General features: G+C 75.3%; 54 protein-coding genes and 2 pseudogenes (2 of these 56 only partly in view). 19 read left to right on the forward strand and 37 right to left on the reverse strand.

Translation table 11 applies throughout. The annotated features are described in order from the left end of the window. Nucleotides 1–1105, reverse strand: the 5' portion of a protein-coding gene (locus tag AB2L27_RS03215) for a DNA gyrase/topoisomerase IV subunit B (protein ID WP_370440030.1). It extends 1004 nt beyond the left edge of the window; the window shows 1105 of its 2109 coding nt (coding positions 1–1105); it begins with the start codon at nucleotides 1103–1105; its stop codon lies off the left edge, out of view. Between the two features lie 212 nt (nucleotides 1106–1317). Here AB2L27_RS03215 and AB2L27_RS03220 point away from each other — a divergent pair, with 212 nt between their 5' ends. Both AB2L27_RS03220 and AB2L27_RS03225 read left to right on the forward strand, forming a co-directional pair. Then, the gene (locus AB2L27_RS03220) at nucleotides 1318–1542 is read left to right on the forward strand and encodes a DUF7455 domain-containing protein (RefSeq protein WP_370440187.1); all 225 of its coding nucleotides are present in this window, start codon (nucleotides 1318–1320) and stop codon (nucleotides 1540–1542) included. 36 nt (nucleotides 1543–1578) lie between these two features. Continuing rightward, nucleotides 1579–2073 carry a DUF456 domain-containing protein gene (locus AB2L27_RS03225; RefSeq protein WP_370440031.1) on the forward strand — a complete coding sequence of 165 codons (495 nt, stop codon included), beginning with the start codon at nucleotides 1579–1581 and terminating at the stop codon, nucleotides 2071–2073. Nucleotides 2074–2151: 78 nt separating this feature from the next. On the opposite strand, the gene AB2L27_RS03230 is transcribed toward AB2L27_RS03225, so the two are convergent. The 6 genes from AB2L27_RS03230 to AB2L27_RS03255 form a co-directional block, all read right to left on the reverse strand. Beyond that, nucleotides 2152–3714, reverse strand: coding sequence for an RNA polymerase sigma factor (locus AB2L27_RS03230; RefSeq protein ID WP_370440032.1), 1563 nt, complete (start codon nucleotides 3712–3714; stop codon nucleotides 2152–2154). Between the two features lie 174 nt (nucleotides 3715–3888). Beyond that, nucleotides 3889–4290, reverse strand: a complete 402-nt coding sequence (locus AB2L27_RS03235; protein WP_370440033.1) for a universal stress protein — start codon at nucleotides 4288–4290, stop codon at nucleotides 3889–3891. A gap of 38 nt (nucleotides 4291–4328) precedes the next feature. Then, nucleotides 4329–5510 carry a DUF4192 family protein gene (locus AB2L27_RS03240; RefSeq protein WP_370440034.1) on the reverse strand — a complete coding sequence of 394 codons (1182 nt, stop codon included), beginning with the start codon at nucleotides 5508–5510 and terminating at the stop codon, nucleotides 4329–4331. 62 nt (nucleotides 5511–5572) lie between these two features. Then, entirely contained in the window at nucleotides 5573–5971 is a 399-nt protein-coding gene (locus AB2L27_RS03245; protein ID WP_370440035.1) for a YkvA family protein, read from the reverse strand. After that, nucleotides 5968–6669: an EcsC family protein gene (locus AB2L27_RS03250; protein ID WP_370440036.1), complete on the reverse strand. Its 702-nt coding sequence runs from the start codon at nucleotides 6667–6669 to the stop codon at nucleotides 5968–5970. The genes AB2L27_RS03245 and AB2L27_RS03250 overlap by 4 nt, the downstream gene beginning before the upstream one ends. Before the next feature lie 48 nt (nucleotides 6670–6717). Beyond that, entirely contained in the window at nucleotides 6718–6942 is a 225-nt protein-coding gene (locus AB2L27_RS03255) for a hypothetical protein (protein WP_370440037.1), read from the reverse strand. Between the two features lie 66 nt (nucleotides 6943–7008). Between AB2L27_RS03255 and AB2L27_RS03260 the strand changes: the two genes are divergently transcribed. Then, the gene (locus tag AB2L27_RS03260) at nucleotides 7009–7881 is read left to right on the forward strand and encodes a spermidine synthase (protein WP_370440038.1); all 873 of its coding nucleotides are present in this window, start codon (nucleotides 7009–7011) and stop codon (nucleotides 7879–7881) included. 118 nt (nucleotides 7882–7999) lie between these two features. On the opposite strand, the pseudogene gndA reads toward AB2L27_RS03260, so the two are convergent. The 5 genes and pseudogenes from gndA to AB2L27_RS03285 all read right to left on the reverse strand — a co-directional run. Further along, nucleotides 8000–9502 (reverse strand): annotated as a pseudogene (gndA, locus tag AB2L27_RS03265) (NADP-dependent phosphogluconate dehydrogenase); the annotation flags it as partial. Then, on the reverse strand, nucleotides 9502–10833 hold the full coding sequence (locus AB2L27_RS03270; protein ID WP_370440039.1) for an MFS transporter: 1332 nt from the start codon (nucleotides 10831–10833) through the stop codon (nucleotides 9502–9504). The gene AB2L27_RS03270 and the pseudogene gndA, both read right to left, overlap by 1 nt. Continuing rightward, nucleotides 10830–11504: a GntR family transcriptional regulator gene (locus AB2L27_RS03275; protein WP_370440040.1), complete on the reverse strand. Its 675-nt coding sequence runs from the start codon at nucleotides 11502–11504 to the stop codon at nucleotides 10830–10832. The genes AB2L27_RS03270 and AB2L27_RS03275 overlap by 4 nt, the downstream gene beginning before the upstream one ends. A 46-nt stretch (nucleotides 11505–11550) precedes the next feature. Beyond that, the gene (locus tag AB2L27_RS03280; RefSeq protein ID WP_370440041.1) at nucleotides 11551–12198 is read right to left on the reverse strand and encodes a UdgX family uracil-DNA binding protein; all 648 of its coding nucleotides are present in this window, start codon (nucleotides 12196–12198) and stop codon (nucleotides 11551–11553) included. A gap of 97 nt (nucleotides 12199–12295) precedes the next feature. Beyond that, a complete protein-coding gene (locus AB2L27_RS03285; protein ID WP_370440188.1) occupies nucleotides 12296–13300 on the reverse strand; it encodes a PfkB family carbohydrate kinase in 1005 nt (334 codons plus the stop codon). Between the two features lie 126 nt (nucleotides 13301–13426). Here AB2L27_RS03285 and AB2L27_RS03290 point away from each other — a divergent pair, with 126 nt between their 5' ends. Then, nucleotides 13427–14461, forward strand: a complete 1035-nt coding sequence (locus AB2L27_RS03290; protein ID WP_370440042.1) for an aldo/keto reductase — start codon at nucleotides 13427–13429, stop codon at nucleotides 14459–14461. A gap of 76 nt (nucleotides 14462–14537) precedes the next feature. Here AB2L27_RS03290 and AB2L27_RS03295 read toward each other — a convergent pair whose 3' ends face one another. Further along, the gene (locus tag AB2L27_RS03295; RefSeq protein ID WP_370440043.1) at nucleotides 14538–15530 is read right to left on the reverse strand and encodes a YihY/virulence factor BrkB family protein; all 993 of its coding nucleotides are present in this window, start codon (nucleotides 15528–15530) and stop codon (nucleotides 14538–14540) included. 63 nt (nucleotides 15531–15593) lie between these two features. Then, nucleotides 15594–19367, reverse strand: coding sequence for an ABC transporter ATP-binding protein (locus AB2L27_RS03300; protein ID WP_370440044.1), 3774 nt, complete (start codon nucleotides 19365–19367; stop codon nucleotides 15594–15596). A gap of 6 nt (nucleotides 19368–19373) precedes the next feature. On the opposite strand from AB2L27_RS03300, the gene AB2L27_RS03305 reads away from it, so the two are divergent. Both AB2L27_RS03305 and AB2L27_RS03310 read left to right on the forward strand, forming a co-directional pair. Further along, a complete protein-coding gene (locus AB2L27_RS03305) occupies nucleotides 19374–20423 on the forward strand; it encodes an MsnO8 family LLM class oxidoreductase (RefSeq protein ID WP_370440045.1) in 1050 nt (349 codons plus the stop codon). 81 nt (nucleotides 20424–20504) lie between these two features. Continuing rightward, complete coding sequence (locus AB2L27_RS03310; RefSeq protein ID WP_370440046.1) at nucleotides 20505–20714, forward strand: hypothetical protein; 210 nt, start codon at nucleotides 20505–20507, stop codon at nucleotides 20712–20714. Here AB2L27_RS03310 and AB2L27_RS03315 read toward each other — a convergent pair. After that, complete coding sequence (locus AB2L27_RS03315) at nucleotides 20705–21226, reverse strand: metallophosphoesterase family protein (protein ID WP_370440047.1); 522 nt, start codon at nucleotides 21224–21226, stop codon at nucleotides 20705–20707. The two genes, AB2L27_RS03310 and AB2L27_RS03315, sit on opposite strands and share 10 nt — an antisense overlap. A gap of 2 nt (nucleotides 21227–21228) precedes the next feature. Further along, entirely contained in the window at nucleotides 21229–22458 is a 1230-nt protein-coding gene (gene serA / locus AB2L27_RS03320; protein WP_370440048.1) for a phosphoglycerate dehydrogenase, read from the reverse strand. A gap of 370 nt (nucleotides 22459–22828) precedes the next feature. Here serA and AB2L27_RS03325 point away from each other — a divergent pair, with 370 nt between their 5' ends. Then, nucleotides 22829–24565: a hypothetical protein gene (locus AB2L27_RS03325; protein WP_370440049.1), complete on the forward strand. Its 1737-nt coding sequence runs from the start codon at nucleotides 22829–22831 to the stop codon at nucleotides 24563–24565. A gap of 24 nt (nucleotides 24566–24589) precedes the next feature. Here the strand turns inward: AB2L27_RS03325 and AB2L27_RS03330 are convergent, their stop codons facing one another. Continuing rightward, a complete protein-coding gene (locus AB2L27_RS03330) occupies nucleotides 24590–25279 on the reverse strand; it encodes an SDR family oxidoreductase (RefSeq protein WP_370440050.1) in 690 nt (229 codons plus the stop codon). Nucleotides 25280–25367: 88 nt separating this feature from the next. Further along, a complete protein-coding gene (locus AB2L27_RS03335; protein WP_370440051.1) occupies nucleotides 25368–25718 on the reverse strand; it encodes a TraR/DksA family transcriptional regulator in 351 nt (116 codons plus the stop codon). A gap of 71 nt (nucleotides 25719–25789) precedes the next feature. Here AB2L27_RS03335 and AB2L27_RS03340 point away from each other — a divergent pair, with 71 nt between their 5' ends. Then, on the forward strand, nucleotides 25790–26245 hold the full coding sequence (locus AB2L27_RS03340) for a pilus assembly protein CpaE (RefSeq protein WP_370440052.1): 456 nt from the start codon (nucleotides 25790–25792) through the stop codon (nucleotides 26243–26245). Nucleotides 26246–26270: 25 nt separating this feature from the next. Here the strand turns inward: AB2L27_RS03340 and AB2L27_RS03345 are convergent, their stop codons facing one another. The 3 genes from AB2L27_RS03345 to AB2L27_RS03355 all read right to left on the reverse strand — a co-directional run bounded on the left by AB2L27_RS03345 (nucleotide 26271) and on the right by AB2L27_RS03355 (nucleotide 28258). Beyond that, entirely contained in the window at nucleotides 26271–27176 is a 906-nt protein-coding gene (locus AB2L27_RS03345; protein WP_370440053.1) for a proteasome assembly chaperone family protein, read from the reverse strand. 43 nt (nucleotides 27177–27219) lie between these two features. Further along, nucleotides 27220–27723 (reverse strand): transcriptional regulator NrdR, encoded by a 504-nt coding sequence (gene nrdR / locus AB2L27_RS03350; RefSeq protein ID WP_370440189.1) that lies wholly within the window; start codon nucleotides 27721–27723, stop codon nucleotides 27220–27222. 103 nt (nucleotides 27724–27826) lie between these two features. Next, a complete protein-coding gene (locus AB2L27_RS03355) occupies nucleotides 27827–28258 on the reverse strand; it encodes a LysM peptidoglycan-binding domain-containing protein (RefSeq protein WP_370440054.1) in 432 nt (143 codons plus the stop codon). 289 nt (nucleotides 28259–28547) lie between these two features. On the opposite strand from AB2L27_RS03355, the gene lexA reads away from it, so the two are divergent. Further along, nucleotides 28548–29291 carry a transcriptional repressor LexA gene (lexA, locus tag AB2L27_RS03360; protein ID WP_370440055.1) on the forward strand — a complete coding sequence of 248 codons (744 nt, stop codon included), beginning with the start codon at nucleotides 28548–28550 and terminating at the stop codon, nucleotides 29289–29291. A gap of 37 nt (nucleotides 29292–29328) precedes the next feature. Here lexA and AB2L27_RS03365 read toward each other — a convergent pair whose 3' ends face one another. The 3 genes from AB2L27_RS03365 to hflX form a co-directional block, all read right to left on the reverse strand. Continuing rightward, complete coding sequence (locus AB2L27_RS03365; protein ID WP_370440056.1) at nucleotides 29329–29994, reverse strand: aspartate/glutamate racemase family protein; 666 nt, start codon at nucleotides 29992–29994, stop codon at nucleotides 29329–29331. Nucleotides 29995–30046: 52 nt separating this feature from the next. Continuing rightward, nucleotides 30047–32047, reverse strand: a complete 2001-nt coding sequence (locus AB2L27_RS03370) for an ATP-dependent DNA helicase (RefSeq protein WP_370440190.1) — start codon at nucleotides 32045–32047, stop codon at nucleotides 30047–30049. Between the two features lie 239 nt (nucleotides 32048–32286). After that, the gene (gene hflX / locus AB2L27_RS03375) at nucleotides 32287–33882 is read right to left on the reverse strand and encodes a GTPase HflX (RefSeq protein WP_370440057.1); all 1596 of its coding nucleotides are present in this window, start codon (nucleotides 33880–33882) and stop codon (nucleotides 32287–32289) included. Nucleotides 33883–34035: 153 nt separating this feature from the next. Here hflX and AB2L27_RS03380 point away from each other — a divergent pair, with 153 nt between their 5' ends. Continuing rightward, on the forward strand, nucleotides 34036–34671 hold the full coding sequence (locus AB2L27_RS03380; RefSeq protein ID WP_370440058.1) for a class I SAM-dependent methyltransferase: 636 nt from the start codon (nucleotides 34036–34038) through the stop codon (nucleotides 34669–34671). On the opposite strand, the gene dapF is transcribed toward AB2L27_RS03380, so the two are convergent. Then, entirely contained in the window at nucleotides 34655–35587 is a 933-nt protein-coding gene (dapF, locus tag AB2L27_RS03385; protein ID WP_370440059.1) for a diaminopimelate epimerase, read from the reverse strand. The genes AB2L27_RS03380 and dapF overlap by 17 nt on opposite strands. After that, nucleotides 35584–36570, reverse strand: a complete 987-nt coding sequence (gene miaA, locus AB2L27_RS03390; RefSeq protein ID WP_370440060.1) for a tRNA (adenosine(37)-N6)-dimethylallyltransferase MiaA — start codon at nucleotides 36568–36570, stop codon at nucleotides 35584–35586. Before miaA ends, dapF begins: the two co-directional genes overlap by 4 nt. Before the next feature lie 78 nt (nucleotides 36571–36648). Here miaA and AB2L27_RS03395 point away from each other — a divergent pair, with 78 nt between their 5' ends. Beyond that, entirely contained in the window at nucleotides 36649–36969 is a 321-nt protein-coding gene (locus AB2L27_RS03395; RefSeq protein WP_370440191.1) for an antitoxin, read from the forward strand. 168 nt (nucleotides 36970–37137) lie between these two features. Here AB2L27_RS03395 and miaB read toward each other — a convergent pair whose 3' ends face one another. Continuing rightward, nucleotides 37138–38646 carry a tRNA (N6-isopentenyl adenosine(37)-C2)-methylthiotransferase MiaB gene (miaB, locus tag AB2L27_RS03400; RefSeq protein WP_370440061.1) on the reverse strand — a complete coding sequence of 503 codons (1509 nt, stop codon included), beginning with the start codon at nucleotides 38644–38646 and terminating at the stop codon, nucleotides 37138–37140. A gap of 119 nt (nucleotides 38647–38765) precedes the next feature. On the opposite strand from miaB, the gene AB2L27_RS03405 reads away from it, so the two are divergent. From AB2L27_RS03405 to AB2L27_RS03420, 4 genes are all read left to right on the forward strand, one after another. After that, nucleotides 38766–39566 (forward strand): amino acid ABC transporter ATP-binding protein, encoded by an 801-nt coding sequence (locus AB2L27_RS03405; protein ID WP_370440062.1) that lies wholly within the window; start codon nucleotides 38766–38768, stop codon nucleotides 39564–39566. Between the two features lie 48 nt (nucleotides 39567–39614). Then, nucleotides 39615–40514, forward strand: coding sequence for a glutamate ABC transporter substrate-binding protein (locus AB2L27_RS03410; protein WP_370440063.1), 900 nt, complete (start codon nucleotides 39615–39617; stop codon nucleotides 40512–40514). Between the two features lie 83 nt (nucleotides 40515–40597). After that, nucleotides 40598–41248 (forward strand): amino acid ABC transporter permease, encoded by a 651-nt coding sequence (locus AB2L27_RS03415; RefSeq protein ID WP_370440064.1) that lies wholly within the window; start codon nucleotides 40598–40600, stop codon nucleotides 41246–41248. Further along, nucleotides 41245–42135, forward strand: coding sequence for an amino acid ABC transporter permease (locus AB2L27_RS03420; protein ID WP_370440065.1), 891 nt, complete (start codon nucleotides 41245–41247; stop codon nucleotides 42133–42135). Before AB2L27_RS03415 ends, AB2L27_RS03420 begins: the two co-directional genes overlap by 4 nt. A 23-nt stretch (nucleotides 42136–42158) precedes the next feature. Here the strand turns inward: AB2L27_RS03420 and AB2L27_RS03425 are convergent, their stop codons facing one another. The 3 genes from AB2L27_RS03425 to recA are packed head-to-tail and all read right to left on the reverse strand — an operon-like array spanning nucleotide 42159 to nucleotide 44020. Next, nucleotides 42159–42452, reverse strand: coding sequence for a putative quinol monooxygenase (locus AB2L27_RS03425; RefSeq protein ID WP_370440066.1), 294 nt, complete (start codon nucleotides 42450–42452; stop codon nucleotides 42159–42161). 9 nt (nucleotides 42453–42461) lie between these two features. Continuing rightward, nucleotides 42462–42977 (reverse strand): regulatory protein RecX, encoded by a 516-nt coding sequence (locus AB2L27_RS03430; RefSeq protein ID WP_416211189.1) that lies wholly within the window; start codon nucleotides 42975–42977, stop codon nucleotides 42462–42464. Next, nucleotides 42974–44020: a recombinase RecA gene (gene recA, locus AB2L27_RS03435; RefSeq protein WP_370440068.1), complete on the reverse strand. Its 1047-nt coding sequence runs from the start codon at nucleotides 44018–44020 to the stop codon at nucleotides 42974–42976. Before recA ends, AB2L27_RS03430 begins: the two co-directional genes overlap by 4 nt. Nucleotides 44021–44212: 192 nt before the next feature. On the opposite strand from recA, the gene AB2L27_RS03440 reads away from it, so the two are divergent. Both AB2L27_RS03440 and AB2L27_RS03445 read left to right on the forward strand, forming a co-directional pair. Further along, entirely contained in the window at nucleotides 44213–45199 is a 987-nt protein-coding gene (locus AB2L27_RS03440) for an SMP-30/gluconolactonase/LRE family protein (RefSeq protein WP_370440069.1), read from the forward strand. After that, nucleotides 45190–45357 carry a hypothetical protein gene (locus AB2L27_RS03445; RefSeq protein ID WP_370440070.1) on the forward strand — a complete coding sequence of 56 codons (168 nt, stop codon included), beginning with the start codon at nucleotides 45190–45192 and terminating at the stop codon, nucleotides 45355–45357. The genes AB2L27_RS03440 and AB2L27_RS03445 overlap by 10 nt, the downstream gene beginning before the upstream one ends. A 10-nt stretch (nucleotides 45358–45367) precedes the next feature. On the opposite strand, the gene AB2L27_RS03450 is transcribed toward AB2L27_RS03445, so the two are convergent. Further along, nucleotides 45368–45592: a DUF3046 domain-containing protein gene (locus tag AB2L27_RS03450; protein WP_370440071.1), complete on the reverse strand. Its 225-nt coding sequence runs from the start codon at nucleotides 45590–45592 to the stop codon at nucleotides 45368–45370. 77 nt (nucleotides 45593–45669) lie between these two features. On the opposite strand from AB2L27_RS03450, the gene AB2L27_RS03455 reads away from it, so the two are divergent. Beyond that, entirely contained in the window at nucleotides 45670–50388 is a 4719-nt protein-coding gene (locus AB2L27_RS03455) for an ATP-dependent helicase (protein ID WP_370440072.1), read from the forward strand. Between the two features lie 4 nt (nucleotides 50389–50392). After that, on the forward strand, nucleotides 50393–51295 hold the full coding sequence (locus AB2L27_RS03460; RefSeq protein ID WP_370440073.1) for a DNA-formamidopyrimidine glycosylase family protein: 903 nt from the start codon (nucleotides 50393–50395) through the stop codon (nucleotides 51293–51295). 351 nt (nucleotides 51296–51646) lie between these two features. On the opposite strand, the pseudogene AB2L27_RS03465 reads toward AB2L27_RS03460, so the two are convergent. The 6 genes and pseudogenes from AB2L27_RS03465 to AB2L27_RS03490 all read right to left on the reverse strand — a co-directional run. Continuing rightward, nucleotides 51647–51883 (reverse strand): annotated as a pseudogene (locus AB2L27_RS03465) (helix-turn-helix domain-containing protein); the annotation flags it as partial. A 151-nt stretch (nucleotides 51884–52034) separates the two neighbouring features. Further along, on the reverse strand, nucleotides 52035–52559 hold the full coding sequence (locus tag AB2L27_RS03470; protein ID WP_370440074.1) for a CinA family protein: 525 nt from the start codon (nucleotides 52557–52559) through the stop codon (nucleotides 52035–52037). After that, complete coding sequence (pgsA, locus tag AB2L27_RS03475) at nucleotides 52556–53137, reverse strand: CDP-diacylglycerol--glycerol-3-phosphate 3-phosphatidyltransferase (RefSeq protein ID WP_370440075.1); 582 nt, start codon at nucleotides 53135–53137, stop codon at nucleotides 52556–52558. Before pgsA ends, AB2L27_RS03470 begins: the two co-directional genes overlap by 4 nt. After that, nucleotides 53134–54609, reverse strand: coding sequence for a 30S ribosomal protein S12 methylthiotransferase RimO (rimO, locus tag AB2L27_RS03480; RefSeq protein WP_370440076.1), 1476 nt, complete (start codon nucleotides 54607–54609; stop codon nucleotides 53134–53136). Before rimO ends, pgsA begins: the two co-directional genes overlap by 4 nt. Before the next feature lie 55 nt (nucleotides 54610–54664). Further along, entirely contained in the window at nucleotides 54665–55561 is an 897-nt protein-coding gene (locus tag AB2L27_RS03485; protein ID WP_370440077.1) for an NYN domain-containing protein, read from the reverse strand. A 169-nt stretch (nucleotides 55562–55730) separates the two neighbouring features. Next, a protein-coding gene (locus tag AB2L27_RS03490) for a DNA translocase FtsK (RefSeq protein ID WP_370440192.1) crosses the window boundary here: on the reverse strand, nucleotides 55731–56110 show its final stretch. Its footprint extends 2176 nt past the window's final position; only the last 380 of its 2556 coding nucleotides appear in the window; the start codon falls outside the window, past its right edge — the gene reads right to left on this strand; it ends in the stop codon at nucleotides 55731–55733.

A 56110-nucleotide genomic window follows, 5' to 3' on the forward strand; every position in this document is an offset into this window, starting at 1 on the left:
CGTCGTCCTTCTCCAGCTTCTCGTCCTTGCCCACCTTCAGCCGCCGCGCCTGGGCGTCGACCTGGGCCTTGACCGCCGCGTACAGGCCCTGCTCGAACCCCGACAGGTGCGAGCCGCCCTTGGGGGTGGCGATGATGTTGACGAAGGTGCGCACCGTGGGGTCGTACCCGGTGCCCCAGCGCAGTGCGACGTCCACGACGCAGTGGCGCTGGACGTCCTGCATGTCCATGTGGCCGGAGTCGTCCAGGACCGGGACCGTCTCGGTGAACGTCCCCTCGCCCTGCAGCCGCCACACGTCCGTCACGGGGGCGTCGGGGGTGAGGAACTCGGCGTACTCCCCGATGCCGCCGTCGTGCTGGAAGACCTCCTCGGTCACCTGCTCCGGGTCGCCGGTGCGCTCGTCGCGCACGACGATGCGCAGCCCCGGGACGAGGAAGGACGTCTGCCGCGCCCGCGCGGTGAGGTCGGCCAGGGAGAACTGCGCGTCCTTGAGGAAGACCTGCGCGTCGGCCCAGTACCGCACCCGCGTCCCGGTGACCCCGCGCTTGGCGCGCCCGACGACCTCCAGCCCCGTGGCCGGGGTGAAGGGGGCCTGCGGGCCCTCGCCGGCGTAGCGGCCCGGCGCCCCGCGCCGGAAGCTCGTCGCGTACGTCTTGCCGCCGCGGTCGACCTGGACGTCGAGGCGGGCGCTGAGGGCGTTGACGACGCTGGCCCCGACGCCGTGCAGACCGCCGGAGGCCGAGTAGGACCCGCCGCCGAACTTCCCGCCGGCGTGCAGGTGCGTGAAGACGACCTCGACCCCGGACAGACCGGTGCGCTTCTCCACGTCGACCGGGATGCCGCGGCCGTCGTCGTGGACCTCCACCGAGCCGTCGGCGTGCAGGACGACGTGGATGTTCTGGCAGTGCCCGCCCAGGGCCTCGTCGACGGCGTTGTCGATGATCTCCCACAGGCAGTGCATGAGGCCGCGCGAGTCGGTGGACCCGATGTACATCCCCGGGCGCTTGCGGACGGCCTCCAGGCCCTCCAGGACGAGCAGGTTCGCGGCGGTGTACTTGTCCTCCGAGCCGGAGGTGCCGGAGGGGGTCGGGCTGGGGGGAGTCACCCCGGCAGGGTACGGGGCGCGCCGGAGCCGGTCGCGGAGGCGCCCGGCGGGGGGCGGTGTGACCGACGCCACCTCCGCTAGGAGCGAACGGGTTGCTCCAACGGCGTGGGAACGCGCGCGCGCTGCCGAAGGTTGGGGAAGAGTGTCCGGCGGGAGCAGCAGCTGCCCGCCAGCGTGCACGACCCGGAAGGAGTCGCGGAGTGACCACCGCCATGACCACCCTCAGCCAGAGCCCCATGACCGCCTCGGACCGGTGCGACCGGTGCGGCGCACAGGCCTACGTGCGGGTCCAGCTCAACGCCGGTGGTGAGCTCCTCTTCTGCGCTCACCACGGCCGCGAGCACCGCCAGGCCCTGCGCGCCGCCGGCGCCGACATCCACGACGAGTCGCAGAAGCTCGCGGCCACGTCGTCGACGGCCGCCCCCGACGAGCGCTGATCCTGACCCCGCACCACCGGCGAGCCCGGCGTCACCATGGGTGACGCCGGGCTCGTCGTCGTCGCGCTGGCGATGGCCGTCGGTCTCGTCGGCATCGTCGTCCCGGTCCTGCCGGGCACCGTCCTCGTCGGGCTGGCCGCGCTGGCCTGGGCCCTGGGCCAGGGCGGTGCGGCCTGGGTCTGGTTCGCCGGGATCGTGGTGCTCCTGGCCGCCGGCCAGGTCGCCATGTACCTGCTGCCCGGGCGGCGGATGACCCGGGCCGGCATCGGCAAGCGCACCCTCCTGCTCGGTGCCGTCCTCGGGGTCGTCGGCTTCTTCGTCGTGCCCGTCCTCGGCCTGCCGCTGGGTTTCGTCCTCGGGGTCTTCCTCGGCGAGCTCCTCGCCGCGCACGGCGTCCCCGACCGCGCGCGCCGCGCCTGGCGCTCGACGGTCGTGGCGGTGAAGAACGTCGGGCTCAGCGTGGCCCTGGAAGGCGCCGCCGCCCTGCTGGCGACGACGGTGTGGGTCGTCGGGGCCCTGACCCTGCGCTGAGTCCCACCCGCCGGGCCTCCGGCGGGTGCTGCTGCGGCGTCGTCCCGCGTCCAGGACGTGGGTCCGGGTCGCCCCGGGTCAGTCCAGGTAGTCGCGCAGGACCTGCGAGCGCGAGGGGTGGCGCAGCTTCGACATCGTCTTGGACTCGATCTGGCGGATGCGCTCGCGCGTCACGCCGTAGACCTTGCCGATCTCGTCCAGCGTCTTGGGCTGGCCGTCGGTCAGCCCGAAGCGCATGGACACCACGCCCGCCTCGCGCTCGGAGAGGGTGTCGAGCACCGAGTGCAGCTGCTCCTGCAGGAGCGTGAAGCTCACGGCGTCGGCCGGGACGACCGCCTCGGAGTCCTCGATGAGGTCACCGAACTCGGAGTCGCCGTCCTCGCCCAGCGGGGTGTGCAGCGAGATCGGCTCACGGCCGTACTTCTGGACCTCGACGACCTTCTCCGGGGTCATGTCGAGCTCCTTGGCGAGCTCCTCCGGAGTGGGTTCGCGGCCCAGGTCCTGCAGCATCTGCCGCTGGACGCGGGCGAGCTTGTTGATGACCTCGACCATGTGCACCGGAATGCGGATGGTGCGGGCCTGGTCGGCCATCGCGCGGGTGATGGCCTGGCGGATCCACCACGTCGCGTACGTGGAGAACTTGTAGCCCTTGGTGTAGTCGAACTTCTCGACAGCACGGATGAGCCCCAGGTTGCCCTCCTGGATGAGGTCCAGGAAGAGCATCCCGCGGCCCGTGTACCGCTTGGCCAGCGAGACCACCAGGCGCAGGTTGGCCTCGAGGAGGTGGTTCTTGGCGCGCCGGCCGTCCTCGCTGATCCACCACAGCTCGCGCTTGAAGATCGGGTCGATGTCGTCGCCGGAGTGCAGCTTCTCCTCGGCGAACAGACCGGCCTCGATGCGCTTGGCGAGCTCGACCTCCTGCTCGGCGTTGAGGAGGGCGACCTTGCCGATCTGCTTGAGGTAGTCCTTGACCGGGTCGGCGGTGGCGCCGGCGGTCGAGACCTGCTGGGCCGGGGCGTCGTCCTCGTCGTCGTCGCGCAGGACGAAGGCGCCGCCGGCCTTCTTCCCCGAGCCGTCCTCGGGCGTCTCCGGCGTCTCGGCCGCCACATCCTCATCCGCCACGACCTCCTCGGTCGCGACGTCCTCGAGCACCTCCTCCACGGCGGGCTCGTCGCCCTCCTCGGCCGGCGCGGCCTTGGTGGCCGTCTTGGCCGCGGCCTTCGTCGCCGTCTTGGCGGCCGTCTTCCTGGCCGCGGTCTTGGCCGGCGCCTTGGTGGCCGTCTTCGCCGCGGACCCCGCGGGGGCGGCCGCCGCGTCCTCGCCCTCGGCGGGGGCGGCGGCGCGCTTGGCGGCCGGGCGGGCGGTCTTGGTGGCCGTGGCCGTGGACGTCGCCCGGCGGGCCGAGGCCGCCGCGACGGCGCGCTTGGGGGCCTCGGCGGGGACCTTCACGGTGATCCCGTTGTCGTCGAGGGCGCGCAGGACCGCCTTCATGCGCTGCACGGGCAGCTGGGCGTCCTCGCACGCCACCCGGACCGACTGCGCGTCGACGTAGCCGTGGGTGGTTCCGTGCTGCAGAAGCTCCTGGAACGGAGCGGAAGCGAACTCTGGCGGGAGCGGCCGGGAGGTCGGTACCGACGACACGGACTGCCTTTCGTCGTGGGCGGAACGGGACTGCGCGGGCAGCAGTCGACAACGTCAACACCGGCGGGCGGGTGCTTATGCCCACGTGGGAGACAAACGCCGATTCTTGCACGGATCGGCGCACGGGGTGGCGCGACACCACCGGCGGTCACCGGACCGGACGCGCCGGCGGGCTCAGTCCTCGGGCTTGACGGCCAGGACGGGACAGGGGGCGTCGAGCAGGATCCGCTGGGCACTGGCCCCCAGGATCAGCTTGCCCACGGGCGTGCGGCGGCGCAGGCCGATGACGATGAGGGAGGCGCCGGAGTCCTCGGCGGCGGTGATGAGGTCGTCGGCGGGGTCGTCGGAGTCGGGCACCTCGCGCAGCTCGACCGACAGACCGGCCTCGGCCAGCTCGGCGCGCACCTTGTCGTGGACGGCCGCGAGCTGCTCGGCCTCCTCGGCGTCGATCTCCCGGCCCGGGCGGCGGCTGTGCACCACCACCAGCGGCGCGGACAGCCGGACGGCCGCCCCACCGGCCCGCTCCAGCGCGGCCCTCCCCTCGGGGTTGGCCACGTACCCGACGACGATCCCCATGCCGCACTCTCCAACGTCGTAGACGATCCGTGACCGTACTACGCACCGCCCGGCCCGCCCCCTGCACCCCACCCGCCGGGCCCGAGGCCGTGCCGCACGGCCTGCTCCACCAGCAGCGCCAGCCGGTGCCCGGGGTCGGCCCGCAGGGACCGCCGGGCGCAGGCCCCCGCCCGCACCGACCGGCCGGCGGCCCACTCCAGCCAGGCGACCACGGCCCACGCCGCCGCCCCGCCCGGCCCGGCGTGCCGCGCCACCTGCAGCGCCACGTCGGCGGCGACCGCGGCGCGGTGGGCGTCGAGGGGTTCGGTGGGGTCGGTGGACCCGCCGGAGCCGGCCGCCAGGACGGCGTCGCGCACCGGGAGGCGCTCCAGGGCCCGCAGCAGGTGACCGCACCACGCGGCGGGCAGGACGGGCACCGGCCCCACGCACCCCTGGTCCACCGCCCGCCCGAAGTCCTCGACCAGGGCGCGCGAGCGGGCCGGGGTCACCGGCGCGCGCGAAGCCGCCGCGGCCGCGGCGCACCGGGCCGGGTCCACCGGTGCGAGGTCGGACAGGCTCGCGGCCCGGTCGGGTGCGGCGAAGAACCCGCGCCAGACGGCCTCGGCCTGCAGCCGCAACGGGTCACCGCCCCGCTCCGGCCCCCGTCCCGACCCCCGGGGCGGCCACGGGGCACCACCGGCCGGGCAGCAGGGCCCGGAACAGGTCAGCGTCCGCCAGCGCCCGGCACCGACGAGCACGTGCTCGGCCGGCTCGACCCCACCCACCCCGCCCACCCCGCCCAGGGCTCCCAGGCCGGTGCGCACCGCCTCCAGCACGGCCGCCGCCCGCGGGCCCGGCCGGAGCTGCCCGCCGGTCGAACGGGCCTCGGGGTCGTACAGCACCACGAGGAGTTCCGAGCCCGCTCGGGCCTGCCGGCGCACGAGCCGCAGGCACTGCCCGGCCGTGGCCTCGGCGGCTGCGGCCGTCGCCGTCCCGTCCGCGCCGGGGGCGGGAGGCAGGTCGGCCCGGACCACCAGCCCCAGCCGGCGGTTGCGCGTCCCGGGGGCGGGAGCGAGCAGTTCGAGCAGGACGAGGGAGTCGGCCGGGTGGAAGCCGAGGCGGTAGGGCAGGAGGGCCAGCAGGTCGGCCACCCCGGTGGCCACGAGCGGGCCGGCACCACCGGTGGAGGGGCCGGTGGAGGGGCCGGTGGGGGTGCTGCGGTCGGGGCGGGCTGCGGTCACCACGCCACCCTGGGGCGGGCGCGGCACCGCTCGCCGGGGCCGTCCACAGGACGGTCCCCTCCTCAGCCCGGCAGGCGCCTGTGGGGACGGGGGTGACCCGCTGCGGGGGCCTGCTGACCGGTGACGGTCACCGGCCCGGGACGGGGGGTGCGCCAGCCACCGCGCTGGACGTAGTCGGTCGTGGCGGCGCGCACCGAGGCGGCCACGAAGGCGGCCACGAGCCCGTCGTCGAGGAACCCCAGGACGGGCACCCACAGCTCCGGCACGGCGTCGACCGGCGAGAGGAGGTAGACGGTGCCCAGGGCCGCAGCGGCCAGGCGCCGACGGCCTGTACCGGTCCACCGCCCCGTCACCGCGTCCCGGACCATCCACGGCAGCAACCGCAGGCGCAGGGCCGTGCGGGGGTCCACGGCCGGGGCCGCCCGCAGGGGTCCTGGCCCCACGGCGTGACCGCGGCTCACGAGGAGCCCTCCCCCGGGGTCACGGCGGCCCCGGCCAGCGGCGGCAGCGCGTGCTCGGCGTTCTTGGTGATCCGGCGGAACATCACGGTGTCCACCCCCGCGCCCACGGCCCCCCCGACGACGGGCAGGGCGCGCTGGGGCACCCGGAGCAGGCCCTGCGTCCCGAACCTGGCGAGGAGGCGGAAGCCGACGCCCTTGTTGACGAGCATGAGCACCGGCCGCGGGACGCGCGAGGTGATGAGCCCGGTCAGCCGGCCTCCCGCCGGGAGCCCGGCGGTCTTGAGCACGTCGGTGGCGTCGGCGCCCACGAGGGTCAGCAGGACGGCGGAGCGCACCTCGGGCCGGGTGGTGTCGTACCCCCGCAGCTCGGCGATGGCGGCCACGGCGCGCACGGCCAGGACGTGGAAGGCGAACACGTTGGCGGGCATGGCGACCGGCAGCGTCAGCAGACCGCCCAGCCCCGTCACGAACCCGTTGCCGGCTACGAGCCGGGAGTGCTGGCGCACGACGGCGTGCACGGCCGACTCGGTGCTCGGGTGGTCGGCGCGGGCGGAGCGCGCCACCTGCGCGGCGCTGTCGAACGGGCCCAGGCCGTCGATGCCGACCTTGAGCAGCCGCGTCACGAGGTCGGTGGAACGACGCTCGAGCGCGGAGGGCTCCTCGACGTCGGACGGGCTGGTCTTCTCGCGGCGGCTCACACCCTCGACGCTAGCCGGTGGGACGCCGCGCGCCAGCCGGAGAACCGGTCAGCGGGCCGGGTCCTGCTCGCTGAGGTAGGCCACGACCTCGGCGACCCCGGAGTCGACGTACCGGCGGCGCGCCCAGGGGCGCGGCGGGCGCTGTGCGCTGGCCACCGGCGGCCGGTCCGCCTGCGGGAAGCGCGCCGGGTCCAGGTGGCGCCGCGCCCTGCGGTCGCGCAGGAACGGCACCACGAACAGCGCGAGCAGGCACATCTCCAGGAAGGTGGACATGCTTCCTCCTCGGCACCGGGACGGCGGAACTTCAGTGCCCGCACCCGGGCCTGGTTGGATCCGGGGGTGCCCGAGCGATCCCGTCCCCCCCGCCGCCCCCGCGGCACCCGCCCGGCGGCCGCGGCCCGGCCCGTCCAGGGCGAGGAGGCCATCGCCACCGGGACGGTCCGGCTGGAGCAGGACCCCGACGACCCCGACGGCTGGACGGTCCTGGTCAACGGGGTCCCGAGCTCCTACGTCGACACCGCCGACGCCACCCGCCTGGTGTTCGAGTACCACCAGTGGACCGCGGCGGTGCTCGACGCGGTGCACCCCCCCGGCCCGCTGCGCGCCACGCACCTCGGCGGGGCGGGCTGCGCCTTCCCGCGCTGGCTCGCGGCGACCCGGCCGGGCTCGCGCCAGCTCGTGCTGGAGGTCGACGCCGGACTCGTGGAGGTCTACCGGCGCAGCTTCGGGGCCAGCGGGCCCGCGGGCTTCAAGCTGCGGGTGGCCGACGGGCGCCGCGGGCTGGCCCCGCTGCCGGACGCCAGCCAGGACGTCGTCGTGCGCGACGCCTTCGCCGGGGACGCGGTGCCCGGGCACCTGCGGACGGTGGAGTTCCTCTCCGAGGTCGACCGGGTGCTGGCCCCCGGCGGGGTGTGGATCGCCAACCTCGCCGACCGCCCGCCCCTGCCGAACTCCCGCGCCGAGCTGGTCACGGCGTTCGAGGTGTTCGAGCACGTGGCCGTCCTGGCCGAGCCGGGGGTGTTCCGGGGCCGGCGGTACGGCAACGTCCTGCTCGTGGCCTCCCGGCGGGAGCTGCCCGAGCGGGCCCTGGTGCGGGCGCTGGCCGGCGGGGTGGCCCCGGCCCGGCTCGTCCTGGGCCGCGACGCGCGGCACTTCTGCGCCGGGTCCCGCGTCCTGCACGACGAGGTGGCGCCCCCGGCCCCCGACGCGTGAGCAGCGACGCCTGAGCGCCGCGGCCGGCGAGGGCGGCTGACCCCGGGCACCACGACGGCGCCGACCCCCCGGGGTCGGCGCCGTCGTGGTGCGGGGCGCAGGATAAGCCCTGCGACACGGACCCGTCGCCGGTCCACTCCACGTGGAAGGACCCCTCGCGGTCCACGCGCTTGTAGGTGTGCGCCCCGAACAGGTCGCGCAGCCCCTGGATCAGCGCGGCCGAGGACCGTTCCCGGCGCAGGCCGTCGTAGTAGGCCAGGGCCGAGGCGAAACCGGGCGCGGGGATGCCGGCGGTCACCGAGTGCACGACCACGCGGCGCCAGGCCTCCTGGCCCTTCGCGACGGCGTCGGCGAAGTAGGGGTCCAGCAGCAGCGAGGGCAGCTCGGGGTTCTTGGCGTAGGCGTCCTTGATGCGGTCCAGGAACGTGGCCCGGATGATGCACCCGCCGCGCCAGATCGTCGCCATGGCGCCGGGGTCCACGCCCCAGCCGTACTCCTGCGAACCGGCGCGGATCATGTCGAAGCCCTGCGCGTAGGCGACGACCTTCGAGGCGTAGAGGGCGGCGCGGACGTCCTCGACGAACTGCTCGGCGTCGGCCTCGGCGACGAACCCGCCGGAGCCCTCGGCCCCACCGGCTGCGTCACCGGTCGGGCCGGGCAGCACCGGCTGGGCGGCCTTGCGCTGCTCGGCGTGCCCGGACAGCGCGCGGGCGAAGACGGCCTCGGCGATGCCGGAGACGGGGGTGCCCAGGTCCAGGGCGGTCTGCACCGTCCAGCGGCCGGTGCCCTTCTGCTCGGCCTCGTCCAGGATGACGTCGACGAGCGGGACGCCCTCCTGGGTGGGGTCGTCCTTGGCCAGGACGCGGGCGGTGATCTCGATGAGGAAGCTCTCCAGGTCCCCGGAGTTCCACGTCGTGAAGACCTCGGCGAGCTGCTTCGGCGTGCGGCCCAGGCCGTGGCGCAGCAGGTCGTAGGCCTCGGCGATGAGCTGCATGTCGGCGTACTCGATGCCGTTGTGCACCATCTTGACGAAGTGCCCGGCCCCGTCGGGCCCGACGTGGGTGGCGCACGGCGTGCCCTCGACGGAGACGGCGATGTCCTCCAGGACCGGACCGAGCGTGGCGTAGGCGTGCTTCGAGCCGCCGGGCATGATCGAGGGGCCCAGCAGGGCGCCCTCCTCGCCGCCGGAGACGCCGACGCCGGCGAAGTGGATGCCCTTCTCCCGCAGCGCGGCCTCGCGGCGGCGGGTGTCCAGGAAGTGCGCGTTGCCGCCGTCGACGAGGATGTCGCCCTCGGACAGCAGCGGGGCCAGCTCGTCGATGACGGCGTCGGTGGGGGCGCCGGCCTTGACCATGATGATGATGGTGCGCGGGGAGGACAGGGAGTCCACGAACTCCTGGGTCGTGTACCCGGGGACGAACGTCCCCTCCTCGCCGAACTCCTCGACCAGCGCCCTCGTCTTGGCGTCGGTGCGGTTGTGCACCGCGGTCACGTACCCGTGCCGGGCGATGTTGCGGGCCAGGTTGCGGCCCATCACCGCCATCCCGGTCACACCGATCTGAGCCGTGCCGGCGCGTCCTTGCCCGGCCTGTCCCTGCGTCTGCTCGCTCACCCGCCGCATCATGCCGTGCCGGTCCCGGCGCGGGAACCACGGGCCCGCAGCACGTCGCGGACCCGGGGCACCACGACCCCGTCGGCGGCCATGAGCGCCCGCGTCTGACGGCGGCTGACGAGGATCCCGGCGACCCCGAGCGCCCACAGCGGGAACTGCAGGGCGAACGCGACCTTGAAGGCCCCCAGGGAGTACGTCGCCGGGGTGCCCGCGCCCTGGGCGTCCAGCAGCACCCCGACGAGCAGGATGAGCACGACCGAGGCCGTGAAGCCCATGACGTTGGTCATGCCCGTGGCCCCGCCGAGGCGGTGGGCGGGGTTGGACGTGCGGGCGTAGTCGAAGCCGACCATCGAGCCCGGGACGCCGGTCGCGGCGACCACGACGAGCAGCGCGAGCAGGACCAGCGGAGCCCGGCCGGGCCACAGCAGTACCACCGCCCACACCACCGCCTGGGAGCCCACGACGGTGAGCACGAGCCAGGACCGGCGCAGCGGGTGCCGGGCGACGAAGGTGCCGAAGACCGGACCGGCCCCGGCCGCGGTGACGGTGTAGAGGGTGAGCAGCGCGCTGGCCCCCGCCGGGCTCACGCCCTGCCCGGAGACGAGGAAGGGGAAACCCCACAGCGTGGCGAAGGCGTTGCCGGAGAACGGGGTCGCCCAGTGCGACCACAGGCCCAGCCGGGTGCCGGGGTGGCGCAGCGCGGCCCGCAGGTCCCCGCCCACCTGCCGCAGGGACCGGGTGACGCGCGGGTTCTCCCGCCCCGGCGGCACGTCGCGCAGGACCAGAACCGACAGCACCGTGGCCAGCAGCGTGAACGAGGCGAGGCCGGTGTAGGCGGGGGTCCAGCCCGGCCCGTGCAGCAGCGCCACGAGCGGGACGAAGCTGAACACCTGGCCCAGCTGCCCGAACAGGCCGACGAGCTGGGTCATGACGGGCACCCGGGACGGGGGGAACCAGTTCGTGACGACCCGCAGGACGCTGACGAAGGTCGCCGCGTCCCCGGCCCCGACCAGGACGCGGGCCAGGACGGCCTGCCACGTCTGGGTGCTCAGGGCCAGGACGAGCTGACCGGCGCCCATCGTGGCCGCGCCCAGGACGACGAGCCGGCGCGGCCCCCACCGGTCGATGAGGACCCCGACGGGCACCTGCAGGGCGGCGTAGACGAGGAACTGCAGCACCGCGAAGCTCGACAGCGTCCCGGCGGTGATGTCGTAGCGCTGCTGGGCGTCCAGGCCCGCGGCGGCCAGCGAGGTGCGGTTGGCGACCGTGACGACGTAGGCCAGGGCGCCGACGGCGAAGACGAGCCAGGCCCCGCGCACCCCGGTGGGGCGCGCGCTCACGGGCGCACCGCCCGCAACCGGTCCCCGGCCTGGCGCACGTGGGCGCGCACCAGGTCGGTCCAGGCCTGCTCGTCCTCGCCCGCGAGCGCGGCCCGCTGGGCCTCGTGGTCGGCCAGGGCCCGCGCCGTGCGGTCGGGGGCACCCCCGAGGTTGAGCACCCCCATCCGCATCTGCCGGTCCCGCAGGGAGTCGTAGACACCGGCCAGGACCTCGTTACCGGCGGCGCGCACGACCTCGGCGTGGAAGGCGCGGTCGGCGCTCATGAAGTCCCACGTCGTCCCGCCGGCGGCGGCCCGGCGCATGGCGAGCAGGTGCGGGGTCAGCCGGTGGACGAGCTCATCGCGCACCGCCCAGGCGCCGCGGGCGGCGTGCACCTCGACGAGCTCGCGGGCCTCCAGCACGTCCTCGACCTCCTGGGGGGAGACCGGGACGACGAGCGCTCCCCGCTTGGGGATGAGGCGCACCAGTCCCTCGGCCTGCAGCCGCAGCAGTCCCTCGCGCACGGGGGTGCGGGAGACGCCGAGCTCGTCGGCGACCTCGCCCTCGGTCAGCAGGTGCCCGCCGGGCAGGGTGCGGTCGAGCACGGCCTGCTTGACGTGGGCGTAGACGCGGTCGGCGGCCGGGGGTGCCCCCGGGGTCCGCGGGTGGGCTGGGGTGCGCGCGGTGTCCATCGTGCATCCATGCTAGCTGCATGTCAGGACATGGACCGGGGGTGCGTCAGCCGAGGGCGGCCACCGCGGTGCGCAGGTCGGCGACGAGCCCGTCGTAGGCGCCCTGGCGGTCGTCCTCGGGCACGCGCAGCACCGCCGAGGGGTGGATGGTGCCGAGGAAGGTCTTCTCCCCGCGCGAGGTCTGCAGCCGCAGCACCTGGCCGCGGTCCTTGGTCACCCGGAAGTCCTTCGGCAGCAGCGCCTTCGCCGCCGTCGCCCCGAGGCAGACGACGACGTCGGGGTCGACGGCGGCCAGCTCGGCGGCCAGCCAGGGCCGGCAGGCGCTGACGTGACCGACGTCGGGGCTGGCGTGGATGCGGCGCTGGCCCGGGGCCTTCTGGGTGAACCGGAAGTGCTTCACCGCGTTCGTGACGTACACGTCGGCCCGGTCGACGCCCGCCTCCTCCACGGCGCGCTGCAGCAGCCGCCCGGCCGGGCCGACGAAGGGGATGCCGCGCCGGTCCTCCTGGTCCCCGGGCTGCTCGCCCACCAGCGCGAGCCGCGCGGTCGGGGAACCGGCCGAGAAGACGACCTGCGTCGCCGGCTCCCACAGCTCGCAGCCGCGGCAGTCCACCGCCGCCTCGCGCAGCCGCCCGACGTCGGCGCCGGCCGGGACCCACTCCTGCGCGCCGGCGCGTTCGACCTTCGTCGCCATCCTCGTGCCCACCTCACCTCCGGGCCCGCCGGCGGCGGGCGCTCGCGACCAACCTCCACCCCTCGGCGGCACCCCGCGACCCCGCGACCCCGTGCGGTCAGCGGCGCCCGCCGTCGGGCAGGTCGTTGCCGACCGCCAGGGTCGCGCTCGCGCGGCGCACCGCCCGACCGGTGCCGCTGGGGTGGGCGGCCAGCACGTCGTCGAGGAAGCCGTACTGCACGAGGAGCTGGGCCGTGGCCGACGTGCGGGGCCCGCGGCGCAGGTGCGACCACCAGTCGGCGATGTCGCCCCACCCCGGCGCCGAGAGCGAACCGCCGAACTGCTGCACGGACAACCCGGCGCACAGGTTGGCGAAGGACAGCCGGTCGGTCAGCGTCCACCCGGCCAGCGTCCCGGTGAGGAACCCCGCCCCGAAGACGTCCCCGGCCCCCGTCGCGTCGAGGGCGTCCAGCCGCAGCCCCGGGACCCCGGCCCGCTCCCCCGTCGCGGCGTCGACGGCCAGGGCGCCCTCGGCCCCGCACGTCACGACGGCGACCGGGACGCGCTCGGCCAGCGCCGCGACGGCCGAGGCGGCGTCGTCGGTGCGGGTGTAGCGCATCGCCTCGACGTGGTTGGGCAGGAACGCGTGGCAGTGCTCCAGCCCGGCCAGGACGTCGGGGTTCCACTGCGTCGCCGCGTCCCAGCCGACGTCGGCGAACACCAGCGACCCCTGCTCGCGGGCGCGCAGCACCCACGGTTGCGGGACGGCGGCCAGGTGGACCAGGGCGCTGCGGGCGGCCGGGACCTCGGCCGGTTCGTCCCGGGGGGCGGGGTGCTCGTGGGTGACCATCGCGCGGTCCCCGCCGTAGGCCAGGGAGACGGTGACCGGTGAGTGCCAGTTCCGCACCCGGTAGGAGGTGGACAGGTCCACGCCCTCCTGCTCCCCCAGCGTCCGCCAGCAGAACTCCCCGTAGGCGTCGGTGCTGAACGCCGCCGACAGCGACGTCGACAACCCCAGCCGCGCCGCGGCCACCGCCATGTTCGCGATGCCCCCCGGGCACGACCCCATCCCCGAGGTCCAGACCTCCGTCCCCGGGCGGGGTTCGGAGTCCAGTCCCGTCATGACGATGTCGAGGAACACCGTCCCCCGGACGTGGACGTCGGGGACGGGGGTGTCGGGGACGGGGTCCGGCTGCACCCCGGCATGCTGTCAGGGGCGCGCGGGCCCGACCAGGGGGAGGATGCGCCCATGGAGTACAGAACCCTGGGAAGCAGCGGCACCTCGGTCTCGAACCTCGCGCTGGGCACGATGACGTTCGGCCGCGAGAGCGACCGCGACGTCGCCTTCGAGCAGCTCGACACGTTCCTGGCCGCGGGCGGGACCCTCGTGGACACGGCCGACGTCTACAGCGGCGGGGTCTCGGAGGAGGTCGTCGGCGCCTGGCTGGCCGACCGCCCGGCCGACGTCACCGAACGGGTGGTCCTGGCGACCAAGGGCCGGTTCCCCACCTCCGGGGAACCCAACGGCGTCGGCCTCTCGCGCCGGCACCTGACGCGGGCGCTGGACGCCTCGCTGCGCCGGCTCGGCGTGGAGGTCGTCGACCTGTACCAGGTCCACGCGTGGGACCCGTGGACCCCGCTGGAGGAAACCCTGGCCACGCTGGACTCCTTCGTCCGCGCGGGCAAGGTCCACCACGTCGGGTTGTCGAACTTCACCGGCTGGCAGCTGCAGAAGGCCGTCGACCTGGCCGCCGCGGAGGGTTTCTCCCCGCCGGTGACGCTGCAGCCGCAGTACAACCTGCTGGTGCGCGAGATCGAGTGGGAGATCGTGCCCGCCGCGGAGGAGAACGGCCTGGGACTGCTGCCGTGGTCCCCGCTGGGCGGGGGGTGGCTGTCGGGCAAGTACACCCGCGACACGACCCCGACCGGGGACACCCGGCTCGGGGAGAACCCCGACCGCGGGGTCGAGGCCTACGCCAGGCGCAACGCCCGAGAACGGACGTGGGCGGTCGTGGACGCGGTGCAGCGGGTGGCCGAGCAGCGTGGCGTGCCGATGGCGCAGATCGCGCTGGCGTGGTTGTCGGCCCAGCCCGCGGTGAGTTCGGTCATCCTCGGGGCGCGCACCGTGCAGCAGCTCACGGAGAACCTCGGGGCGGCCGACCTGGAGCTGGAGGCCGGTGAGCTCGCGGCCCTGGACGAGGCCAGCGACCCCGAACCGGCCGACTACCCCTACGGCGGGCCGGGGTCGACGCAGCGCTCGCGCAAGCTCACCGGCGGACGCTGACCGGCCGGTTCCCGCCCGCCGCCCCTCCTCGCGGGGCGGCGGGCGGGGCGGCGGGCGGGACGGCGGACGGGCGACCTCAGCGTTCGTGCGGCTTGTCGTCCGCGGCGACGGCCTCGCGCTCGCCCATCGGGGCGGTCGGCCCGACCGTGGTGTCCTTGTCCGTCTGCTTCTCGGACTCGGCGTTGACCTCGGCGCCGAGCAGGATCGCGTAGCTCGTCAGCCACAGCCACATCAGCAGGATGACGACCCCGGCCATGGCGCCGTAGTTCTTCGTGTAGGAGGAGTTCCCGGCCACCGTCACGTAGATCGAGAAACCCGCCGACACGACGAGCCACAGCACGGTGGCGACGCCGGCACCGACGGACACCCACTTCACCTGGGGCGCGTCGCGGTCGGGGGCCAGGCGGTAGACCACGGCCAGGGCGAGGGTGATCAGCCCCAGCAGCAGAACCCAGCGCAGGACGCCGACGAGGACGCTGACGGCCGCCCCCACGCCGAGGGCGTCGGCCAGGACGGGCACCACGCCGATGAAGGCGATGGCCAGCAGCATGAAGACGATCGCGCCGATCGTCAGCACCAGGGCGGTGCCCTTGCGCTTGAGGAAGCCGCGCGACTCCTCCTCGTCGTAGGCGGTGTTCGTGGCCGCCATGAGGTTCTCCACCCCGCTGGAGGCGCTCCACAGGGCCAGCAGGATCGCCACGACCGCGGTGATGCCGGCCGTGGACTTGCCGTCGGAGACCTGCTGGACCTGACCGACGACCAGGTCCCGTGCCGCCTCCGGGATCGCCTCGATGCCGTTGATCTGCTCGGCGATGTTGTCGGTGTTGCCGAAGATCCCCCAGATGAGGAACGCGGCGGTCAGCGCGGGGAAGATCGCCAGGAAGGCCTTGAACGCCACCCCGGCCGCCAGCAGGGGCACCTGGTCGCCTTTGGCCTCGGCCCACGCGCGCTTGGTGACGGCGAACCAGCCCTTGGGCGGGATCTGCTGCGGTGAGTCGGCCCGTTCCCCGTGGTCCACGTGCCCCCCGTGCTGCACGGACAGGTCGTCTCGCTGAGTCGTCTTGCTCATGGTGCACAGCGTCCTCCGATCCGGCCGTTCCCGCACGGTGGCCCGGAACGCGGGACGGGTGCCTCAGGCCGCGGAGGCGCGCCCGGCCACGAAGGAGGCCCACAACGCGGCGTAGGCCCCGTCGCGGGCGAGCAGCTCGGCGTGCGAGCCCTGCTCGACGACGCGGCCGTGGTCCAGGACGACGATCCGGTCGGCCCGCGCCGCCGTCGACAACCGGTGCGCCACCACGATCGTCGTGCGCCGGCTGGCCGCGGCGTCGCTGGCGGCGGCGATCGCGGCCTCGGCCGCGGGGTCCAGCGCGGCCGTCGCCTCGTCCAGCAGCAGCACGTCGGGGTCGACGAGCTCGGCGCGGGCCAGCGCCACGAGCTGCCGCTGACCGGTCGACAGGTTGCGCCCGCGCTCGCCCACGACGAAGCCGTACCCCCCGGGCAGCGCGGCGATGGCGGCCTCGGCCCCGACCGCGGCGGCGGCCGCCCGCACCTGCTCGGGGCCGGCCCCCGGGCGGGCGTAGGCGATGGCCTGCTCGACGGTCCCGTCGAACAGGTACGCCTCCTGCGGCACCACCCCCAGCCGCTGCCGGTACTGCGCCAGGTCCAGGCCGCGCAGGTCGGCGCCGTCGAGGAGGACGCGGCCGGCGGTGGGGTCGTAGAAGCGCGCCACGAGCTTGACCACCGTCGACTTCCCCGCCCCCGTCTCCCCCACGAGGGCGACGGTCTCCCCGGCGCGCACGTGCAGGTCCAGCCCCGTCAGGGCCGGGTTCGCCGCGCCCTGGTAGCTGAACCCGACGCCCTCCAGCCGCACGTCCCCGCGCAGCCCGGTCACCGGGGTGGGCGCGGCGGCGGCGGGGACCGTCGTCGGCGTGCGCAGCAGGTCGCGGATCCGGCGCAGGCCGACGGCGGCCTGCTGGTACCCGTCGAAGACCTGGGACAACTGCTGGACGGGGGTGAAGAACAGGTCGACGTAGAGCAGGAACGCCACGAGCACCCCGACGGTGATCCGGCCCTCGCGGACCAGGGCAGCGCCGGTGACGAGCACGAGCGCCGCGGTCGCCTCGTTGAGGAACTGCACGAACGGGAAGTACGTCGCGATGTACCGCTGCGCGCGCAGCCGGGTCGTCCGGTAGGCCCAGCCGCGGGCGCGGAACCGCTCGACCTCCTGCTCGCCCCGGACGAACGCCTGGCTCACGCGGACCCCGGCGACCGACTCCTGGAACTGCACGTTGACGGCGCTGACGCGCTCGCGCGCCTCGGTGTACGCCGGGCGGGACCGGGCCCGGAACAGCAGCGTCGCGACGAGGAGGACGGGCAGGACGGCCAGCACGACGACGGCCAGGTCCGGTTCGAGCAGCAGCATGGCCACGAAGACGCCGACCAGCGACAGCAGGCTCACCAGCGCCTGGGCGAGCCCGGTCTGCAGGAACTGCGACAGGGCGTCGACGTCGGTCGTCATCCGGGTCATGATCCGCCCGGCCTGCTCGCGCTCGTAGTAGTCCAGGCCGAGGCGCTGGAGCTGGGCGAAGGTCTTCAGCCGCAGGGTGAACAGCAACCGCTCCCCCGTGCGCCCGGTGACCCGGCCCTGCCCGAGGGTGATCAGCCAGTCCAGGACCACGACGAGCGCCGCGACGGCCGAGGCCACCACCAGCGCGCCCAGGTCCTGGCGCGCCACGCCGTCGTCGAGGCCGGAGCGGACGAGCTGGGGCAGCACCAGCTGGGCCGCGGCGTCCCCGGCGACCAGCAGCACCCCGGCCACCAGCGCCCACCGGAACGGGCGCAGCAACCGGCCCAGGGAGAAGCCCGGGTCCTCCCGCTCCGCGGCGGCCACGTCGACGTCGGGCGCGTCGAGGGCCGGGGGCAGGGCCTCGATGCGGCGCGCCAGGTCGGCCGAGACGGGCAGCCCGGCGTCGGCGGCGGCCGCCGCCGGCCGCCCGGCCCCCCTGGACGCCTCGGGGTGGTCGGCGCGGCGCGGCCCGGGCACCGCGGGGGTCGGGGTCCGCTCGTCCTGGCCCGGCCCGGGCCCGGTGTCGAACAGCCGGCGGAACACCTCGCAGCGCGCGAGCAGCTCCTCCTCGGTGCCGGTGTCGACCACCCGGCCCGCGTCCAGCACGACGATCCGGTCGGCCAGGCGCAGGGTGGAGCGGCGGTGCGCCACGAGCAGCACGGTCTGCCCGGCGGGCCGCTGCGTGGCCAGGGCCGACAGGATGCGCTGCTCCACGGTCGGGTCGACGGCCGAGGTGGCGTCGTCCAGCACCAGCACGCGCGGGGCGGCCAGCAGGGCGCGGGCCAGGCCGAGGCGCTGGCGCTGGCCACCGGACAGCGTCAGGCCCTGCTCACCCACCCGGGTGTCCCAGCCGTGGTCCAGGGCCTGGACGAACCCGTCGGCCGCGGCGGTGCGCAGCGCGGCCCGCAGCCGGTCCTCGTCGGCGTCCGGGTCCGGGTAGGCGACGTTGGCGCGCACGGTGTCGGAGAACAGGAACGTCTCCTCGAAGACCATCCCCACGGCGCGGCGCAGCTCCTCGGGGTCCAGGTCGCGCACGTCGACCCCGCCGACCTCCACCCGGCCGGCCTCGACGTCGTGGAAGCGGGCCAGCAGCCCCGTGAGCGTGGACTTGCCCGACCCGGCCGTGCCGACGACGGCCAGCGTGCCGCCGGCGGGGACGTCCAGGTCGACGTCGCGCAGCACGGGGCGCCCGGGGGTGTACCCGAAGCCGACCCCGCGCAGGCGCACCGACAGCGGGCCCTGCGGCAGCCGGGCGGCCGGGGAGCGGTCCGGGGCCAGGACGGTGGGGCGGGTGTCCACGACCTGCAGCACGCGCTCGACCCCCGCGCGGGCCTGCTGACCGACCGTCAGCAGACCGGCGAGCTGGCGGACGGGGGCCACGAGGCTGCCCAGGTAGGTGGAGAAGGCCAGGAAGGTGCCGACGGTGAGCTGACCGGTCAGGGCGAGCCAGCCGCCGAGCAGCAGCACCCCGACCTGGCCCAAGGCCGGGACGGCCTGCAGCGCCGGGCCGTAGCGGGCGTTGTACCGCACCACCCGCATCCGCTCGGCGAACAGGTCCCCGGCGACCCGCTCCAGGCGGGTCAGCTCGGCGGCCTCCTGCCCGAAGCCCTTCACGACCCTGACCCCGGTGACGGCCGCCTCCACGCGGCCGGCGACCTCGGCCGCGCGCGCCTGGGCGGCGGAGTTGGCCGGGAACAGGTCCCGCCGGCTGCGCCAGGCGATCCAGAACAGGGCCGGGCCGATGGCCAGCGCCACCAGCGTCAGCGGGGGCGACAGGACGGCCATGACGACCAGGGACACGACGAACAGGACCGCGTTGCCGGTGACGTTCGGCAACCAGGCCAGCAGGCCCTGCACGAGCTGGACGTCGCTGATCGAGCGGCTCACGACCTGGCCGGTGGACAGGCCGTCGAGCTGGCGGCCGTCCAGGCGCTGCACCGCGGCGTGCACGTCGTTGCGCAGGTCGTACTGGACGTCCAGGGAGAGGCGGCCGGCGGTGTAGCGGCGGACGAACCCCAGGGCGTAGACGAGCAGCCCCGCGGCCACCAGCAGCACCGCCCACGGCCACAGCGACCCACCGCCGGCGATGACCTCGTCCACGACGTGCCGCACGACGAGGGGGACCAGGGCGGTGAGCACGTAGGAGACGACGGCGGCCCCGAAGGACAGGGCCAGGTCGCGGGGGTGCCGGGCGCAGTACCCGCCCAGCCGGCGCAGCCACCCCCGGGAGTCGGCCGCCCGGTCGGCCGTCGGATCGACCCTCGGACCGGCCGGGGGTGCGCCGGCCCGGGAACGCTGCGGTGACACGGTTGACGACGGTAGCCCCGGGCTGCGACACATGCCCCCGTGAGCCCCGCACCGCCGTCCGGCCCCGCCGCGCCCCGCGTCCCGCTGTCCGTGCTGGACCTGTCCCCGGTCGTCTCCGGCCGCCCGCCCGCGGCGGCGCTGCGCGAGAGCGTCGAGCTGGCCCGCACCGCCGAACGCCTCGGCTACCACCGCTACTGGGTCGCCGAGCACCACTCCTCCCCCGCCGTGGTCTCGGCCCCGGCGGTGCTGCTGGCCACCGTGGCGGCGGCCACGACGACGCTGCGCGTGGGGGCCGGTGGGGTCATGCTGCCCAACCACTCCCCGCTGCAGGTCGCCGAGACCTTCCGGGCCCTGGAGGCGCTGCACCCCGGGCGGGTGGACCTGGGGCTGGGCCGGGCAGCGGGCACCGACGGGCGCACCGCGCTGGCGCTGCGCCGGTCCCGGCAGGCCCTGGGCTCGGAGGACTTCGCCGAGCAGTACGCCGAGCTGCGCGGCTACGTCGAGGGCCTGCCCCCCGGGCACCCGTTCGCGGGGATCACGGCCATGCCCACGGGGGTGCCGCTGCCGCCGGTGTGGGTCCTGGGGTCCAGCGACCACGGGGCCCGGGTCGCCGCCGCCCTGGGCACCGGGTACGCCTACGCCGGCCACCTCGGCACCCTGGACCCGCAGGTGCCGCTGCGCGCCTACCGCGAGGCGTTCGTCCCCTCCCCGGCGCGCGCCGAGCCCCACGCGGTGCTGGCCGTGGCCGCCGTCGTGGCCGCCGACGCCGGGCGCGCAGCCGACCTGGCCCACGCCGCGACCCTGGCCACGGTCCGGCGGCGGCTGGGCGCGGCGGCCCCGCTGCCCTCCCCGCAGGAGGCCGCCGCCCACCGCTGGACCCTGGCCGAGCGCACCACCGCGGGCCGGCTCGGGGAGCACCTGCTGGCCGGGACGGCCGAGGACGTGGCCGGGCGGCTGGCCCGGCTGGCCCGGCGGGCCGGGGCCGACGAGCTGCTCGTGGTCACCCCCGTGCACGACCCGGCCGAACGGGCCGCCTCCTACGCCCTGCTGGCCGGGGCCTGGCCCGGTGCGCTCGCCGCCGCGGCGTGAGCCCGGGGACCGTCCGCTGGGCCGGACGGGTGAACGACGACGGGCATCTCAGCTACGCACCGTGACAACCGATGGACGGGCATGCTGAGCCTCGAGAGCGCCACCTGGGGCTCGCAGGCCGTTCCCGCGCCTGCGCCCGCCCGCACCGGGACCACCCCCGACCGCGACCGCGAGCGCCGTCGTCGTCGTGGTCCGGCGATGGTCATCCACCGCCCCACGACCGCAGCGGCCGTCGAACCGGGGCCGCCCGACGCGCTGCACCCCGCCGGGCGCGTGGACATCTACCTCTGAGGGGCCCCCGGCGCCGGCACCCGGTGCAGCACGACGTCGCCGAGCCGGCCGCCGGCGACGTCGAGCTCCAGCCAGGTCCCCGTCGGCTGCCGGCGCCGGTCGGTGGGTGAGCCGGGGTTGAGCAGCCGCAGCCCCCGCGGGGTCGTGCTGTCCCACGGGATGTGGCTGTGCCCGAACAGGAGCACGTCCACCGCCTCCGCCCAGTCGGCGTCGCACCGCCGTTCGCGGCCGGTCCTGGCCCCGGTCTCGTGGACGACGCCGAAGCGCACGCCGCCGAGGGTGAACGTCGCCGTCCGCGGCAGGTGGGCGCGCACGTCCGGGCCGTCGTTGTTGCCCGCGACGCCGACGAGCCGGGCCGAGCGCGCCCGCAGGGCCAGGACGGTCGCCTCGTCGCACCAGTCCCCGGCGTGCACGACGAGGTCGGCCGCCTCGAGCGCCGCCCACACCGGCGCGGGCAGGTCCTTCGCCCGGCGCGGCAGGTGGGTGTCGGAGACGACGACGACGTGGGCCACGGTCAGCCGAGCTGACGCACCCGGACGGTCTCGGGCAGCTCGCGCAGCAGGCGCCCCACCTCGTCGGAGGCGTGGGCGGCGATGTCGGTGACGACGTAGCCCAGGTCCCCGCGGGTGGCCAGCTGCTGGCTCTCGATGTTCACCCCGGCCTGCGCCAGGACGGAGTTGATGGCGGCCAGCACCCCGGGCACGTTGCGGTGCAGGTGGGCCAGGCGCACCGTCCCGGGCGTGGCCTCGGCCCCCAGGGTGGGCAGGTTCACCGACAGCGTCGTCGCCCCGTGCAGGGCGTAGTCGCGCAGCTTGGCGGCCACGAACCGGCCGATGTCCTCCTGCGCCTCCTCGGTGGACCCGCCCACGTGGGGGGTGAGGATGACGTTCGCCAACCCGCGCAGCTCGGACTCGAAGGCGTGCCCGGACCCCTTGGGCTCGGTGGGGAAGACGTCGATGGCGGCACCGGCGATGTGGCCGGACTCGATGTGCTGGCGCAGCGCGACGTGGTCGACGACGAAACCCCGGGAGAGGTTGAGGAAGATGGACCCGGGCCGCATCCGGGCGAACTCCTCCTCGCCGAAGAACCCGCTGTTGCTGCTGCGGCCGTCGACGTGCAGCGTGACGACGTCGGCGACCTCCAGGACCTCGTGCAGGCTGCCGCAGCGGCGCGCGTTGCCCAGGGCCAGCTTGTCGGTGCGGTCGTAGAAGAACACGCTCATGCCCAGCGCCTCGGCCACGACGGACAGCTGGGAGCCGATGTTGCCGTAGCCGATGATGCCCAGGCGGCGGCCGCGAACCTCGTGCGAGCCGGTCGCGGACTTGTCCCAGACGCCCTCGTGCATGGCGCGGTCCTTGACCGTCAGCCGGCGGGTCAGCGCGATGATCTCGGCCAGGGCGAGCTCGACGACGCTGCGGGTGTTGCTGTAGGGGGCGTTGAAGACGGCGACGCCGTGGGCCGCGGCGGCGAACAGGTCGACCTGGTTGGTGCCGATGCAGAAGGCACCGACGGCCCGCAGGTCCGGGGCGTTCTCCAGCACCTTGGCCGTGACCTGGGTCTGGGACCGGATGCCGAGCAGCTGGACGCCCTCGAGGCGTTCGAGCAGTTCGGCCTCGTCCAGCGCCCCGGGAGCGCTCTCGACGTGCCAGCCGGCCTCGGCCAGCAGGGCCCGGGCGTCGGCGTGGATGTTCTCGAGCAGCAGCGCACGTCCGGTGCGGGCCGGGGCGAGGTCGGGGGCGGGCACGTGGTTCCTCCAGCGGCGGGTGCGGTCGGGCCCCCAGTCTCCCGCACGGGGGCCGACCCGCCGTCCGCGGTGTGGCGATCCCCGGCGCAGGCTTCACGGTGCGTCACACGCGGGTGGTCGCGGGCATTCGGGTGGAGTTCGCGGCGGCTCGACCACGGCACCACCGCAGGTGACGTGTTCGGTTGCACCACAAACGGTCTGCGAGCCGATCCGGCGGACGGGGCACTGTGCCCGGTTGCGCAGGGCGGGCGATGTTCGTCACCGAGGGTGAGCGCGCCTCACCGGTTCGGCGTTGCCGCGTCCCGACGGGGCTCCCTACCGTCGCGCGACGGACGGGGGCCCGCCCCCGCCCCAGGGAGAGGAGCGCCGGGTGGACCGCCTCCCCGTCCTGCACCGCGACCCCACGACCGTCCCGCGCCCGGTCGCACCCACCACCCCGCACGGGCCCGGACCGGACGCACCGGTGCTCGCGCGAGCCGGCCGGCTCGACGTTGCCCGCACCCCCGCCGACCGCCGGACCCCCCGGCACCGCACCCCCCGGCACCGGGCCCGGCTCACCCCGCGCCGGCCCACCTCCCCCGGCGCGGGTCCGGTGCTGCCGGTCCTGGCCGCCGCCGGCACCCTCGCGCCCCTGCTCGGCGTCCCCCTCCCCGCCCCGGTGGCCGCGCTCGTCCTCGGCGCCGCGGTCGTCACCCTCGGGTCACCCCTGCTGCACCTGAGCGGGGTCGCGCTCCCCGACCCCCTGGTCCGGGTGGTCGTCGCCGCGGCCACCGGTCTGGTCCTCGTGACGGGCCTGTTCCGCCTCGCCGAGGTCACCGGCGCGCGCCCCGACGGACCCGCCGTCGCCGCTGCGGGTCTGGTGCTGCTCGTCGTGGCCGGGATCGCCCGTCACACCCTGGCCCGGCGCACCCCGGCCCGGCACACCGGTGGCCGGGCGGGGCCGTCGTGGCGGGGACGGCTCCCGCTGCTGGGGCTGCTCGTGCTGCCGGGGCTGGCCTGGCTCGACGCGCTGGGCCGGGTCGAGTCCCCCGGGTGGCTGCGGGGGGCCGTGCTCGTGGGCGCCGTCGTCGTGCTGGGGCGGCTGACGCTGCGCCGGGGCGGGCGCCGGGACCGGGTGGGCACCGCCGCCGCCGTCCACGCGGTCGCCGTCGCCGTGCTCACCCCGTGGGCCGGGGTGGGCGGGCCGGACGGGACGGTGGCGGCGGGTCCGTGGACCTCCGGCCTGGACCGGGCGTGGTCGCTGTCGCCCGCGACGGTGGAGGAGGTCGTGCTGCCGGCCGTCACCGCCCTCGTCGTCCCGGGGACGTGGCTCATCGCCGAACGGGTCGTGGGGCGCCGTCGCGCCGTCGTCGTGGCCGTCCTCGCCCTGGCCGCTCTCACCCTCGCGCCCGGCGGGCCGGGTGACCTGGCCCTCACCGCGGCCGTGCTCCTGGTCGCCACCGGTTCGGTGCCCCGCGGCCGCGACCACGCCCTGCGCGGCCGGCGCGGGCTCGTGCTGGCGCTGGGGACCGGTGCCCTGGTCGTGGCCCCCAGCGCCGGCGTCTTCGCCGCGCAGGCCTGCCTGGCCGCGCTGGGCGTGCTCCTGCTGCGGCCCCGCGTCCCCCGGGAGGCGGTGGTCCTCACCCTCCCGCTGGCCCTGGGGTTCGCCGCGGCCCTGTGGGCGGCGACCGCCCTGGGACGGGGACCCACCCCGCCGGTGGGCCCGGCGGCGGCCACGGCGGTCCTGCTCCTCGCGCTGGGCGCCACCGGTCTGCTGACGGTGCTGCGGGCCCGGGTGCGGCGGACACCGCAGGACGTCGAGGTCCTCGCCCTGGCCGGTGCCGGGCTGCTGGTCCACGTCGCGGTGACCCTCGGGGCCGGGCGGGTCGGGAGCCCGGTCCTCTCCGTCCTGCTGCTGACGGTGCCGGCCGTGCTCGGCCTGGCCGCCGGCTGGGGTCTGCTGGCCACGGCCCTGGGCGTGGTCCTGGACCGGGTGCCCGGCCGCTGGCTGCGCGCGGATACGCGGGCCACCGGCGCTCACCGCGCGAGGCCCGGGTGGACCCTGCGGACCGCGCTCGTGGCGCTCGCCGTGTTCGCCGTGGTCCACGCCCGACGCGTGCTGGGCTGACCCCCGCAGGACACCGGGGACCCGTCAGGCGGAGGCGACGGCCTCCTCGAGGCCGACCTCACCGGAGGCCAGCCCCAGGACCGGCGCCGGGGGCGCACCGGAGACGAGCCGGTCCACCAGCGCCAGGACCACGGCCGCGACGTCGGCCCGCGGGACGCTGCCGCCGTCGACGTCGGGGTCCAGCCGCACCCGGCCGGTGCCGGGCTCGTCGAGCAGGCCGGCCGGTCGCAGCACGCTGACCCGCAGGCCCCGGCGGGCCAGCAGGTCCTCCTCGGCGGCCAGCTTGGCGCGCAGGTAGGCCAGGAAGACCTCCTCGACCCCCTCGGGGCTCGCCCCGTCGCGGACCCGGTCCACCCCGATCGAGGACACGAGCAGGTAGGACTCGACCCCGGCCCGCTCGGCGGCGTCCGCCAGCAGCACCGCGGCCCCGCGGTCGACCGTGTCCTTGCGCTCGGGACCGCTGCCCGGGCCCGCCCCGGCGGCGAAGACGACGGCGTCGGCCCCGGTCAGGTCGGCGGCGAGCTGCTCGGCCCCGTCCGGCGCCGTGGCCAGCGACTCCAGGTCGCGCACGACGGCGGTGACGCCGATCGCGGCCAGGTCGGCGACGTGGTCGGGGTTGCGGACCAGGCCCACCACCTCGTCCCCGCGGTCGGCGGCCAGCCGTCCCAGCAGCTGGGCGATCTTCCCGTGTCCTCCGGCGATGACGATGCGCACGACGTGCACGGTAGGAGGCCCGGGCCCACCCCGCACGCCCGCGGGTCCCGCGGGCGGCGGCACCGCCCCCGGGACCTGCGGGGTCGGCTCAGAGCTGCTCGCCGGTCAGCGTCGCCGCGTCCGGCAGCGCCTCCAGCCGCTCCGGCGGGATGGGCTTGCCGGAGACCACCGAGACGCCGTAGGTGCCGTCCTCGATCCGCTGGAGCGCGTCCTGCACGCTGCCCAGCCGACGGCGCGCGCCCTCCAGCAGGCCCTCGTTCTCGGCGGCCTGCTGCTCGTGGGCGCCCATGTCCCCGGCGTCCTGGCCGCCCTCGGCGGCGTCCGGCGTGCTGCCGGACTCCAGCCGGGCGACGAGGTCGTCGATCGTGGTCCGCAGGTCGTGCTGCATGGTGAGGAGCCGCTCGCGGGCGGCGTCGAGGTCGAGAGAGCTGGCGTCCATGGTGGACGTTCCTACCGTGCCGGGGCCGTTCCGGCACGACGAGCCGGGTGCGGCGGGTCCATGCTGAGGAGGTGATCTCCCTCGACCTCGCCCTGCGCCTCAAGGACGCCGGCCTGGCGTGGCACCCCCGTTCCGGGGACCGCTTCGTCATCCCCCACCGCGACATGGACGCCGACGTCTTCACGCTCTCGGACATGACGGTCGAGGTGCACGACCACCCCACCGGACGGGTCATCGGCTTCAACGGGACCACCGAGTGGGCCCTGGACTCCGTCGACCAGCCGGAGGCGTGCTGGCTGCCCGCCGAGCACCAGCTCCGCGAACTGCTGGGGGACCGCTTCACCCGCCTGGAACGGCGCGAGGACGCCGACGGCGCGCTGCACCGGGTGCTGCTGCTGGACGGGGACGGCGCGGACGCCTTCGAGGCCCGGGACGCCGCCGACGCCTACGGCCGGGCCCTGCTGCACCACCTCTCCGGCGCCACCGGCGGCAGCGTCGGCACGGGCGGGGCGACCGTCCGGTCCTGAGACCGGCCCCGCGCCCGGCCCGGGCTCACTGCGGGCCGGGGTCCTCCTCGCGCTTGGCCAGGAACTGCTCGAACTGCTCGGCGATCTCGTCGCCGGTGGGCAGGTAGGCGCTGGCCGCGCCCGTGCCGCGGCCCTCGTCGCCGGAGGCGTCGTACTGCTCCTCCAGGGCCGTGACCACCGCGGCCGCCTCGGGGGACTCGGTCACCTGGCGGTCCACCTCCACGCGGGTGGTGGCGGCGGCCTCCTGCAGCGCCTGGACGTCCACGGCCACCCCCGTCGCCCCCGAGAGGGTCCGCACCAGCACGGCCGCGGCGTCCGGGTAGTCGCTGCCGGCGAGGTAGTGCGGGACGTGCGCCAGCACCGAGAGCACGTCCCGCCCGGCCTGGGAGCCGCGCAGGTGCAGCAGCGCCGAGGCGTGCCCGGGGACCTGGGCCTGCAGGTCCCACGTCCGGTAGCCCTCCAGCAGTTCCGGGCGGCTCGCGGCGGCGGTGACCCCGGAGGGGCGGGTGTGCGGGACCGCGGTGGGGGCCGCGGACACCACGGTCACCAGACCGACGCCGAGCTCGTCGACGATGCGCCACACCGCCGCGCAGAAGCGTTCCCACTGCACGTCCGGCTCGGGACCGGACAGCAGGAGCAGCGAGGACCCCTCCTCGTCGAACACCCGCAGCAGGCGCAGGCGGGGTTCCTCGACCTCGAGCCAGTCCTGCCCGCCGAAGGTCATCGTGGGGCGGCGGGCCCGGTAGTCGTGGAGCTGGTCGACGTCGAAGGTGGCGACCACCTCGTGCCGGCACACGTCCAGCAGGTGCTCCACGGTCTGCCGCACCGCGGCACCGGCGTCGACGAAACCCGACAGGGCGACGACCAGCGGGGGTTCGGTGAGGGCGGGGCGTTCGCCCTCGTAGGAGTAGAGGGAGCCCGGATCCAGCATCCCTCCATCATCCCCGGGCCCGCGGCGGGCCCGGCGGGCAGGGTCAGCCGCCGGTGGGGACCGGCCGTCCCTGGTCCGCGGCGACGACGCCGAGACCGGCCTCGCGCTCGGCCCGCAGGCGGTCGATGGCCTTCTCGAAGTCGGCCAGGGAGTCGAAGGCCTGGTAGACGGAGGCGAAGCGCAGGTAGGCCACCTCGTCCAGCTCCTGCAGGAACGGCAGGGTGGCCAGGCCGACCTGGTGGGCGTCGATCTCCGCAGCGCCCTGGGCCCGCACGGCCTCCTCGACGCGGTGGGCCAGCAGCGCGATGTCGTCCTCGCTCACGGGCCGGCCCTGGCAGGCCTTGCGCACACCGGAGGCGATCTTGGCGCGGCTGAAGGGTTCGGGGGCACCGGAGCGCTTGAGCACGGTCAGGCTCGCCGTCTCGACGGTGGTGAACCGCTTGGAGCAGTTCGGGCACTGGCGCCGGCGGCGGATCGAGGTGCCGTCGTCGGTGGTGCGGGAGTCCACGACGCGCGAGTCCTCGTGCCGGCAGAACGGGCAGTGCACCGAGACTTCCTCCCCCGCGACCGGTCGAGTCATGTGGCCCAGCCTCGACCGTACGTCGCGACGGGTGTCCGCAGCAACACGGCCCCGCGGGTGGGCGCCACGGTCAGGGCCGGCCGGGCCGGCCGGGCATCGTGAGGCGCTGACCGGCCTGCAGGGTCATGGACGGCAGGCCGTTGAGCTCGACGATGTCGCCGGCGACCTCGCGCCAGTCCTCCTGCGGCGCCCACTGCGCGGCGATGGCCGACAGCGTCTGGCCCGGCGCGACCGTGAGGACGATGGGCGCCGGCGCCCGGTCGGCCCCGGCCGAGGCGCCGGTGAAGGTCCCCGTGACCGCGACCACCGCCCCGGTCAGGGCCGTGGCGGCGGTGCAGGTGATGAGCAGGCGACCCCGGCGGGTCAGGCGCAGGGGGCGAGGGGCCGGGCGCTGCGCGGCGGGACGGGTGCACCGCCGGGCCCGCCGCGCGCAGCGGCGGGCGGGGGACGGGGTGAGGGGGGACGGGACGAGGGTGGACGGGGCGAGGGCGGTGGTGCTCACGGACGTGGACCTCCATCTCGGTGGCGCCGCGGATCGAACGGGTGTTCGACCGGGCGGGGTCTGTTCTACCACCGTTCGAACAGCGGGTCGCAACCCCCGCGGTGCGGGGTGACGGGGACGGACGGTGCCACCGGCCACCGACACACGCCGCCACCTGCGACGACGCACCCCGGGCCCGCCGAGGACACGCCGGTTCGAACACCTGTTTGATCGATCCGGGTGCACTGGCTACCGTGGCCGCCACCGGAGGACTTCCCCGATCCGGGTGAACGGCAGACAGGAGAAGGACGTGGCCGACGCGCTGGACGGAACGACGGACGCAGCGAGCGAGGACCCCGGCACCCTCGGGACGGTCCACGAGTTCCCCGACGCCCCCGTGGTCCGCGACGGGCTCACCGCGCGTCAGCGCCGCGTGCTGCACGCCATCAAGGACTGCGTCGACCAGCGCGGCTACCCGCCGAGCATGCGTGAGATCGGCCAGGCCGTCGGCCTGACGAGCCCGAGCAGCGTGGCGCACCAGGTGAAGACGCTGGAGAAGATGGGGTACCTGCGCAAGGACCCGCGCCGGCCCCGCACCCTCGAGGTCGTCTCCCCCGCCCCGCAGTTCGGCTGGGGCCTCATCTCCGGTCTGGACGCGACGACCGGCGACGGCCGCCCCACCCCGGCCTACGTCCCGCTCGTCGGCCGCATCGCCGCCGGCGGGCCGATCCTGGCCGAGGAGCTCGTCGAGGAGGTCTTCCCGCTGCCCACCCAGCTCATCGGGACCGGGGAGCACTTCATGCTGCGGGTCGTGGGCGAGTCGATGATCGACGCCGCCATCTGCGACGGCGACTGGGTCGTGGTGCGCCAGCAGCCGACGGCCGAGAACGGGGACGTCGTGGCCGCCATGATCGACGGCGAGGCGACGGTGAAGGTGCTGCAGCGCAAGGACGGCCACGTCAAGCTGCTGCCCCGCAACCCGCTGTTCGACCCCATCGACGGCGACGAGGCCACGATCCTCGGCAAGGTCACCGCGGTCCTGCGCAGCCTCTGACCGCACGCACCCCCGGTGAGGGGTCGGCGCAGACGGGTCAGCGGACGGGCTGCACCAGCTCGACCGCGGCCTCGATCGCCAGCCGGGGCGAGGTGAGCACCGGCACGTGCAGGTCGCGCAGCAACGGCGCCGCGTCGACCATGCTCGCCTGGGCCAGCACGACGACGTCCACGGGCGGGTCCAGCGACAGCACCGCCCGGCGCACCGCCTCGGCCACCCCCGTGGTGTACGTCAGCAGGTCGCCGTCCTCGAAGGCCGCCCAGGTGTCGGTGCACCGGACCTCGACGAACTCCACCGCCCGCCCGGTGCTGTCGGCGCACTCGTGCAGCAGCGGCATCAGGGTGGCCGCGGCCTCGTCGAGGGAGGCCACCACCGCCACCCGCCGCCCGGCGAGCACGGCGGCCTCGGCCATCGGGCGGTCGACGCGCACGACCCGCAGCCCCATCCCGGCACCGACCTGCTTGGCCGTGGGGCCCAGGGTCGAGCAGGTGCAGACGACGACGTCGGCGCCCTCGGCCACGAGCCGGCGCAGCCGGTCCGCGAGCGCCGGGCGGACGCTGTCGGGTCCGCCCGTGCGGGCCGCGGTCAGCAGACCGGTGTCGACCAGGTGACGCCCGGCAACGGTGTCGTCGCGCTCGGTCAGGAGATCACTGAACGTGCGCACGTGCGCGTGCGCGGAGTGGAAGAAGCCGACGGTGGCCACGCACCGAGCATGCCACGACGTGCCCGCCCCGGCGCCAGAGAACGCGGGTCCCTCACCCGCTCAGCCTCCGCAGGGCGGCCAGGACGGTGTCCGTGGACGTCGTGGACCAGAAGTCGGGCAGGGACTCCCGCAGGAAGCCGCCGTAGCGGGCCGTGGCCAGCCGGGAGTCGAGCACCGCCACGACACCCTTGTCCCCCGCGGCCCGGATGAGCCGGCCCGCGCCCTGGGCGAGCCGCACGGCGGCGTGCGAGACCGAGACCGTGAGGAACCCGTTGCCCCCCGCGGCGTCCACGGCCCGCGACCGGGCCGACATCAGCGGGTCGTCCGGGCGCGGGAAGGGGATGCGGTCGACGACGACCAGGGAGCAGCTGTCCCCCGGCACGTCCACGCCCTGCCACAGCGACAGGGTGCCGAACAGGGACGTGGCGGGGTCCTCGGTGAAGTCCCGCACCAGCTTGGGCAGCCGGTCCTCCCCCTGGCACAGCACGGGCGTGCCGAGCCGCTCGCGCAGCGCCTGCGCGGCCTCCTCGGCGGCCCGGCGGGAGGAGAACAGCCCCAGGGTGCGCCCGCCGGCGGCCTCCACGAGCGCGGCCAGCTCGTCCAGGGCCGCCTCCCCGGCGCCCGCGCGCCCCGGCGGGGGCAGGTGGCGGGCGACGTAGAGGATCCCCTGCCGGGGGTAGTCGAAGGGGCTGCCCACGTCGAGACCGGTCCACCCGGTGGCCGAGCCCTTCTGCCCCCTGAGGCCGAAGGCGCCCGCGACGGGGTCGAAGGACCCCCCGAGGGTGAGGGTGGCCGACGTCGCGACCACGGTCCGCTCGGTGAACAGCCGCTCGCGCAGCAGGCCGGCGACGGACAGCGGGGCGATGTGCAGGGAGGGGGCGCGCGAGGCCGGGCCGTAGCCGGCGGTCACCCAGGCCACGTCGAAGCTGTCCCGGGCCCCCCGGCCCACGTCGGCGGCCAGCCGCTCGGCCACGGAGAAGACCTCCTGGACCGAGGCGCGCGCCAGGTGGCGGGCTCCGCGCGACTCCGGGTCCTCCTCCTTGCCGGCGCCCTCCGAGGCGTCCTTGAGGTCGGTCAGCCCCTGGCGGGCGGCGTCGCGGACGGCGACGACGGCCTCGGCCAGGGCGTCCGGCCACCGGTCCAGGCGCCCGGGCGGGGCCTGCTCGAGCGCGGCCTCCAGGGCCACGGAGGCGTCGTCCAGGGCCTCGGAGACGATCCCGGCGCTGCGCCGCAACCGGCGGGAGGCGGCGTGCAGGACCGCGGCGGACAGCTCGGCGGTCGCGACGGCCGTGACGCGGTCGGCGAGCTCGTGGGCCTCGTCGACGACGAGGACATCGTGCTCGGGCAGCAGCAGGCCGCTGTTCTCCATCGCGTCGATGGCGGTCATGGCGTGGTTGGTGACGACGACGTCGACCTGGCGGGCGCGGGCGCGCACCTGCTCGGAGAAGCACTCCGCGGCCACCGGGCAGCGCTGGGCGCCCAGGCACTCCCGGGCCGAGACCGAGACCTGCCGCCAGGCGCGGTCGCTGACGCCGGGGTCGAGGTCGTCGCGGTCGCCGGTGCTCGTCGTGGCCGCCCACTCGCGCAGCCGGACCACCTCGCGCCCGAGGCGGCCGGTGTCCCCCGCGCCCTCGCCGGTGGGCGCGGCGACGTCGAACAGCGCGCCCTCGTCGCTGGGGAACCCGCCGTCGAGCTTGTTGCGGCACAGGTAGTTGGCCCGGCCCTTGAGCAGTTCCCACGTCGGTTCGCGGTGCAGGGCCGGGGCGATGGCCTGGGCCAGCCGCGGCAGGTCCCGCTCGACGACCTGGGCCTGCAGGGCGAGCGTGGCCGTGGTGACCACGACGCGGCGGTCGGTGTGCACGGCGTGGGCGACGGCGGGCACGAGGTAGGCCATCGACTTGCCCGTCCCGGTGCCGGCCTGCACGAGCAGGTGCCGCCGGGCGCGGATCGCGTCGGTGACGGCCTGCGCCATCCGCACCTGACCCTCGCGCCGCTGCCCCCCGAGGACGGCGACGACCTGGTCCAGCAGCGCCGCGGCCTCGGGCCCGTCCACGTCCCCGAGCTGGTCCCCCGGCTGGTCCCCCGGCTGGTCCCCCGGCTGGTCCCCCGGCTGGTCCCCCGGCTGGTCCTGGACGTCGACGACGGGGGTGGGGGGTCCGGCTGTCGTGCTCACCGGGCCATCCTCCCCCGCGGCTCCGACACGGCCGACCACCCGTCCACAGCACGACGCCGCCCCCACCGCAGTGGGGACGGCGTCGACCGTGCGGGGGGACGGCGGTGCTCAGGCGGTGCTCAGGCGGTCCGGGTCATCCGGTACCGCTCCAGCTCGGCCGCCAGGCGCGGGCGGACGCGCGCCAGCAACCGGGTGCCGTCGGCGGTGTGCTCCTCGTCGAGGACCTGCCCGGTGGTGTGGACCCGGTGGACCAGGTCACCCCGGTCGTAGGGCACGCACACCTCCAGCTCGACGTCGGGCACGGGCAGCTGCTCGGCGATGCGCGCCAGCAGCTCCTCGATCCCGGCCCCGGTGCGCGCCGAGACCGCGACGGCGTTCTTCTCCCGGCGCAGCAGCCGGTCCAGGACCTCCGGGTCGGCCACGTCGGCCTTGTTGACGGCCACGAGCTCGGCGACGGGGCTCGCCCCGCGCTCGGCGTACAGATCCGCCAGCACACCGCGGACGGCCGCGAGCTGACCCTCGGGGTCGGGGTGGGACCCGTCGACCACGTGCAGGACCAGGTCGGACTCGGCGACCTCCTCCAGCGTGGAGCGGAACGCCTCGACGAGCTGGTGCGGCAGCGAGCGGACGAACCCGACGGTGTCGGCCAGCGTGTAGGGCCGTCCCTCAGGGGTCTGCGCGCGCCGGACCGTGGGGTCCAGCGTCGCGAACAGGGCGTTCTCGACGAGCACCCCGGCCCCGGTGAGGCGGTTGAGCAGCGAGCTCTTTCCGGCGTTGGTGTACCCGGCGATGGACACCGACGGCACGGCGCGGGCGTGCCGCAGCGAGCGCTTCTCGACGCGGGCGGTGCCCATGCCCTTGATCTCCCGGCGCAGCTTGGCCATCCGGCCGCGGATGCGGCGGCGGTCCAGCTCGATCTTCGTCTCACCGGGACCGCGCGAGCCGATCCCGGCACCGCCGGCGACCCGGCCACCGGCCTGGCGGGACATCGACTCACCCCACCCGCGCAGGCGCGGGAGCAGGTACTCCAGCTGGGCGAGCTCGACCTGGGCCTTGCCCTCCCGGCTCTTGGCGTGCTGGGCGAAGATGTCGAGGATGACGGCCGTCCGGTCGACGACCTTCACCTTGACGATGTCCTCCAGGCCGCGGCGCTGGGAGGCCGACAGCTCCCCGTCGCAGACCACGGTGTCGGCGCCCTCGGCGGCGACGAGCTCGGCGAGCGCCTCCGCCTTGCCGGAGCCGAGGTAGGTCGCGACATCGGGGGTGGATCGGCGCTGCAGGACACCGGCGAGGACGTCCGAGCCGGCCGTCGCGGCGAGGGCGGACAGCTCCTGGAGGGAGACCTCCGCCTCGGCCCGGTTGGAGTCGGCGCTGGACCACACCCCGGCCAGCACGACCCGTTCCAGCCGCAGCTGGCGGTACTCGACCTCGGTGACGTCGGACAGCTCGGTGGACAGGCCCGCCGCGCGGCGCAGGGCGCGGCGGTCGGCGAGGTCGAGCTGGTCGCCGTCCCACGCGGTGTGACCGTCGGTGTGCGCGTCGCCGTCGTCGGACGCCTCCTGCGCCACCCCGTCCCGCGAGTCCCCGTGACCGCGCAGGATGCGGGCGATGGCCCGGTCGAACTCCTGGTCGCGCTCGGTGGCGCGTTCGTCGTGGGTGGGGCCCGTCGTGGGTTCCGTCGACTGCTCCGTCGCGGAGACGTGGCGCTGGTTCATGGACCTCCTCGGTCGGTCTGCCGGTGCTCCTGAGTGGTGCACCCAGCGTCTCAGTCAACGACCGGAAGGGCACCGGTATTTCGTCGTCGTGTCCCGCTCGTGCCCCGCTCGGGTCGTGGCCGGGGGTCCCCGGCGGGCCTAGGCTTGCCCGTCGTGCCCGAGCCCCAGCCCGCCCCCGACCACTACTTCACCGCCCGGCCCGCCACGGCCGACGAGCGCCGCGAGCTGACCGTCCACCTCGCCGGGCGCGACGTCACGGTGACCACGGCGCGGGGCGTGTTCAGCGGCGACCGGCTCGACAAGGGCACGGCCGTCCTGCTGCCGCTGCTCCAGGACGACCCGGGCGCGGCGGACCGCACCGGGGACGTCCTGGACCTGGGCTGCGGCTGGGGGCCGGTCGCCCTGAGCCTGGCGCTGACCCGGCCCCGGCAGGTCGTGCACGCCGTCGACGTCAACGAGCGGGCGCTGGACCTGGTGCGGCGCAACGCCGACCGGCTCGGCGTCGAGGTCCGCGCGAGCCTGCCCGACGCGGTGGACCCCGACCTGCGCTTCACCGAGATCTGGTCGAACCCGCCGATCCGCATCGGCAAGGAGGCCCTGCACGCGCTGCTGCTGCAGTGGCTGCCGCGGCTGGCCCCCGGCGGCCGGGCGCACCTGGTGGTGCAGAAGAACCTCGGCGCGGACTCCCTGCAGGCCTGGCTGGGCTCCGGCGTGCTGCCGGGGACGCGGACCGAGCGGGCGACGACGGCCAAGGGGTTCCGCGTGCTGACGGTCAGCCGGGAAGCGTGACGGTCCCCGTCGCGACGAGCCGGGCCGGGCCGGACAGCCACACGGTGCCCTCGGTGAGCGTGGACCCGGCCGCCACCGTCACGACGAGCCGGCCCCCGGGCACGCGGACCCGCCACACGCCGGGCGCGCCCTCCCCGGCCCACGCCCGCGTCGCCAGCACCGCCGCGCAGGCCCCGGTGCCGCACGAGCGCGTCTCCCCCGAGCCGCGCTCGTGCACGCGCATGGACACGTCGCCGATGTCGGCGTCGCCGTCGCCGTTGACGTCGATGGCGTCCACGGGGACGACGAGCTCGACGTTCGTGCCGTGCGGCGGCTCCGGTTGCACCTGCGGAGCGCGGGTCAGGTCGGCCGAGGCGAGCTCGTCCTCGTCGGGCAGGGCCACGACGGTGTGCGGGTTGCCGAGGTCGACCGACAGCGCCGGGCGGGCCACCCCGTCCAGGCCCTCGACGTGCACGAGCGCGTCGGAGCCGTCGACCAGGGCCCGGCGGCCGCCGGTGAGGTGCCACGGCCCCAGGTCGGCGGTCCAGCTGCCCTCGCCCTCCCGGCGCAGCCGCTTGACCCCGGCGCGGGTGGCGACGGCGAACCACTCCCCGGTCGCGGCCGCCTCGGGCAGCAGACCCTGCTGCAGGAGGAACTCGGCGAACACCCGGACCCCGTTGCCGCACATCTCGGCGACCGAGCCGTCGGCGTTGCGGTAGTCCATGAACCACTCGGCCTGCTCGGCCCACTGCGCCGCAGCGGGTTCGGCGGCGCTGCGCACGGCGCGCACGAGGCCGTCGGCCCCGATCCCGGCCCGTCGGTCGCACAGCCACGCCACGACGTCGGCGCCCGGGTCCCAGGTGCCGTCGGCGTCGGCGACCAGCACGAAGTCGTTCTCGGTGCCGTGGCCCTTGGTGAAGGTGATCTCGCTGGTCACGCGGGCGATGCTACGGGCAGCAGGTCCAGCACCCGCCGGGCCAGGTCCTCGGGGTCGGTGCCGTCGGGGGCGGGCAGCCAGTGCACGCGCGGGTCGCGACGGAACCAGGCGTCCTGCTTGCGGGCGAAGCGGCGCGTGAGCCGGGCGGTGAGCTCGCGGGCCTGCTCCAGCGTCGTGAGCCCGTCGAGGGCGTCCAGGACCTGCGCGTACCCGAGCGCGCGGCCGGCGGTGCGCCCCTGGCGCAACCCCCGCCCCTCCAGGGCGCGGACCTCCTCGACGAGCCCGGCGGCCCACATCCGGTCCACGCGGGCGTCGATGCGGGCCACGAGCTGCTCGCGGGGCACGACCAGGCCGACCTGGACGGTGGGGCGCCGGTAGGTCTGCTCCGGCAGCGAGGCGGCGAAGGGCTCGCCGGTGATCTCCCCGACCTCCAGGGCCCGCACGACGCGGCGGCCGTTGGAGGGCAGGATCACGGCCGCGGCGGCGGGGTCGCGTCCGGCCAGGACGGCGTGCAGCGCCTGGGGCCCGACCCGTTCCAGCTCGGCCTCCCACCGGGCCCGGACGTCCGGGTCCTTGCCGGGGAAGCGCAGGTCGTCCAGGGCGGCGCGGACGTACAGCCCCGAGCCGCCGACGAGGACCGGCACCCCGCCCCGGGCGGTGACGTCCTCGAACGCGTCGTGCGCCCAGCCCTGGAAGACGGCGACCTCGGCGGTCTGGGTGACGTCCAGGACGTCGAGGAGGTGGTGCGCCACCCCGCGGCGCTCGGCGGGGGTGATCTTCGCGGTGCCGACGTCCATGCCCCGGTAGAACTGCAGGGCGTCGGCGTTGACCACCTCCCCCGGCGTCCCGGTGCGCCCGGCCAGCAGCCGCGCGAGCGCCACCCCGACGTCGGACTTGCCCGAGGCGGTCGGCCCCACGAGCGCGACCACCGGCGGGCGCTCGTGCGACGGCGGGCCGGGCGGGGGAACGTTCGAGTGGCCCACCGCGTCATCGTGGCAGAGCATCGGGCACTATCCGGAGCACCCCACCACCGCACGACCAGGGAGGACGCCGTGGGCACCATGAACTACCTCAAGGGCAAGATCGGTGAGGCCACCGACCAGGCCCTGCACCTCGCCGACCAGGCGCGCGGCCGGGCCGGGTCCTTCGCCGCCGAGCACTCCGACCGCGCGGGCGGCGCCATCGGCAAGGCCGGTGAGTTCGTCAACAGCCGCACCGACGGCCGGTTCGCCGGTCAGGTCACCAGGGTCAGCGACCTGGCCCGCCGGGGCGTCGACCTCGCGGCCGACCAGGCCCCGCCGTCCAGCCTGCCCGAGGGAGGCACCCCGATGCGCGGGGGCGTCAGCTCCGACGGCACCACGATGAGAGGACCCGTGCGATGACGACGACGACGATGACGATCCCGACCCCACCGCCCACCCCGACCCCGCCGAGCCCGGTGCCCAGCCCCGGTCAGCCCGGTGAGCCGCCGCTGCCCGACCCCGGGCCCACGCCCGGTCCGGACCCGGTGCCGGACCCCGCGACGCCGCCGGCGAAGTAGGGGCGCCGGTTCAGAGCGCGCGGCGCAGGGACGGCATCCCCAGCCCCACCGCGCGCGGCCCGTCCTGGACCTCCGGTTCGGGGCGGGCCTGCCGGGCCTCCCACGCGTCCCCGGCGCGGGTGCGGCGCACCGCGAACGAGGTGAGGTCGTCGGCCTCCAGGTAGTGCGGCGCACCGCGGGTGACCGTCACCGTGGCCACGTCGCCCGGGCGCAGGGCGGTGCCGTCGGGCACCGAGAAGTGCACGAGGCGGTTGTCCGGTGCCCGGCCGGACAGCCGCCGGGTGGCGGCGTCCTTGCGCCCCTCCCCCTCGGCCACGAGGACGTCGAGGGTGCGGCCGGTCTGGGCGACGTTCTCCTCGTAGGTGATGTGGTCCTGCAACTGCGTCAGGCGCTCGTAGCGCTCCTGCACGACCGCCTTGGGGACCTGCTCGCCCATCGTGGCGGCCGGTGTGCCCGGGCGCGGGGAGTACTGGAAGGTGAAGGCGCTGGAGAACCGCGCCTGCTCCACGACGTGCAGGGTCTGCTCGAAGTCCTCGTCGGTCTCACCGGGGAAGCCGACGATGATGTCGGTGGTGATCGCCGCGTCCGGGATGCGGGCCCGGACCCCGTCGATGATGCCGAGGAACCGCGACTGCCGGTAGGAGCGGCGCATCGCCTTCAGCACGCGGTCCGACCCCGACTGCAGGGGCATGTGCAGGCTGGGCATGACGTTGGGCGTCTCGGCCATGGCGTCGATGACGTCGTCGGTGAAGCTGGAGGGGTGCGGGCTGGTGAACCGGACGCGCTCCAGGCCCTCGATCCCACCCGTGGCGCGCAGCAGCTTGCCGAAGGCGAGGCGGTCGCCGAACTCGACGCCGTACGTGTTGACGTTCTGCCCCAGGAGCGTGACCTCCAGGACGCCCTCGGCGACCAGGGCCTGCACCTCGGCCAGGACGTCGCCGGGGCGGCGGTCCTTCTCCTTGCCGCGCAGCGCGGGCACGATGCAGAACGTGCAGGTGTTGTTGCACCCCACCGAGATGCTGACCCACGCCGCGTAGGGCGACTCCCGGCGCGTGGGCAGCGTGGAGGGGAACGTCTCCAGGGACTCCAGGATCTCGACCTGGGCCTCGGCGTTGTGCCGGGCGCGTTCGAGCAGCACCGGCAGCGAGCCGACGTTGTGGGTGCCGAACACGACGTCGACCCAGGGGGCCTTGCGGACGATCTCGCCGCGGTCCTTCTGCGCCAGGCAGCCACCGACGGCGATCTGCATGCCCGGGCGGCGCTCCTTGACCGGGGCGAGGTGGCCGAGGTTGCCGTACAGCTTGTTGTCGGCGTTCTCGCGCACGGCGCAGGTGTTGAAGACGACGACGTCCGGCTCCACCGGCCCACCACCGCCGGCCTCGTCGAAGCGCACGTACCCGGCGTCCTCGAGCAGACCGGACAGGCGCTCGGAGTCGTGCACGTTCATCTGGCAGCCGAACGTGCGCACCTGGTAGGTGCGCCGCGGGTCCGGCTGGGCGGGGGCGGTCGTCGTGCTCATCACCGGCCAGTCTAGGTGACCACGCCGGGCCCCCACCGGAGTCACCGTCTCGTCACGATCCCACCACCGGCGTGGCGTTTCCGTGGACATCGTGAGCAGCTGCTGTACGGTCCAGCGGCATGAGTGACCAGGCGCAGGCCCCTCAGACGCCAGCGGCGCCGACCCCGTCCGCACGCCCGGACCGCCGTCCGCTCGTGCGCCTGGAGAACGTGCAGAAGCACTTCGGTGCCCTGCACGTCCTGCGCGACATCGACCTGACGATCGCCGAGGGCGAGGTCGTCGTGGTCATCGGCCCGTCGGGGTCGGGCAAGTCGACCCTGTGCCGCACGATCAACCGCCTGGAGACGATCGGCTCCGGGCGCATCACGATCGACGGCAAGGCCCTGCCCGCCGAGGGCAAGGAGCTGGCCCGGCTGCGCGCCGACGTCGGGATGGTCTTCCAGTCCTTCAACCTCTTCGCGCACAAGACGGTCACGGAGAACGTGACCCTCGGGCCGATCAAGGTCCGCGGGATCGGCGCCGCTCAGGCCGGCAAGCGGGCCGAGGAGCTGCTGGCCCGGGTCGGGCTCGCCGACCAGGGCGCGAAGTACCCCGCCCAGCTCTCCGGCGGCCAGCAGCAGCGCGTGGCCATCGCGCGGGCCCTGGCCATGGACCCCAAGGTCATGCTCTTCGACGAGCCGACCTCGGCCCTGGACCCGGAGATGATCAACGAGGTCCTCGACGTCATGACCTCCCTGGCCAAGGAGGGCATGACCATGGTCGTCGTCACGCACGAGATGGGCTTCGCCCGCCGCGCCGCCGACCGCGTCGTGTTCATGGCCGACGGGGCGATCCTGGAGGACACCGACCCCGAGACGTTCTTCACCGCGCCCCGGCACGACCGTGCCAAGGACTTCCTCTCGAAGATCCTCACCCACTGACCCCACCCCACCGACCGACCGCACCCCACCCCCGGAGGAATCCACCCCATGAGGTCCTTGCGATCGCTCACCCTGGCGGGCACGGCCGCCGCCCTGCTCGCCCTCACCGCCTGCGGCGGCGGGGACTCCTCGACCGACGAGGCCGCCCAGCCCAGCGCCGACACCAGCGCCTCCTTCGAGGCCGGCACGACGATGGCCGACATCAACCAGGCCGGCAGCATCACCATCGGCACCAAGTACGACCAGCCCGGGTTCGGCCTGGCCAACCTGTCCGGTGACCCCGAGGGCTTCGACGTCGACGTGGCGGAGTACATCGCCGCCAAGCTCGGGGTGGAGCCGGACGGCATCAACTGGACCGAGGCCCCCAGCGCCCAGCGCGAGGACCTCATCGCCAACGGAGACGTCGACATGGTGGTCGCCACGTACACCATCAACGACAAGCGCAAGGAGCGCGTCACGTTCGCCGGCCCCTACTACGAGGCCGGCCAGCAGATCATGGTGAACGCCGACAACACCACCATCACCGGGCCGGACGACCTCGCGGCCAACCCGGACGTGAAGATCTGCTCGGTCACCGGCTCCACCCCGGCCGAGAACATCCGCCAGTACCTGGCCGCCCCCGACCAGCTCGTCGAGTTCGACGTCTACGACAACTGCGTCGACGCCATGAAGAACGGCCAGGTGCAGGCCATGACGACCGACAACGTCATCCTCACCGGCTACGTCGCCGAGAACGAGGGCGAGTTCAAGCTCGTCGGTGAGCAGTTCACCGAGGAGCCCTACGGGATCGGCATCGAGAAGGGCGACACCGCCTTCTGCGAGTTCATCAACGAGACCCTGCAGGAGATGTCCGAGGACGGCTCCTACGAGGAGGCCTGGACGGCGACCGCGGGGCAGTTCGAGGGCACCGAGGTGCCGACGCTGCCCCAGGCCGACCCCTGCTCCTGACCCACCCGCCGCGCGCAGGGGGTGGGCCCGTCCCTCCGGGCGGGTCCACCCCCTGCGCCGCTGAGCCCTCGGAGGCCTGACCCGTGAGTGTCGTGACGGAGAACCTCGACCTGTGGTGGGGAGGTTTCCTGCGTTCCCTGGGCATCGCCCTGTGGGGCGCGGTCGGCAGTCTCGCGTGGGGCACGGTCCTGGCCGTCTTCCGCATCTCCCCCGTGCCCGTCCTGCGCGGGTTCGGTGCCTTCTACGTGACCTGGCTGCGCAACACCCCGCTGGCGATCGTGCTGTTCACCATGGCGTTCGGCATCCCCGCCCTGGGGATCAACGTCTCGTTCTACGCCTTCGGCGTCACCGGGCTGGTCCTCTACACCTCCGCCTTCGTCTGCGAGGCGGTGCGCTCGGGCATCTCGACCGTCCCCACCGGTCAGGCCGAGGCGGCCCGCTCCATCGGCCTGACGTTCGCCCAGACCCTGGGCCTGGTCGTCATGCCGCAGGCGCTGCGGGCGGTGGTGCCCCCCGTGGGCAACGTGATCATCGCGATGATCAAGAACTCCGCGGTCGTGGGTGCCATCGGCGTCGGCGGGGACCTCTTCAGCGCCTACAACCGCCTCACCAGTGCCCAGGGCTACGCGGCCCTGCCCGCCATCACCGGCATGGCCGTCGGCTTCCTCGTCCTGACCCTGTCCGCGGCCGGCCTGCTGGCCCTGTTCGAACGCCGGACGGTGATCGCCCGATGAGCGCCCCCACCGCTGTCCTCTTCGACACCCCGGGCCCGAAGGCCCGGCGGCGCACCCTCGCCGGCAGCGTCGTGGCCGGGCTGGTGCTGCTGGTCCTGCTCGTCCTCGTCGTGGTGCGCCTGGCCGACCGCGGCCAGCTCGACGCCGAGCTGTGGAACCCGCTGGTCAACCCCACCGACGAGGACTTCCCCGTCGTCTGGCAGCGCATCGGTGACGGCCTGCGGGTCACCCTGCTGGGCGCCGGGCTGGCGGTCGCCGCGTCCCTCGTCATCGGACTGGTCCTGGCCTCGCTGCGGCTGAGCCTGGGCCGGGTCGCGCGGACCCCCCTCGTCGGGGTGATGGAACTGCTGCGCGGCCTGCCGGTGATCGTCACGATCCTCTACACCGACATCCTGCTGCGCGCCGTCGGCGCCCACCGAGGGCCGCTGCTGTCCCTGGTCATCGCGCTCACGCTCTACAACTGCGTGATCATCGCGGAGATCACCCGCGCCGGGGTCCAGTCGCTGCCCAAGGGGCAGGTGGAGGCCGGGCTCGCCGTCGGCCTGACCCGGGGACAGGTCATGCGCTTCGTCCAGCTGCCCCAGGCGGTGCGGGCGATGCTGCCGGCCCTCATCAGCCAGCTCGTCGTCATCCTCAAGGACACGGCCCTGGCCAGCATCGTGCTGACCGGCATCCAGGACCTGGGCAAGATCGCCGACCAGTTGTCGGGGGCGCTGGACAACACGCTGCAGACCTACTTCGTCATCGGCCTGATCTACATCGTCATGAACCTCGCGCTGGAGCAGATCGCGAAGCTCGTCCAGCGACGGATGTCCGGCGCGGGCCGTTCGAAGGCCGACGTCCCGGTCGACGAGGGGGTGCGGGTGACCGGCGGCCAGAACGTCTGACCGCCGCCTCCCGGGGGCCTCGCTCAGATGTCGTCGCGGACCGTGTACAGCGTGAGCTTGCGGCCCGCGACGATGCCCCCCAACCGGGAGGCGCCCTCCGGGGTGGCGCGGAAGGCCCGGTAGGCGTCGTCGTGCTCCACCGACTCCCACCGCTCGACGATCGAGACGTGCCGCTCGTCGGCGTTGTCGAAGAGGACCTCGCAGCCGAGGTTCCCCTCGAAGGAGCGCGTCGCCTCGAGGGTCTCGGTGAGGATGGCGGGGGCCTGGGCGACTCCCTCCGCCGTGAGGGTCAGTTCCAGGATCGCGATGGTGGTCACGGGCCGAACCTACGCCTGCTCCTCCAGCGCCTCGCGCACGACCCGGAGCACGACGTCGGTGGGGAACCCGCGCCGGGCCAGCATCCCGAACAGGCGCCGCTCGGCCACGGCCCGTTCCAGGCCCCGCACCGAGCGCAGCTTGCGCTCCACGAGGTCGCGCGCCGCCTCGAGCTGGGTGTCGTGGTCCACGGCCTCCAGGGCCTGCGCGGCGGTCTCGTCGTCCACGCCCTTGCGGCGCAGCTCCTGGGCCAGGGCGCGCCGGCCGCGGCCGACGCTGCGTGAGCGCACCCAGCCGTCGGCGAAGGCGCGGTCGTCGACGAGACCGACCTCCTCGAAGCGGTCCAGGACCTCGACCGCGACGTCGGCCGGTACCTCCTTGGCGGCCATCTTGTCCGCCAGCTGCGCCCGCGTGCGCGGGGCCATCGTCAACTGGCGCAACGCGATGGTGCGGGCGACCTCGCGCGGGTCGGCCTCCCGGTCCGGGTTCTCCTCCGGACCGGGGGGCGTCTGCTCGCGAGGGCTCAGAACTCGACCTTCGCCTCGGCGTCGACCTCGGCCGGGGCGTCCATCCGGGCGCCGATGCCGAGCTTCTCCTTGATGCGCTTCTCGATCTCGTCGCCGAGGTCGGGGTTGTCGCGCAGGAAGGCGCGGGCGTTCTCCTTGCCCTGACCGAGCTGGTCGCCCTCGTACGTGTACCAGGCGCCGGACTTGCGGACGAAGCCGTGCTCGACGCCGAGGTCGATGAGGCCGCCCTCCCGGGAGATGCCCTGGCCGTAGATGATGTCGAACTCCGCCTGCTTGAACGGCGGGGACACCTTGTTCTTGACGACCTTGACGCGGGTCCGGTTGCCGACGGGCTGGGTGCCGTCCTTGAGCGTCTCGATCCGGCGCACGTCCAGGCGCACGGAGGCGTAGAACTTCAGCGCCTTGCCGCCCGTCGTCGTCTCGGGCGAGCCGAACATGACGCCGATCTTCTCGCGGAGCTGGTTGATGAAGATGGCCGTCGTGCCCGAGTGGTTCAGCGCACCGGTGATCTTGCGCAGGGCCTGCGACATGAGCCGCGCCTGCAGACCGACGTGGCTGTCACCCATCTCGCCCTCGATCTCGGCCTTGGGCACGAGGGCCGCGACCGAGTCGATGACGATGATGTCGAGGGCGCCGGAGCGGATCAGCATGTCCGCGATCTCCAGCGCCTGCTCCCCCGTGTCCGGCTGGGACACGAGCAGGGCGTCGGTGTCCACGCCGAGCTTGGCGGCGTAGTCGGGGTCGAGCGCGTGCTCGGCGTCGATGAAGGCGGCGATGCCGCCCTTGCGCTGGGCGTTGGCCACCGCGTGCAGGGCGACCGTCGTCTTCCCGGAGGACTCCGGGCCGTAGACCTCCACCACGCGCCCGCGCGGGAGGCCGCCGATGCCGAGCGCCACGTCGAGGGCGATGGCACCGGTGGGGATGACCTCGATCGGGGGGCGGACGTCGTCGCCCAGCCGCATGACCGAGCCCTTGCCGAAGTTCTTGTCGATCGCGGCGAGCGCGGCGTCGAGGGCCTTCTCGCGGTCCGCAGGAGCGGGCATGTCCTCACCTCTGGTCGTGGTTCCAACTGATGCGGGTCACGCTAGGACGGACCTCCGACACGACCCCCGCGCGAGCGGTGGACTGTGGACGACGCGGCCCGGCGAGCCCCTGTGGACACCGCGATGCTATCCGTACACGTGTTCGATCCCAAGCCGGCGCCGGGTGGCGTGTCGGTGGCTAGGCTCGCCGCCGTGACCCCGCACACCCCCCAGGTCCTCGATCCGCGCGGCGCCGCCCTCGTCCCGGCCGGCGCCGCCCTCGAACGCCTCGGCAGCGGCAGCACGTGGGCCGAGGGCCCCCTGTGGCTGCCGGCCGAGCGCGCCTGCGTCGTCAGCGACATCCCGGGGAACCGGGTCCTGCGCTGGGACGAGGCGACGGGCACCGAGGCCGAGGGCGGTGGCGGGTTGACCGTGCACCGCGACGGGGTGGAGTTCACCAACGGGCGCACGCTCGACCGCGAGGGCCGGGTGGTCGCGTGCTCGCACGGGCGCCGCGCGATCGAGCGCACCGAGGCCGACGGCACCACGCACGTCCTCGTCGACCGGTTCGCCGGGCAGCGGTTCAACTCCCCCAACGACGTCGTCGTGGCCCGCGACGGCGCGATCTGGTTCACCGACCCGCCGTACGGGATCACCGTCGAGGTGGAGGGGCACGAGGGGTTCCGCGAGTACGGGGACAACTTCGTCTTCCGCTTCGACCCGGCGACGGAGGAGCTGCGCGTCGTCGTCACCGACGTCGAGGAGCCCAACGGCCTGGCCTTCTCCCCCGACGAGTCCCTGCTCTACGTCGCGGACACCTCCGCGGCGCCCACCCCCGGCAACGGGACGCACCGGCTCATCCGCGTCTACGACGTGCTGACCGGCGTCCGCGGGGGCCGCGGCGCCGGCGCCGTCCCGTCCGGGCCGGTCGTGAAGAACGGCCGCGTGTTCGTCGAGGTCGACCGCGGCCTGGCCGACGGGTTCCGCGTCGACACCGCCGGGAACGTCTGGACGAGCAACGGGGACGCCGTCACGGTGTTCGCCCCCGACGGCACCCGGCTGCTGGAGGTCGTCGTGGGCGAGGTCGTGGCGAACGTCTGCTTCGGCGGCGCGGAGGGCACCGACCTGTTCGTGGCCGCCTCCACGAGCCTGTACCGGCTGCGGACGGCCGCCGTGGGCGCGGACCTGACGTGGCTCTGACGCCGGAACCCGCGCGCCCGGAGCCGCCGCAGCGGGACGGCGAGCGGGAGACGCTGGCGGGTTTCCTCGACGTCCACCGCGCCACGTTCGCCTGGAAGGTCGCGGGGCTGGACGCCGACCTGCTGCGCGAGCGGATCGACGGCGCGACCGGCGAGTGAGCTGGGCGGGTCAGCGGCGCCGGGGGCGCGGGTCCTTCCCCAGCCGGCGCTCCTGCGGCACGTCCATGGCGTCGCACAGGGCCAGCCAGATCGCCTTCGGGTCCACGCCCGCGTCCAGGGCCTCGCGCGCGGTGCGGTCGTCCAGGGCCAGCAGGTGCTGGTCGGCGGCCAGCGAGCGCCCGTAGGCGTCCCCGAACTCGTCGGTGACCAGGGTCCAGAACTCGCTGACGCGCATGGGCGCCAGGGTGCCACGCGGCGCACGGGCCGCCGTCACGAAGCGCACGTGTCGGAGGCGGGTGGTGTCATGACGGGGTGAGCACGCCGCGCCCGGCCGCACCGGCCCCCGACCTGTCCGCACCGGAGGTGCTGGGCCGGTTCTCCGAGGCCACCCGGGCCTGGTTCACCGGGGCGTTCGAGGCCCCCACCCCCGCCCAGCTCGGCGCGTGGGACGCCGTCAGCCGCGGCCGGCACGCGCTCGTCGTGGCCCCCACGGGGTCGGGCAAGACGCTGTCGGCGTTCCTGTGGGCCCTGGACGGCCTGGCGGCCGAGCCGGTGCCGGAGGACAAGGACCACCGCTGCCGGGTGCTGTACGTCTCCCCCCTCAAGGCCCTCGCCGTCGACGTCGAGCGCAACCTGCGCTCCCCGCTGACGGGCATCCGGCAGGCAGCCCAGCGCCTGGGCCTGCCCGTGCCCGACGTGCGCGTGGGCGTGCGCTCGGGGGACACCTCGGCCGAGGAGCGCCGCGGGTTCACCCGCACGCCGCCGGACGTGCTCATCACCACCCCGGAGTCGCTGTTCCTGCTGCTGACGTCCAAGGCGCGCGAGCAGCTGCGCGGGGTGCGCACGGTCGTGCTCGACGAGGTCCACGCGATGGCGGGCTCCAAGCGCGGGGCGCACCTGGCGGTGTCGCTGGAACGCCTCGACGCGCTCGTCACCGCCGCCGGTGGCGAACCCACCCAGCGCGTCGGGCTCTCGGCCACGGTGCGCCCGGTGCAGACGGTCGCCGAGTGGGTCTCGGGCGGGCGGCCCGTCACCGTCGTGCAGCCGCCGTCGACGAAGGAGTTCGACCTCAAGGTCGTCGTCCCCGTGGAGGACATGAGCGAGCTGGACGCCTCCGGTCGCGGCGCGGAGGACCCCGACGACCTCACGGGGCAGGCGGCGGGGAACCCGCGCCGGGCGAGCATCTGGCCGCACGTGGAGGAACGCATCGTCGACCTCGTGGCCGACCACCGCTCCACGTTGGTGTTCTCCAACTCCCGCCGGCTGTCCGAACGGCTCACCGCGCGCCTGAACGAGGTCTGGGACGAGCGCCTGAACCCCGAGGGGGAGGACGGGGACGCCCCCGCGGCTCCCCCCGCCGAGGTGATGGGTGCCGCCGGGCACGCGCAGAACCGCCCACCGGTCCTGGCCCGCGCCCACCACGGCTCGGTCTCCAAGGAGCAGCGGTCCCTCATCGAGGAGGACCTCAAGGCCGGACGGCTGCCCGCGGTCGTCGCCACGTCGAGCCTGGAACTCGGGATCGACATGGGGGCCGTCGACCTCGTCGTCCAGGTGGAGTCCCCGCCCAGCGTGGCCAGCGGGCTGCAACGCGTCGGCCGGGCCGGGCACCAGGTCGGCGCGGTCTCGCGCGGCGTGCTGTTCCCGAAGTTCCGCGGGGACCTGCTGCAGACGGCGGTCGTCGTGGAACGCATGCGCGACGGCCGCATCGAGGAGCTGCGCGTCCCCGCGAACCCCCTCGACGTGCTGGCCCAGCAGATCGTGGCGATGGTCGCGATGGACGAGTGGACGGTGCCGGACCTGCTGGCCCTGGCCCAGCGCGCCGCCCCGTTCGCGACGCTGTCGCGCGCGGTGCTCGACGCCGTCCTGGACATGCTGTCCGGGCGGTACCCGAGCGACGAGTTCGCCGAGCTGCGCCCGCGGCTGGTGTGGGACCGCGTCACCGACACCCTCACCGGACGTCCCGGGGCGCAACGGCTCGCGGTGACCAGCGGCGGCACGATCCCCGACCGCGGGTTGTTCGGCGTGTTCCTCGCCTCCGGGGAGGGCCCGGGCCGGCGCGTGGGGGAACTGGACGAGGAGATGGTCTACGAGTCCCGCGTCGGGGACGTCATCACCCTGGGTTCCTCGGCGTGGCGGGTGGAGGACATCACCCACGACCGCGTGCTCGTCACGCCCGCCCCGGGGCAGCCGGGGCGGTTGCCGTTCTGGCACGGGGAGGCGCTGGGCCGACCCGCCGAACTCGGCCGGGCCCTGGGGGAGTTCGTCCGCGAACTGGGGTCCCTCGACGGGGGTTTCGGCGGCGATGCCGCACGCGAGCGCGTGCTGGCCGCCGGGCTGGACGACTGGGCCACGGGCAACCTGCTGGCCTACCTCACCGAGCAGCAGGAGGCGACGCGGCACGTCCCGGACGACCGCACCATCGTCGTGGAGCGGTTCCGCGACGAGCTCGGGGACTGGCGCATCTGCCTGCACTCCCCCTTCGGCGGCCAGGTCCACTCCCCCTGGGCGCTGGCCCTGGGGGCCCGGATGCGCGAACGGTTCGGCGTCGACGTCCAGGCCATGCCCGCCGACGACGGGATCGTCCTGCGACTGCCGGACCTGGACCTGCCCGAGGGGCAGGCCCCCGACGTGGCCGACCTCGTGGCGCTGGAGGCGAACGAGGTGGCCGAGCTGGTGACGGCCGAGATCGGCGGCTCGGCGCTGTTCGCCTCCCGGTTCCGCGAGTGCGCCTCCCGGGCCCTGCTGCTGCCCCGCCGTCAGCCGGGCCGACGTCAGCCGCTGTGGCAGCAGCGCCAGCGCGCGGCCTCGCTGCTCCAGGTCGCGAGCCGGTTCGCGAGCTTCCCGATCGTGCTGGAGACGGTGCGCGAGTGCCTGTCCGACGTCTTCGACGTGACGGGCCTGGAACAGCTCATGGGCGACCTGGCCGCGCGGAAGGTCCGCATCGTCGAGGTCGAGTCCCCCCAGCCCTCCCCCTTCGCCCGCGGCCTGATGTTCGGCTACGTCGCGCAGTTCCTCTACGAGGGCGATTCCCCGCTGGCCGAGCGGCGGGCCGCGGCGCTGGCCCTGGACCCGAGCCTGCTGGCCGAGTTGCTGGGCCGCGGCGAGGGCGCGGCGCTGCGCGACCTGCTGGACCCCGAGGCCGTGCAGCGCACCGAGGACGAGCTGCAGCGCCTCGTGCCCGAGCGGAAGTCGACCGACGCCGAGGACGTGGCGGACCTGCTGCGGGTGCTGGGGCCGCTGACGACCGCCGAGGTCGCCGCCCGCAGCGAAGGCGACGCCGCGCGCTGGCTGGCGGGGCTGGAGGGGGCGCGCCGCCTCATCCGGGTCCGCATCGCCGGGGAGGAGCACTGGGCCGTCATCGAGGACGCCGGCCGGCTGCGCGACGGTCTGGGCACCCCGCTGCCCGTCGGCATCCCCGAGGCGTTCACCGAACCGGTGGCCGACCCGCTGGCCGAGCTGTTCGGGCGCTACGCCCGCACGCGCGGCCCGTTCACCGTCACCGACGCCGCGGCCCGCTTCGGCGTGGGCCGGGCGGTGGCCCACGACGCGCTGCGCCGCCTGCAGGCCTCCGGCCGCCTCGTGGAGGGCGAGCTGCGCCCGGGCGGGACGGGCTTGGAGTTCTGCGACGCCGACGTCCTGCGCATCCTGCGCCGCCGGTCGCTGGCCGCGCTGCGCGCCGACGTCGAGCCCGTCCCCCCGCGCGACCTGGCCCGGTTCCTGCCCGCCTGGCAGGGCGTGAGCACCGGCCTGCGGCAGCGGATGCGCGGCGTCGACGGGGTGCTGCGCGTCGTGGAGCAGCTCGCCGGCGCGGTCGTGCCGGCCAGCGCGCTGGAACCGCTCGTCCTCGCCTCCCGCGTCGAGGGGTACGCGCCGGCGATGCTCGACGAGCTCACCGCGGCCGGGGAGGTCGTGTGGTCCGGGCACGGCAGCCTGCCCGGGGACGACGGGTGGGTCTCGCTGCACCCGGCCGACCTGGCCCCGCTGACCCTGCCGGACCCGGCCGAGGCCGACGTCGAGGTCGACACCGAGCTGCACCGCGCCGTCTTGGACGCGCTCGGGGGTGGGGGCGCCTACTTCTTCCGGGCCCTGTCCGACGCCGTGGGCTCCACCGACGACCCGGGGCTGACCACCGTCCTGTGGGACCTGGTGTGGGCGGGGCGGCTGACCAACGACACGCTGGCGCCGCTGCGCAACCGCCTCGGGGGTCGCGGCGCCCACAAGCCGCGGGCGGCGGCGCCGCGGACGCGGTACGCGCGCCCGGGCCGGGCGCCCCGCGGCACCCGGCGCCTGGAGCTGCCCTCGCGCAGCGGGCCGCCGTCGGCCGCGGGACGCTGGTCGTTGCTGCCGGAGGTCGAGACCGACGCGACGGTGCGCGCCCACGCCAGTGCCGAGGTGCTGCTGGACCGGCACGGCGTGCTGACGCGCGGTGCGGTCGGCAGCGAGCGCGTCCCCGGGGGGTTCGCCGCGGTCTACAAGGTGCTCTCGGCGTTCGAGGACGCCGGCCGGGCCCGCCGCGGGTACTTCGTCGAGGGGCTGGGCGCCTCGCAGTTCGCCACGACGGGTGCGGTGGACCGGCTGCGGGACACGGCCAAGCCCGTGGGGGGCACCAGCCCGTCGCAGCGGCGCGGTGCCCCGGACACCGGGCCGGGTGCGCTGGTGCTGGCGGCCACCGACCCGGCGACCCCCTACGGCGCGGCGCTGCCGTGGCCCGATCGGCCCGAGGGCAGCACCGGGGCCAGCGGTCACCGCCCGGGTCGCAAGGCGGGCGCCCTCGTCGTGCTGGTCGACGGCGAGCTGGTCCTGTACGTCGAGCGCGGGGGCCGGTCGGTGCTGTCCTGGACGACGCAGGAGGACGTCCTGCAGCCCGCGGCCGACGCCCTGGCCCTGGCCGTGCGCGAGGGGGTGCTGGGCAAGCTGACGGTGGAGAAGGCCGACGGCAGCGGCGTCCTGGCCGCCGACTCCCCCCTCGGCCGGGCCCTGGAGGGCGCCGGCTTCCACGCCACGCCCCGCGGTCTGCGGATCCGGAGCTGAGCCGGTGCCGGAGGGGGACGTCGTCTGGCGCACCGCACGGCGCCTGCACCGGGCGCTGTCGGGGCGGGAGCTGACCGGCAGCGACCTGCGCTGGCCCAGCCTGGCCACCGTCGACCTCACCGGCCGCGAGGTCGTCGAGGTCGTCAGCGCCGGCAAGCACGTCCTGACCCGGATCGCGGCCGGCCCGGCCGCCGACGGGACACCGGAACCGGCGCTCACGCTGCACAGCCACCTGCGGATGGAGGGGTCCTGGTTCGTCGAGCGGACCGGCGACCCCGGCGGGCGCCGCTCGGCCTCCGGTGTCCGCGCCGTGCTCGGCACCGACGTCTGGACGGCGGTGGGCCACAAGCTGGGGATGCTCGACCTCGTCACCACCGACCGCGAGCACGAGCTCGTCGGCCACCTCGGCCCGGACCTGCTGGGCCCGGGCTGGGACCCGGTGGAGGCCGAGCGGCGGCTGCTGCAGGACCCCGGCCGGGAGGTGGGGGCGGCGCTGCTGGACCAGCGCGTGCTGGCCGGGGTGGGCACGTTCTACCTGGCCGAGGCGTGCTTCCTGGCCCGGCTCACGCCCTGGTCACCGGTGCGGGACCTGCAGGACCCGACGGCGTTCGTGGCCCTGGTGCACCGGCTGCTGGACCTCAACAAGGACCGTGCCGACCAGGTGACCACAGGTGACCTGCGCCGGGGTCGGCAGAACTACGCCCACGCCCGGTCCGGCCTGCCGTGCCTGCGGTGCGGGGCGACGGTGCGGGTGGCGATGATCGGGGACCCGCCGCAGGACCGGACGGCGTTCTACTGCCCCGGCTGCCAGCGCGGCCCGGCCCCCACGGACGGCGGCCGGCCGCAGCGCCCGTTGGGCAGCTCCGGCCGGCCGCAGACCGCGCGCGCCTACCGCGCGCGGAGGTGATCCGGGAGGTCGTGACCCCGGTCAGGCCGCCGGGGTGAGGCGGCGGCGCACGATGAGCTCCAGCTCGGCGGGCAGGCCCTCCAGCTCCACGGAGAACTCCCGGCTGGGGACCTCCCCCAGGGCCGCACCGATGGCGTGATCGACGACCGAGTCGACGGCCTGCTCGACGAGGGCGTCCAGGTCGGTGTCCAGGTCGGTGTCCAGGTCTGCCTCCAACCCGGCCTCCAGCCCGGTGTCCAACCCCGGCAACGGGGCCGGCTCCTGCGGGGCGGGGGCGACGACCTCGGCGGGAGCCGGTCGCGGGGCGGCCGGGACGATGCCCTCGGCGGCGAAGCGGCGGCGCGTCCCGGCGCCCTCCTCGTCGGCGATGCGCCGGGTCACCTCCCCCAGCACCTCCGAGAGCGGGACGTCCAGGGCCGTGCAGATGGAGGCCAGCAGCTCGCTGGAGGCCTCCTTCTGGCCACGTTCGACCTCGCTGAGGTACCCCAGGGAGACCCGTGCCGTCGAGGAGACCTCGCGCAGCGTCCGCTGCTGCCCGCGCCGTTCATCGCGCAGCACGTCACCGATCGTCCGGCGGAGCACGACCATGCGGCGGCCTCCCTCAGGGAGTCGAGGTGGCAGTCCCGTCAGCACCGGTCGTCCGTCCGGCGCTGTGCGGTGGCTGCCCGTAGTGGAACCACCACCGTACCCCGGACGGGGCGCGGAGGGGGTGGTGGGAACGGGGTTGCGCACGTACGGCTCAACTCCCCGGCGCGGCGTCCTGTTCCTCGGACCGGGCACCCGCGGCGGCACCGAGGAGGGCCGCGAGCTCGGCCAGGACCGCGCGCACCGTCTCCCCCCGCACCGCGGCCCGGTCCCCCGGGACCTGCAACCGCACGTGCCGGGCGCCCCCGGGCAGGTCGTCGGCGGCCACGGCGACGAACACCGTCCCGGCGGGGAACCCGTCGGCCGGGCCGGGCCCGGCGACGCCGGTGGTGGCCAGGCCGACGTCCGCGCCGAGCACGCGGCGAGCGCCCCGGGCCATCTGCTCGGCCACGGCACCGTCGACGGGCCCGGTGCGGGCCAGGGCGTCCGCGTCCACCCCCAGCACGCCGGCCTTCAGCTCGCTCGCGTAGGCCACCACGCCGCCGCGGACGACGGCGGAGGCACCGGGCACGTCGACGAGCGCGGCGCACAGGAGCCCACCGGTCAGCGATTCGGCGGTGGCCACGGTGCGGCCGGCGGCGGTCAGCGCCGCGACCACGGCCGGCGCGGCGGTGCTCACGCGCCCGGGCGCAGGAGCCTGGCCCCGGCGACGACGTACGCCCACGCGCTCCAGATCGTCAGGACCACCGCGACCGCCATCACCGCCAGGCACAGCGGGTCCAGCGCCGCCGGCAGGGGCAGGACGAACAGGCCCACCGCGACGGTCTGGACGACCGTCTTGACCTTGCCGCCCTTGGCGGCGGGGATGACGCCGCGACGGATGACGATGAAGCGCAGCAGGGTGACCAGCAGTTCCCGGGCCAGGATGACCACCGTCATCCACCACCACAACCGCCCCTGCAACGACAGGACGACCAGACCGGCGCCGATGAGCGCCTTGTCGGCGATGGGGTCGGCGATCTTGCCGAAGTCGGAGACGACCCCCCAGCGGCGGGCGAGGTGCCCGTCGTAGCGGTCGGTGATGCTGGCGGCGACGAAGACCACGCTCGCGGCGATCCGCCAGCGCCAGTTCGTCCCCCCGTCGGCGGCCAGGAACCAGACGAACACCGGCACGACGACGATCCGCAGCACGGTCAGCGCGTTCGGCAGGTGCACCCGGTGCGCGTTCCGCCAGTGCAGACCCGCCTTGGTGCTCATGCCCCGACCGTAGTACCCACCAGCGGTTCGGCGAGCAGGTCGGCTCCGGCCACCCCCGTGACCCGGGCCCGGACCAGGTCACCGACCGCGACGTCCACCCCGGGCGGCAGGTCCAGCTCGGTCTCCCCGTCGACGTCGGGGCCCTGGTGGGCGGCGCGGCCGACGACGTGCGGGTCACCGTCCTCGTCGAGGACGGACTCCACGAGCACCTCGACGACCTCCCCGAGGCGCTCCTCGGCGCGCTGGGCGACGAGTTCCTCCACGAGCCGGCTCACGCGGTCGGCGCGGGCGGCGACGACGTCCTCGGGCAGCTTGCCCTCCAGGGTGGCGGCCTCGGTGCCGTCCTCGTCGGAGTAGCCGAACACGCCGACGACGTCGAGGCGGGCGCGTTCGAGGAAGGAGCACAGCTCGTCCACGTCGTCCTCGGTCTCCCCGGGGAAACCGACGATGACGTTGGAGCGCACACCGGCGGTGGGGAAGCGTTCGCGCACCTGCTCCAGCAGGGCCAGGAACGCCTCGGTGCTGCCGAAGCGGCGCATGCGGCGCAGCACGTTCGGCGCCGAGTGCTGGAAGGAGAGGTCGAAGTAGGGCACGACCCCGGGTGTGGTGGTCAGGGCGTCCAGCAAGCCCGGGCGGACCTCGGCCGGCTGCAGGTAGGACACGCGCACCCGCTCGATGCCCTCGACCGCGGCGACCTGCGGCAGCAGCGCCTCCAGCGCGCGCAGGTCCCCGAGGTCCTTGCCGTAGGAGGTGGTGTTCTCGCTGACGAGGAACACCTCCTTCACGCCCTGCCCGGCCAGCCAACGCGTCTCGGCCAGGACCTCCTCGGCGGGCCGGGAGACGAAGGAGCCGCGGAAGGCGGGGATGGCGCAGAACGAGCAGCGGCGGTCGCAGCCGGCGGCGATCTTGACCGGGGCCCAGGGACCGGACCCCAGCCGGCGGCGCACGACCCGCGGGCCGCTGGCCGGGGCCAGGCCCTCGGGCAGGTCCGGCTCGGTGCCCGGCGTGGTCTGGAACGTCGCGGCGCGGGCGGCCTGGCGCTCGGCCGGGGCCAGCGGGAGCAGGGTGCGCCGGTCCCGCGGGACGTGGGACTCGCGCTTCTCTCCGTGCAGGATCGCCTCGAGGTGGCTGGACAGGTCGGTGTAGGAGTCGAAGCCCAGGACGGCGTCGGCCTCCGGCAGCGACTCGGCGAGGTCCTTGCCGTAGCGCTCGGCCATGCACCCGACGGCGACGACGGCGCGCGTGCGACCGGCCTCCTTCAGGTCGGCGGCGGCCAGCACCGTGTCGATGGAGTCCTTCTTGGCCTGCTCCACGAACCCGCACGTGTTGACGACGGCGACGTCCGCGCCGTCGGCGTCCTCGACCAGGGTCCACCCGGCGTCGGCGAGCCGGCCCGCCAGCTCCTCAGAGTCGACGTCGTTGCGGGCGCAACCGAGGGTGACGAGGGCGACGGAACGGGTGGGGGTGGGCACCGCCCCAGGGTACGTGTCCCCCGGCCGGGCCCCGGCCCGGCGGCGCCCGGGCGGATCAGCCGGTGCGGGCGCGAGGGGACGGTCCGGCGGGGACGCGCCCGACCTCCCCGACCCCGGGGGCCGCCCGGCCCGGGGGGTCCTCGGTCGACCCGGAGGCGGCGTCCGCGGCGGTGCGCGGCGGTTCCGCCTCGCGGGCGGGCTCGCGGGCGGGCTCGCGGGCGGGCTCGCGGGCGGGCTCGGTGGCCGGTGGGGGGTGGTGCGGGTGCTCCAGCGGCGGGCCGTCCTCCAGCAGGGCCCGCATGGGCCGGGTGGGCCGGAACCAGCCGCCGTCGGGGGGCAGGGCCGTCAGCCGGGTCCGGCCCAGGGACACCTGGAACGCGCCCGGCACGTCCTCCAGGTCGACGAACTCGATGAGCGCGGACTCCTGCGCGTACCCGGCGACCTCGGCGAAGGACAGGACGACGACCCGCACCCCCGCGCGGTGCAGCTCCTCCAGGGGGCCGAGGAAGTTGCGGCCGTCCCCGCTGGCCACGACGACCCGGCGCAGCCGGTGGCTGGCCTGCCGGGAGGCGATGTGCTGCAGCATCGCGTCGTCGACGTCGTCCTCGGGGTGGACCTTGGGCCGGGCGAACACGGCGTACCCGAAGTTGCGCAGCGCCTCGATCCACCCCCGCAGCGAGACCGCGCTCGTGGGGTGGACGTTCGTGAACACGCACCCCTCGACCTCGTGGTCGGCGGCCTCGGCCAGGAACCAGCGGGCGATCGCGTCGAACCGCGGGCGGTCCGAGGACGCCGGCCGCGACCCGAGGATGGCCGACAGCGTCATGTCGATGTTCGGCGCGTCCCAGACCAGGAGGTCCAGGTCGCGGCGCTCGGTCTCGCGGCGTTCCCCCCGCTCGCCGGGCCGGTCGGCGGACGGCCGGCCGGGCTCTGCGGGTCGGGGCGCGTCCATGGGTCAAAGTTACACGGAGAGTCACCGATGGTCGACGGTGCGCTTGCTCTGCGTGACGTGTCGTGCGCACCGTTCCGAGTCGTTGGAGCGGAGCGCCGAACCTACCGGCGCTCCGCTCCCCCCCCCCCCCCCCACCCCCCCCCACGACCCCCACCCGCTGGGCGAGCCGTCAGCGGCGGTCCAGCAGCTCCCAGGCGTCCTCGGTGCCCTCGACGTCGACGACCTCGGGCTCCCCCGTAGGCTCGGCGGCCGTCGGCGGTTCCTCCCCCCGCATGAGGGCCAGGGTGGCGGGCAGGTCGTCCGGGCGCACCAGCACGTCGCGGGCCTTGGACCCCTCGCTGGGCCCGACGACCCCCCGCGACTCCAGCAGGTCCATGAGCCGCCCGGCCTTGGCGAACCCCACGCGCAGCTTGCGCTGCAGCATCGACGTCGACCCGAACTGCGTCGTCACCACCAGCTCGGCGGCCTGCAGCAGCACGTCGAGGTCGTCGCCGATCTCCTCGTCGATCTGCTTCTTCTGCGTCGGAGCGACCACGTCCTCGCGGTACA

Origin of the sequence: Kineococcus halophytocola (assembly GCF_041276425.1) — a bacterium.
In the GTDB taxonomy this organism is placed as follows: Bacteria; Actinomycetota; Actinomycetes; order Actinomycetales; family Kineococcaceae; genus Kineococcus; species Kineococcus halophytocola.

What these genes read in the sequence shown, in the direction of transcription:
- AB2L27_RS03285 (WP_370440188.1), bottom strand. Translation starts at nt 13,300, where the DNA reads ATGACGGGACTGGACTCCGAACCCCGCCCGGGGACGGAGGTCTGGACC.
- AB2L27_RS03410 (WP_370440063.1), top strand. Translation starts at nt 39,615, where the DNA reads ATGAGGTCCTTGCGATCGCTCACCCTGGCGGGCACGGCCGCCGCCCTG.
- AB2L27_RS03295 (WP_370440043.1), bottom strand. Translation starts at nt 15,530, where the DNA reads ATGAGCAAGACGACTCAGCGAGACGACCTGTCCGTGCAGCACGGGGGG.
- AB2L27_RS03275 (WP_370440040.1), bottom strand. Translation starts at nt 11,504, where the DNA reads ATGGACACCGCGCGCACCCCAGCCCACCCGCGGACCCCGGGGGCACCC.
- AB2L27_RS03345 (WP_370440053.1), bottom strand. Translation starts at nt 27,176, where the DNA reads ATGCTGGATCCGGGCTCCCTCTACTCCTACGAGGGCGAACGCCCCGCC.
- AB2L27_RS03225 (WP_370440031.1), top strand. Translation starts at nt 1,579, where the DNA reads ATGGGTGACGCCGGGCTCGTCGTCGTCGCGCTGGCGATGGCCGTCGGT.
- AB2L27_RS03220 (WP_370440187.1), top strand. Translation starts at nt 1,318, where the DNA reads ATGACCACCCTCAGCCAGAGCCCCATGACCGCCTCGGACCGGTGCGAC.
- pgsA (WP_370440075.1), bottom strand. Translation starts at nt 53,137, where the DNA reads ATGAGCACCAAGGCGGGTCTGCACTGGCGGAACGCGCACCGGGTGCAC.
- AB2L27_RS03335 (WP_370440051.1), bottom strand. Translation starts at nt 25,718, where the DNA reads ATGGACGCCAGCTCTCTCGACCTCGACGCCGCCCGCGAGCGGCTCCTC.
- AB2L27_RS03255 (WP_370440037.1), bottom strand. Translation starts at nt 6,942, where the DNA reads ATGTCCACCTTCCTGGAGATGTGCCTGCTCGCGCTGTTCGTGGTGCCG.
- AB2L27_RS03235 (WP_370440033.1), bottom strand. Translation starts at nt 4,290, where the DNA reads ATGGGGATCGTCGTCGGGTACGTGGCCAACCCCGAGGGGAGGGCCGCG.
- miaB (WP_370440061.1), bottom strand. Translation starts at nt 38,646, where the DNA reads ATGAGCACGACGACCGCCCCCGCCCAGCCGGACCCGCGGCGCACCTAC.
- AB2L27_RS03420 (WP_370440065.1), top strand. Translation starts at nt 41,245, where the DNA reads ATGAGCGCCCCCACCGCTGTCCTCTTCGACACCCCGGGCCCGAAGGCC.
- AB2L27_RS03395 (WP_370440191.1), top strand. Translation starts at nt 36,649, where the DNA reads ATGAACTACCTCAAGGGCAAGATCGGTGAGGCCACCGACCAGGCCCTG.
- AB2L27_RS03290 (WP_370440042.1), top strand. Translation starts at nt 13,427, where the DNA reads ATGGAGTACAGAACCCTGGGAAGCAGCGGCACCTCGGTCTCGAACCTC.
- AB2L27_RS03280 (WP_370440041.1), bottom strand. Translation starts at nt 12,198, where the DNA reads ATGGCGACGAAGGTCGAACGCGCCGGCGCGCAGGAGTGGGTCCCGGCC.
- AB2L27_RS03450 (WP_370440071.1), bottom strand. Translation starts at nt 45,592, where the DNA reads ATGCGCGTCAGCGAGTTCTGGACCCTGGTCACCGACGAGTTCGGGGAC.
- AB2L27_RS03310 (WP_370440046.1), top strand. Translation starts at nt 20,505, where the DNA reads ATGCTGAGCCTCGAGAGCGCCACCTGGGGCTCGCAGGCCGTTCCCGCG.
- hflX (WP_370440057.1), bottom strand. Translation starts at nt 33,882, where the DNA reads ATGAACCAGCGCCACGTCTCCGCGACGGAGCAGTCGACGGAACCCACG.
- AB2L27_RS03300 (WP_370440044.1), bottom strand. Translation starts at nt 19,367, where the DNA reads ATGTGTCGCAGCCCGGGGCTACCGTCGTCAACCGTGTCACCGCAGCGT.
- recA (WP_370440068.1), bottom strand. Translation starts at nt 44,020, where the DNA reads ATGCCCGCTCCTGCGGACCGCGAGAAGGCCCTCGACGCCGCGCTCGCC.
- AB2L27_RS03485 (WP_370440077.1), bottom strand. Translation starts at nt 55,561, where the DNA reads ATGGACGCGCCCCGACCCGCAGAGCCCGGCCGGCCGTCCGCCGACCGG.
- AB2L27_RS03405 (WP_370440062.1), top strand. Translation starts at nt 38,766, where the DNA reads ATGAGTGACCAGGCGCAGGCCCCTCAGACGCCAGCGGCGCCGACCCCG.